Origin of the sequence: Rhizobium sp. NPDC092011, from assembly GCF_044756305.1 — a bacterium.
In the GTDB taxonomy this organism is placed as follows: domain Bacteria; phylum Pseudomonadota; class Alphaproteobacteria; order Rhizobiales; family Rhizobiaceae; genus Rhizobium.
Map to the genome: position 1 here is coordinate 1 of NZ_JBIVSO010000021.1, position 57,671 is coordinate 57,671.

Sequence of the window (57,671 nt, forward strand, 5' to 3'; positions counted from 1 at the left end):
GGCTACATGTCGCCAGCGGATTTTGAAACCCAACTCGCCCAGCAGGCGGCTTAGTTTGAAGCGCCTCGCTGGTCCAGCCCGAAGGGTTCACTCCAGTGGCGGACGAGATACTCAAGCAACTGATACTCCCGCGGCAGAAGATCGATAGCGTTGCCGGCCCGGCTGGCGGTATGCGTCAGCAGATTGATTTCAAGATCGGCGACCCTCAGGATTGTTTCTTGAGTGACACTGGTACGACGGCGCATGAGAACGTCCAGTCGTGCGGTCAGTTCCAAAGCTTCGAACGGCTTCGTCAAATAGTCGTCACCGCCCGCCTTCAGGCCGCGCACTCTTTCGTCAACCGCGGAAAGGGCGCTCAGGATGAGAACAGGCGTTTGAACCGAGGCTGCGCGCAACGCCGCCAGCATCCCAAGGCCATCGAGGGTGCCCGGCAACATGCGATCGAGAACGATCGCGTCAAATGTGCCGGAAATCGCCTTGACCAGTCCATCCCGGCCGTCGAGCGACTGAGTAACGGTGCAGCCGTGATCCACAAGCGCCGCCTCGATTTCCGATGCCGTCCCCACGTCGTCCTCGACCACGAGAATCTTCGACACATTTCCTCCAAGAACGCTGAGTAGTTTCTGCCTATTGTCTAGATAATCAATATTGAATGTTCGTTCGCCTGAACATGAAATCAATTTCATCTTTGGGAAGGCGTGGAACGAAGTGCAATCTTCAACGGGGATTGAATGCGCCTACTGGTAGTTGAAGATGATGACCGAAGTGCGGCCTATCTGAAGCGGGGGCTTTCCGAATGCGGGCATGTCGTCGATCTCGCAGGCGATGGTGAACTCGGGCTCGCACTTGCAATGGAGCTGATCTACGATGGCCTGATCGTGGACCGGCTGCTTCCCAAGCTCGATGGCGTGGAACTCGTGAGACGCCTTCGCGAGATGAAGGTCAACGTGCCCGTGATCATGATAAGCGCATTGGCCGGCACGAGGGATCGTGTGGAGGGGCTGCGCGCCGGCTGCGATGATTATCTGGCCAAGCCCTTCTTCTTTTCCGAGCTTCTTGCCCGCATCGAGGCCATCACCAAGCACTTCATAAACGAGGGTCATGACAATATCCTGATGGTTGGCGATCTCTCTCTCGACATCCGGCGGCGGATTGCGCGCAGGAACGAGCGCGTCATCGATCTGCAGTTCAGGGAGTTCCTGCTGCTGCAGGCCCTTATGCGCAACGCCGGCTCGGTCGTAACCCGCTCGATGATGCTGGAGGCCGCCTGGGATTATGATTTCGATCCTCGCGGCAATATTGTCGACATGCATATCCATCGACTGCGCAAGAAGATCGACATGGGCGCAGCGACGAGCATGATCACCACGGTTCCCGGCGCCGGATATCTCATCAAGCCATAATCGGCGGTTTCGGCGAAACATAAAAAATTTTTCATCCTGGCGCGAATTGGCGGCCACTTGCGATCCTTCACATTCCAGGCAGTGCGTTGCGGGTTCCCGGCCTGTGCGCAATTCCAAGCGCGTTATGGAGCATTGTCGTGGATCGAGCCCCTTCAGGGTCAAGCAGTTCAGCTAAATCAATTTATCTTCTGGGGATATGTGCTCTGGCGGCAGCGGGATCTGCTGCCGCATATTTTTACTGGCCCGAGACGGGTTTGAGCAAAACCAGAGCCTCGGCCGTGGAACACGCTCCAGTCCCGGTGCAGACGGCAACGGCATCAATCAAGGACCTGCCGGTCGTGCGCAGCGGTCTCGGCATCGTGTCTCCCTTGACCGCGGTGGACGTAAAGGTCCGCGTTGATGGTCAGCTTCAGCACATCGCTTTCACCGAGGGGCAGGATGTCAACGCCGGCGACATTCTCGCAACGATCGATCCCCGCCCTTATGCGGCAGCCGTTGCGCAGGCGCAGGCGGATTACGACAAGGAACTGGCACAGCTTGCCCAAGCCAAGATAGACGAGGCGCGGGCGCAGAGGCTGACGACCACGGGCAGCGGCACGACGCAGGCAGCTCAGACGGCGGCAGCACAGGTCCAGGTCATGGATGCGACGGCTGCATCGGGAAAAGCGGCACTCGACACCGCGAAACTCAATTTGGAATTCGCAACCATCACGGCTCCGATCAGCGGCAGGGTGGGCCTGCGCCAACAGCAGCAAGGCAGCATACTGCGCGCAACCGATGCGACGGGAGTGGTGACCGTCACACAGATGCGGCCCATCGCGCTTGAATTCACGCTGACGCAGGATGATCTTCCCGATCTGATCGCAGGGCAGGCGAAGGGCCAATTGAACGTTTCGGCCTATAGCCGCGACGACGCCAAGCATCTTGCCGACGGAAAACTGAGCGCGATCGACAGCCAGGTCGATTCATCGACAGGGATGGTGAAGTTGAAGGCGGTTTTTGCAAATGACGACCTCACGCTTTGGCCAGGAGAATTGGTGACTGCAAACATTACATTGCGCACAGATCCGAATTCGACGGTTGTCCCGTCCTCGGCGATACAGAACGGACAGACGGGCGCCTATGTCTTCCTTGTCAGGCCTGGCAATAAGGTCATCACGTCCTCGGTCATCACCGGTAGCGCCTATGCGGGCCTGACCGCGGTCACGCAAGGTGTCTCCAGCGGTGAGACCGTTGTGACCTCCGGCCAATCCCGGCTTGTCGACGGAACCGTCATTACCAGGCAAGGTGCTGACGGCAAGAAACTGGCGGCCGCCGGCGAGGAGGCAGCGCAATGAATCTCTCGGAGATTTTCATCCAGCGCCGGGTCGGAACCTCTCTGCTGGCTGCAGGACTTCTCATCGTCGGCTCCATTGCCTATGGCCTGCTTCCGATCGCATCATTGCCTCAGGTCGACTTCCCAACGATCCAGATCTCAAGCTCCTTTCCCGGTGCGAGCGCTGAGACTATGGCAACATCCGTTGCGACCCCTCTCGAAAACCAGCTCTCGACCATCTCGGGCGTATCGCAGATGACGTCGACGAGTTCGTCCGGGCGAACGTCGATCACATTGCAATTCGATCTCACCAGGGACATCAATGCCGCCGCTCAGGATGTTCAGGCCGCCATCAGCGCCGCCAGCGGTCAACTGCCCAAGGATCTCCCGGCCGCTCCCGATTTCCACAAGAGCAATCCGGCGGAGGCGACGATCCTGACCCTGGCGCTCACATCCGATCGGATTCCGACCACCGAACTCGATCACTATGCCGAAGACATCATCGCGCAGCAGGTGTCCCAGATGAATGGCGTAGGGCTCGTCGACTATCACGGACCTCAGCGGCCGGCGATCCGAATTCAGCTGGACCCGGACAAGATTGCCGCGCGCGGTCTGACGCTGGAAGATATCCGCAGCACCGTCGGTGCTCAAACGGTCAATCAACCCAAGGGACAGCTCGCCGGCAACGGACGCACCACCGTTCTCGATGCGACCGACCAGATCATGGACGTTCCGGCCTTCCGCTCGATGGTCATCGCCTACAAGAACGGTTCCCCCATTCGTGCGGAAGACCTCGGTACCGTCATATCGGCGCCGGAAGACGTCAATCAGGCCGCCTGGCTTCAGGACAATCGTTCGGTCATGCTGGACGTGCACAAGATGGCCGGCTCGAACGTGCTCGACACGATCGATGGTATCAAGGCGACGCTGCCGCAAATGGAGGCGGGACTGCCTGCTGGGATCAAGCTGTCGGTCGTCGCCGACAGGTCGGGGATGATCCGATCCTCGGTCAATGACGTGAAGATCACCATCCTCATTACTATCGGCCTGGTCGTCTTGGTGATCTTCAGCTTCTTGCGGAACCTTTGGGCGACGATCATTCCGGCTGCGACCATTCCGCTGTCGCTGATCGGCACATTCGCCATCATGTATATCGCCGGCTACAGCCTCGACAATCTCTCGCTCATGGGCCTGACCATCGCTGTCGGATTTGTCGTCGATGATGCTATCGTTGTCATCGAGAACGTGATGCGTCACGTCGAGGAGGGCAAGCCAACCCTCGAAGCCGCTGTCGAAGGGTCGCGAGAGGTGGGCTTCACCATCGTTTCCATGACCGTCTCGCTGGTTGCCGTTTTCATTCCGATTCTGCTGATGAGCGGGATCGTCGGCCGGCTCTTTCGTGAATTTGCGGTGACGATCAGCGTGGCAATCATGATATCGGGGCTGGTCTCACTGACAGTCACACCGATGATGTGCGCCTGGTTGATCAAGCATGATCACGACAGGCCGCGTGGTGCGGTTTTCCGCTGGTCGGAGGCGTTTTTCGAGACCTGCACGGCGGGATACGGAAGGATGCTCGATGTCGTCCTTCGCAACCGCCTCGCCATTCTTGTCGTTGCAATTGCCACGATGGCGGTAACGGGCTGGCTCTACGTTTCCATACAGAAGGGCTTTATCCCGCAACAGGATACGGGATGGGTTCAAGGGCAGGCGCAGGCTGCGACTGACATTTCCTTTGCAGACATGTCGACCAAGATGCAGGCGCTTGCGCATATCGTCATGGACGATCGGGCCGTCGACAACGTCGCCTATTGGATCAACCCAAGTCCGTCGGCCAGCGTCGGTCAGCTTCAGATCAATCTGAAACCTATCGGGACGCGAAGCCCGGCGTCGGCCGTGCTGGCGCGTCTGAGAACGGCGACAGCTGGCATGGAGGGGCTAACGGTTGGCCTGCAGATTCGCCAGGATGTCCAGATTGGCGGCCGTTCTTCCGCGTCGCAATATCAATATACTCTCCAGGATCCCGATACGGCCGAGCTCGACAAATGGGCTGGGAACATGACCAAGGTTCTAAAGGGTCTCCCAGAGCTGCAGGATGTGATTTCCGACAAGCAGAAGGCTGCAACCAGCCTCACGCTCCATATCGATCGCTCGACGGCATCCCGGTTGGGAGTGAGTGTTTCGCAAATCGACCAGACACTTTACGATGCCTTCGGGCAACGGCAGATCGCGACGATGTACACGCAGGTCAGCCAATATCACGTGGTCATGGAGCTCGCGCCACAGTTTGCCCTGTCGTCCGAGGCGTTGTCGCACCTCTATGTCAAGTCCTCGACTACCGGCAAGCTTGTTCCGCTCAGCATGCTTGGATCGTTGAAGACAGGTGTCTTGCCGGTATCTATAAACCATCAGGGATCCATTCCGGCGACGACGATCTCCTTTAATCTGAGACCGGGCAGTGCCCTTAGCGACGCTGTGACCGCCATCAAGGCGGCGGAGACCAGCGCAGGCATGCCGGCCACTGTCATTGGCACCTTCCAGGGAACGGCGCAGGCGTTCCAGGACTCGCTGAAGACCCAGCCATGGCTCATTCTCGCCGCTATCGTTGCTGTCTATATCGTGCTTGGGGTTCTCTATGAGAGTGCCGTTCATCCCTTGACGATTATCTCGACATTGCCATCCGCAGGGCTTGGAGCATTGTTGGCGCTCAAGCTGGCCAATCTAGACCTGTCCATCATGGGGATGATCGGCATTATTCTGTTGATCGGCATCGTCAAGAAGAACGCGATCATGATGATTGATTTTGCGCTCGTCGCTGAGCGCACGCAGAAACTTGCGCCATATGACGCCATACGCCAGGCTTGCATGCTGCGTTTCCGGCCCATCATGATGACGACGCTTGCCGCGCTGTTCGGAGCGGTGCCGCTGGCACTGGGAACCGGGCCAGGATCCGAATTGCGCGTTCCGCTCGGCATCGCAATCGTTGGCGGTCTGGTCGTCTCACAGGCGCTGACATTGTTTACCACACCGGTCATCTATCTGGCATTCGACAGCTTGCGGGGGAGCGCGGCAAGGCGGCCGTCGCGTCTGCAGGCGGCGACTGGTTCAAGCTGATGATGGCGTCATACTAGCCTGGTTGTGGCAATCCGAGCCTTCGAGGCCGCGGGCATGGCGGCAGCCTGCCTGCCGAAACGAGGCCGCGCATGCGCGTCGAATTGCGAAGTCCTCGGGCTTACTCCAAAGAACGGCACCCTATCCGCCAATCGCGGGATGTCCGGTAATGTAGTCCCAAAGACTGGTGGCGACGGGTCCATGCGGTCGGTCGCGGCGGCGGGCGGCGACGAGCGCGATATCCGTGCCTGGGAAATGTTGTCCAGCAATGGAGAGCAGTCGCCCTTCGCGCAGCTCCTCTTCGATCATGAAGTGGGGCAAGTGTCCCCAGCCCATGCCGCGAAGGACGATCTCCTTCTTCATCGCGTGATCGGCGACCGTGCATTGCGGTGCGCCTTCCACCACGTAGAAATTGGTTTTCGGAGTATCCCTTGCCGTGTCGCGAATGATGCACTGCGTCAGCCCGCGCATCTGTTCGGGGGTAATCAGGGGGGAGGGCGCAAAGGGCAGAAAATTCGGGGCTACGACCGGTACGAAGGAAATCGTGCCGAGATCGATCCATTCGAAGCGTGGGTCGGACTTGTCGATCCAATGGAGGATCAGATCGGCCTCATCGAGGAGGAGCCGCTCGGCTGGACCGCCAATCGTCTCGAAATGCAGATCGAGCCGCGTGTTCGGGTAGCGAGCAAAGAAGCCGCCCAGCAATTGCAGCCCGCCATGCAGCGGACATGTGTCGCCGAGAATGACACGCAGATGTGTTTCCTCGCCCATCGAGAGCTGGTGCGCATGCAGCCGCAAGACCTCCATTTCACCAAGCAGGGCCTGCGCCTTGCGATGAAAGGAGCGGCCCGCCTCGGTAAGGCCGACCCGGTAGCCGCTGCGATCGAGGAGTGCCACCCCTAGGGTTGCCTCGAGCTTGGCGATCGCTGCAAAGACGGCTGTATGCGACCGGTTCAGCGCCAAGGCCGCGGCCTGGAAACCGCCTTCGCGGGCCACCGCATCGAGACACTGGATTTCCTGGAGCGTGAAGGGCTGCATTGTGCATTCTGATTACAATGTTCTTCGAATCTTTTCAATTTTTTTTGAAGTAGCACCGAACTAGCTTCGCATTGTCTTCGATAAACGCGCCCGTTTCACCAGAGCTTCTGGCCAGCAAACGGAAAGCGCCAACAGCAAGTGAAGGTGCATATTATGACGAACAGTTCCACTCAGCTCGCCACGTTCAATGATGAAGAAGCGGCCGCTCTGTCGTTCTTCACCACAGGCGATAGCGTCAGGATTGCTTACAGGATCGATGGCCCGGAAAACCGCCCGGCACTTATCCTTTCGAACTCCATTGCCACCAACTTGCACATGTGGGATCTCCAGATCCCGACATTGGCCACGCATTTTCGGGTTATACGCTATGATTTCCGCGGCCATGGCGGCTCCGATGTTCCGGCCGGTGCCTACTCCGACGGGCGGCTTGGCCGCGACGTGCTGGAATTGATGGACTGGCTCGGGATCGAGCGGGCGCATTTCCTCGGCCTGTCCCTGGGTGGCTGGGTCGGCCAATGGCTTGCCATTCATGCGCCTGAACGCATCGACCGTCTCATCCTGAGCAACACGTCGTCCTATCTCGGCCCGGCCGAGAATTTCGACCGGTCGATAGCGGCAACGCTGGCTGCGTCGGACATGAAGGAAACTGCCGAGACTTTTCTCGGCAACTGGTTCCCGAAAGCGATGATCGTGGCGAACGGACCCATCGTTCGGCAGTTCCGAGACGTCCTGCTGAGTACATCGCGCCAGGGCCTTGCAGGCCTGTTTGCCGCCGTGCGTGACGCAGATATGCGGCGCACGAGCGCGCTTATCCAAAGCCCGACGCTGGTAATCGCCGGGGAGTTCGACACCGTGACCTCCCATGCGATGGGTGAAGCGATCGCCAACACCATCCCCGGGGCAAAACTGAAAACCTTTCCGTCCGTGCACTTCTCCAATATCGAGTTTGCGCAAGCATTCGGCGAAGAGGTCGTGGCGTTTCTCGATCCGCAATTGGCTTAGTGTTCCATCGGAGATCTAATTGAAGCATGGAAAGCGCCGTTGGCTGGATGTATTTCAGGCGGCGCTTGCCTCGAATAACTCTTTGAGGGCTCGCGCTGAGTGGAAACGGAAACGCTCATGCCGCTTGTACATCATATGAACTCTCAATGCCGGCCGACATGCATTCAGCCATCCGGAAGGACATGAGGCCAAGTATCGACAGGACTGCCACAGGGTGGCGATGGTCCTGCCGATGCGATTGCCGAGATACAGGCGTTTTTAGAATGCGGATTGGCTTAAACCCAGGTCCTGCGCCCGTCTGCGTCCGATTTTCTCCGTCGCTGGCAGCAATCGGTGCCTGATAGGTTTTGCTGCTGCTGAATGCGATTTGCTCCGGGCGTTCTTTACTGGCTCTGTCGCTTGACGCGAGAGAGTCAGATTTATATAAAGATATAAGCAATCCTTTATGTGGAAAATATCGTGACAATTGACCTCGTGAACTTGTCTCTCTTTTCGCTTGCCGCGGTGCTTCTGCTGGGGTCGCCAGGTCCTGCCATTGCGGCGCTTATTGCCGTCGGCAAGGACCAGGGATTTCTTCAGGGGTTGCGATTTTACGGCGGCCTGCAGATTGGCCTTGCAGTTGCCGCAGGTGCCAGCGCCGCCGGCCTCTTTTCGCTATTCGCCGCAATTCCGGGCGCTACAAAAGCGATGATGTTCATCGCGACGATCTATCTGCTTTATCTCTCCTACAAGATCGCCTTTGCGCCGGTTGGCGGGAGCGAGGCGGGATCTCGACCGAACTTCGCCTCGACAGTGGCCGGCGGTGCGTTCCTTGGTGTCACGAACCCAAAGGCTTATATCGCCTTTGCGTCGCTGATGGCGTCTTACTCGATCGTCCGGTTCGACGCGGTTGCGGACATGTCGATCAAATGGATCCTCTGCGTTGTCGTCATGGTCGTTGTCGACCTTGTATGGCTGTGGGCCGGCGTCGTCCTTGGTAGAGTCAACCTTAAGCCGACGATCGAGCGGGCAATCAATGTCCTGATGGGCGGCACGATCCTTGCGACTGCGTTGATGGCCTTTCTCTAGGCGGCGGGAAAATGCCGCGCCCGCCAAGTCGTGGCAGATGTTCCCGGCTCGGACGGATCACGGATAGTGTATTGCCCTCAAGTGGCCCGCCACGGGATTTTCACCCAATGTCGATCAGAGTGCGTGCTGGGTTTGAACCGCTGCAGGTTTCTGGACCATCACGAATATTCGAACCAGGGCTGGTCCAGCGCGAGGGTTCAGCTCAAGATCATTTTCTATCACGTCGGAAACAGTCGCCGCTGGCAAGTATTGTCGCCCCAACTCAAAGCAGCGCGACAAATCAACAAGAACCTCTTTTACATCGGCAAAGCTGTTTTACCGCAATTTAACCTTCATGGACGAGTTTCAAGCGCGCAATTGCATGTGAGCCGCCTTCCAGAAAAGGCAAGGCTCGAACGTTTCAATTAAAAGTCTGCCGGCCGGGCGTTCTGCGTCACGCCGATATGATTGTTCCGGGGGGAACACCGTTCATGATGCAGAGATTCAATTCCCTGTCCTTCAAGGTCATTGCCACGTTCATTTTGCTGACCGCATTGTCGATCGCGGTGATCAATGTTCTAGCCTATTTCGCCAGTAGCCGCATTTCCGGCGAACAAGCACTCAAGGCCACAGAGAGTGTTCTCATCTTCCGCGGCGACATGTTGCAGAACCAGTTGGACCAGCTGGAAAACCAGGCCAATTCGATTGCGCGTATCGAAGCGATACAAATGTCGATCACAAAGCTCAAAAGCGGCTGGAATTCCATCGGCAAGACGAACGGCGGCGCCAGTGCCGAGTTGAAGAAGGTGTTCATCACCGACAATCCGAACCCGGCAGACCAGCGCGAAAAGCTGATGAAGCCGGAAGGACCAAGCGGCTTCTATTATTCCAACCATGAGACGACGCAGAGCGAGGTTGCCCGCGACCTTGAAAATACCGCCTTCAGCGACCTGTTGATTGCAGATCTCGATGGCAACGTCCTTTATTCCTACAGGAAGAATGACGATTTTGCCGAAAATCTGAAGACCGATGCATGGAAGTCGACGGGCGCCGGCCTCGCCTTTGCAAGGGCCATCGATAACACCGCCAAGGCGACCGACAATTCTGCGCCAACGGGCTTTTCTGGCCTTCGCATCGATTCCAGAAACGGCAAGTCGGCAATCTTCTACGCCGTGCCGATCGTCAGGCTTGGCGCCGCGAAAGGCATCATCCTCTTTAAGGTGCGTGACGATATCATCGGAAGCATCCTCGCCAAGGGCATTGTCGCAGGCAGTACGGCGCAAGCGGCGATCATCTCGGAGGACGGCTCGGCGATTGGCGTGAATGCGAGCGGTCAACTCGCAATGCTCGATGCCACGCCTTTCACATTCATCAAGGACGCGTTTTCGGCAAAAGCCATGACAGTCAGCGACTTCGAGCGCGCCGATGGTTCGGCGCGGGCGTATGTCCGCGGCATCGACTATAAGAACTCGCGCTTGCTCATCGTCGAAAGTGTGCGTCTCAGCGAATTGAATGCCGGTTCTCTCGAAATCGCAACCTTGCTGACGATGATCGCCCTTGGCGTTCTCGCTGTCATGGCCGCGGCGACCTGGGTGATCACCAAGCCGCTGTTTTCTCCGCTTGCCCGCCTTGCGCGCGTCACCCGGGATGTTGCCGACGGCAATCTGGACGTCGAGATCGGCAGCCAAACTCGTGGTGACGAAATCGGCACGATGGCGAAGGCGCTCGCACGGTTCAAACAATCGCTCATCGATAGCCGTGAGCTGGAAGCTACCAGCAGCGAAATGCGTGTTCTTGCCGAGCAGGACCGTCAAAAACATATGGCCGAGCGTGAAGCCGAGGCAGAGACGCTACAAGAGGTCGTTCGATTGATCGACGATGGTCTGCACCAACTGGCCAATGGCAATCTTGCCTATCAGGTTGAGACCCGCTTCCCCGCCGAACTGGAAGGACTGCGCATAAATTTCAACAATGCGTTGACGGCGCTTCGCGAAACGATGACGGCAATCGGAGGAAACTCAACGGCGATGCGTGCCGGCTCGGAAGAGATGCGCACTGGTGCCGACGAACTTGCCGAACGCACCGAACGGCAGGCTGCCTCGATTTCCGAGACCGCCACCGCGATCGACGCGATCACCCAGTCGGTCCGAATTCAGATCGAGCGCGCAGAGCAGGCCGAACGCATTGCCCGCGACGCCAAGCGGGAAACCGTTGCCTCCGGCCAGATCATGGAGGAGACGATCGCAGCGATGGAAGCGATCCAGGCTTCCTCACGCCAGATTAACTCCATCATCGCCGTGATCGACTCGATTGCCTTCCAAACGAACCTTCTCGCGCTCAACGCCGGCGTAGAGGCAGCCCGCGCCGGTGAAGCCGGCAAGGGATTTGCCGTTGTTGCGATGGAGGTCCGTGAATTGGCACAGCGCTCCTCTGGCGCAGCCAAGGAGATTTCGAGCTTGCTGCAAAAGTCCACGCATGAGGTTGAAACGGGCGTATCGCTCGTCGAGCGCGCCGGCGCCGCGCTGACCGGTATCGGCGGCCACGTCGAGGCGATCAACGGTCGGATCAGCGAGATAATGCAGGCGACCAGCGAAGAGGCTGACACGTTGCGACAAATCAACGTGGCTGTGTCCGAGCTGGATGTGATGACCCAGCAAAATGCGACGATGGTGGAGGAGACGACAGCGGCGATCCACCGGCTCGCTGGGGAAGCCGCCGAAATGGACGTGCAGTTGGCGAATTTCCAGCTAACGCATGAATATCGGAGCGCTGACCTCCACGTGCTAAGACGTCGGGCATAGCGTCTTCCTTGTTCAAGTGAAGTGCCTTACGCGATTATCTCATCCGGCGGGACCCTTTTCGACGAGGTCGCCTGGCTCGGCAAAGAGAAGCCAGCGCGGTCGAGGCCGATGCCATGCCGTATCGCTTGCCGCCGGGCAGGTGGTGGCGAATGATAATGATGGCGTCAAGGTCTTGCATTTCGGGTCTGTCTTCGCTTTGAAGGCAGACGGACGGAGACCACCTTGAGCCAGTCTTGAAGGCAATGGGCAAATGGCCGTCGAGAACATCAGACAGGCGGAACGGATCGCATGCCCCACGACCACCGAGACAATGCTAATGCGGGAAATCCAGGCGGTATCCCATCCGCTCTTGGCATTGTCGTTGCAGCACTTTTCCTTCTGCTCCTTGTGCCGCTGAGCGCGGTGGCAATGCCGGAGGCGAAGCAGTGCGGTGCAAAGACCGATGCTGTCCCGCTGCCCGATCCGGTCTCGGGGCGCGGATACCAATTGTTCGTCAGCCTCCCACAGGGATTTGATCCCGCAAGCCCCGTCCTGCATCCGGTGCTGTTCCTGGCAGACGGCGGCCGTGCGTTTCCGCGTCACATCTGTGAAATCCGTGACCTGACCGAGGCCGACAAAAGGGACCTTGTCGTCATTGGCCTTGGCTATGCGGATGGCGAATCGCTCGAGGATAGCCGCCGCCGTGACTACACGCCGACAGCCCAACCTGCGACGGGCCATGTCTATGGCGGATCGGCTGCCTATCAGGCCTACCTCAAGGACGTTGTCATTCCGTTCGTCGATGCGCACTATCATACCGATCCGGCGAGGCGGATATTCTGGGGTCACTCCTATGGCGGCCTATTTGCGGCGACCATCCTTCTGCGCGACCCCGCCATGTTCCAGACCTACATCATCGGCAGCCCGTCGCTGTGGTATGGTTCGCGCGCAATCCTGGAAATCGAAAAGCAGTTCGCCGCCGGACATCAAAGCCTCCCAGCAAACGTCTTCCTCTATGTCGGCGGGAAGGAAGTCCGCCGATACGAGGCCGACCGTCATGGCTTCACCAAGGACATGGTTGAAGACGCGGAGTCCTTTGAGCAGCTTCTCACGTCAAGGCACTACGAAGGCCTGACGACGAAATTCGCGATCATCCCCGACAAGGACCATGTCACCTCGGTTGGGCCTGGCATTGAATGGGGTCTGCGCCTAGCGTTCCAGCCAGGCAGTTGAGCCCGCAACTTACCGGTCGGCCAACCAATTCTCGAAGCCTGAAACCTCGTATCGGCGCGGCGTCACTTGCGAAATAGACCGCCATCGATTTTCCGCGCCAGCAAGCATTATCATGCTAGCGCCGTGCACCCGACGCTGGAGCTGCGTTGATCACGGCCGGTGCCGACGCGATCTTCAATCCTTTGTGCTTCCCTCCCAGGTCGCGCTGGCAATATCTCGTTGGTCTTCCATGTAGGAAGTGACGGCATCAATCTCCTCCGGATCGACCGCGGTGCTGACAAGGGTGGCGATGATTTCGACACTATCTGCGCCTCGATCGCTGATCTCGATATCACCGACCGGATAATCGGCTTCCTCCAGTCGCTCGATCAGAAGATCCCGCATCTCCGGCATCGCCTCGCGACTGGTCATGACCTTGACTTCATAGGTTGCTTCGGCCGCCTGTTCATTGATCGGAATACGGTTGATGAGGTTGACCAGGGGGCGCAGCAGTGTGTTTCCGGCCAGCACGAAGACCGTCAGCAACGCAGCTTCGGCAATCATATCCGTCCCCGCGCAAGCTCCCACCGCCGCCGAGCACCACAAGGTTGCTGCGGTATTGAGGCCTCGGACATTCATGCCCTCCTTCATGATCACGCCGGCGCCGAGAAAGCCAATTCCCGAAACGACATAGGAAATCACACGGACGGCTTCGGTTGTGCCGGCGATACGCTGCGCCAGATCGACAAAGGCCGCAGCGCCGACTGCCACAAGCACATTCGTGCGCAGGCCCGCCGTGCGCTGGCGGTACTGACGCTCAGCTCCTATCAATGTGCCAAGGATAAAGGCAGCGGCAAGACTGAGCGTGGTGTCGAGAAACGGATAGAGTTCGAACGTACGCACGAACTGCATGAAGAGGACCCCAAGAATTGTTAGCCGGATATTCCAGTGCCAATAACATGCTCTAGGCGACGGCAAGATGACAATGATTGACCCGTCTGGCGATGCCATGCGGATTTGCGCCCGGCGATATCATCTCGATCCATGCATCGTATCGAACGCGCCTCGTCTATGAATGAACCAATTGCAAGTGACCCTCGACGCCCGAAACTGTGCTAGGATGCGATAGGAACCAGCTCCATCTCCAATTGGGTGATTGACGATTTCGTCCATCCTGTCGCCGTCAGGAAAGCGGCTGCTTGAAACTCCGGCAAGGTCGCCGGGATGGACCAGGATTTGTCCGGATATCGACCGAGCAGCCCTTGGATGAAGCGGCGACCGATGCCTTTCCGCCGCAAAGCTGGCTCGACTGCAAAGGCGAGCAGACGAGCAACTCCGCCGGATCCGTCCGCAAGGGCTGCAACACTGCCGTCCGCTGTTCGAAAGGCCTCAATGGGGGCGGTTGCTCCGACGAAACAGTGTGGAGACGTTTGCCAACTTGCGTCGAACGGGTAGGCGCGCTCTAGCAGGGGCAAGATTTCCCCCGGTGAACAGGGTACAATCTCTTCCCCCGAAGGAGCAGGCACATGGGTGTAGCCCACCAGCCGCCGCACTGGCACGAAACCCGCTTTAGTATATGTCGAAATTGCCGCATCGTTCGTTTCGATGACTTCGAGAATCTGGCGATCGTCGCCGTGGGCAACAGCATCGTCAATTGCCAATTCCACCGCACGCCTGCCAATGCCGGCGCCTCGCCAATTGGGGACAACACCGAGCGCGGCAATTCGGCTGACGCGCCCTCTTCGCGCAATCAGCATGATGCCGGCAGGCCCTTGCCCTTCCAGTAGCAAGAGCTGACTTGAAGACAGGCAAATATTTTCGGCCCGTATCCGGCGGCCCAGTGCCGGGGCATCGAAGTTTATCGGGACGATGTAGCCGGCATAGGCCATGTTCAGCGTCTGGCAGACGTCTTCCAACGGCACTTCGGCAAGGGGAACGGTTCGGATTTCATGTGCCATGTATCTGCTTTCTATGGCCGGCGGGTGTCGGGGTCCGGAGAGACCGCCAATGATAGAGTTTCTCTATCAGGGCCGTCCAGTAGTTGCAAAAGCCGTCTCTTGTTGTCCGGGCCGATCTTTCAGATCGGGGAAGACATCGCATCCGTGCGACTATTGTTCGATGGCGATGATCTGACAGATCTCACCGAAGAGAAGCCAAAGGGTGTCGGCGGCGACATGTGTCTGGTTTGTTTCACCTTGAAACGGAAAACGACGAGCTTCATACGGGGCAGTAACAAGGCGGTAGTACCAAAGCGATTGCCTCTACTTGCTCGCCGGACGTTCGGCATATATATTGGCAAAATGCCCATCAATTCATCCGAAGCATCGTCACGTCCAAACATTCCGATGGATGCGCTCAGCGAGGTGCTACAAGACTTTCGCCTAAGCGGCGTCAACTATGGTCGCTGCGAGCTCCGACATCCGTGGAGCATCGCCTTTCCGCAGCAAGCGTTTCTTCGTTTTCACTTTGTCAGCCAAGGCCCATGCTGGATCTATACCGAGGCCGAGGGTTGGCAGGAGTTGCGCGATGGCGATCTGGTGTTGCTTCCGCAGGGCACCGCCCATCGGCTGGCCAGCGCGCCGGACGTGGTGGGGGATTCGCTCGAAGGCTGCCATGTGACGAACCTCGGTAGCAACGTGTGCGAAGTGGTGCGGGAAGGAACTGGCGCAGCAAGCACGCTTTTCTGCGGTTCCATGGCCCTGGGGGCCTGTGCGCTACACCCCCTGATCATGCTGATGCCACCGATCATCAAGGGCTGCGACGTGGCCGGGCATGACCCAATCGTCGGTCCCTTGCTGGCGGCGATGACGGCAGAGGCCGCGCAGCCGCAAATGGGTAGCGCCACCATCCTGTCGCGTATGGCGGATCTTCTGACTGCCCGGCTCATCCGCTGTTGGGTTCATTGTACGGGAGCCTCGACCACCGGGTGGCTCGCCGCCATCCGTGACCCTCACATCGGCCGCGTCCTTGCAGCCATGCACCGGGACCCCGGCTACAATTGGACCCTTGAAAGCCTCGCCAGCTTGGCGGGTCAATCGCGCTCGATTTTTGCAGAGCGCTTCAGCGCTATGTTGGGGGAAGGTCCGGCACGCTATCTTGCCGGTCTTCGCATGCAGCTTGCCCGCGAGTTGCTGGGTCAAAACGGCATGTCGGTTGCCGAGGTCGCAGCCCGCTTGGGTTACGAATCCGAAGCGTCGTTCGCGCGCGCGTTCAAGCGCATCACCAGCGTCTCGCCAGGTGTTGTGCGCCGCACCATTTCAGGACGAATGGACATGAATTTCGGATTATAGGATACATTTCATCCGGACGGATTGATCTATGAAGATGTCCAAACCTTGGAGATCTTCAATGACGGATACAGCAGTACAACTTGATGGCGCGGTCGAAGACCTTGATGTCGCCGCACCGGTCGCGTGGAGCGCGGCCACCTGGTTCGCGGTTCTTTCGCTAGCGGCGACCAGCTTTGCACTGGTGTCGGCCGAATTCTTGCCGGCAGGGCTGTTGACACCGATGGCGCGCGATCTCGGCATCACCGAGGGAACCGCCGGGCAGGTCGTCACCGCCACCGCGTCCGTCGGCGCCGTGACGGCCCTGTTGAGCAATGTTCTCATTGGCCGATTGAATCGCAAAACGGTGCTGGTTGGCCTCAGCGCCTTGGCGATCGGCTCCAATATCCTGGCGACGGTAGCGACCGACTTCTGGGTCTTGTTGTTAGCCCGGGCGGGGTTGGGTATCGCCATCAGCGCTTTCTGGGCACTTTCGGTTGCGGTCGTCGCGAGGCTGGTGGGCGCCAACGCAACGGGTCGAGGCATGGCGATCGTCACCCTCGGCGTGTCACTCGCCACTATCGCCGCACCGTCGATGGGCGCCTTGATCAGCGACTGGTTAGGCTGGCGCAGCGCCATGGGCATTACAGCGGGGCTGGCAGCGATCGCCATGCTATTACAGTTGCTCAGCCTGCCGACTTTGCCTGCAACGACAAGCAACAGCCTTGCCGATGTCTTCAACCTAACGCGGCGGCGTGGAGTTCAACTCGGCATGCTTGCTATCCTCCTGTTGATGACGGGGCATTTTGCCGGCTCGGTTTATGTACGCCCCTTCCTCGAACATGTGACGCTCCTGACAACTGGCCCGATTGCGCTGGCACTCGCCGGATTTGGCATCGCCGCTGTCATCGGCAACATCGCCGGCGGTCGTATGGCCGACGCCAATATCCACTTGGCCCTTGCAGTGACGGCCGCATTGATGGCGCTTGCTGCGCTCTCTCTGGTTCTGTGGGGCGCCCATATCGGCGTTGCCTTCGGTTTCGCAACGCTTTGGGGCTTTGCCTTCGGCATGGCGCCCGTTGTGCTGCCAACCAACCTATCCCGTGCCGCGACCGATGCCTTGGAAGCAGCGGGCAGCCTGATGGTCGTCTCCTTCCAGGTCGCCATCACCATCGGTGCAGTCGTCGGCGGCTATTCCGTAGACACTTATGGTGCCAGGGGACCCTTGGCTCTTACCGCCGCGCTTGCCGTCTCGACCCTCGTGCTCGCGCTGCTACAACCCCGCAGGTAATTTGCGCTTTTGGGGGAGAAGCCAGATGTGTCGTGCGGAGAGTAATGGTGTATCCTAATCCTGAGGCGTCAGGAGGGGCATCATCATGGGACGTATTTTCGTCGACGGCAAAACTGCTGCCGCAAATCGCGGCAATAAAAGCAGTTATGATGAACTCAGTTGGGGCGGCGATCGTCGCAACGGGACGGCCAGCAGATGCGCAATCCGGCAATGCGGGGCGGCCAAGAGGTTCCGCCCCCTGGATCGAGGAGCGCGACGGCGCGAAGTTGTTCTATCGTGATTGGGGCGAGGGCAGGCCCGTGATGTTTTGCCCTCCTGGGCGTTGAATTCGGATATTTGGGAATAACAGCTTGTCCAACTGACCGAACGGGGATTTCGGTGCGTCGTCTATGATCGCCACAGTCGATCGGTCGATCTCGGCGAAGCCTATGACTGCGATACGCTGGCAGCGGATCTCGCCGCCGCTATGGACGGACTTGATCTGCGCAACGTCACGCTTGTCGGATATTCCATGGGCCGTGGCGAGATCACCCGCTACATATCACGTTATGGGGCCGGACGCGTCTCCCGTATTCTCCTCACCAGTCCTGTCGCTCCAGGACCGGGAGACCTTGCGAAGAGCGAGAGTTTCATCAAGGCACTCAAGAAGGACCGCCAAGTGTTCATGGCTGGAAGCCTCCCGCTTTTCCTCGGCAGAGACATGGCCGTGTCCCCGGCAATGCAGCAATGGGTTTTGGAGCAGTTTCTTCGGTCACGCTTACCGGCCGGAAGCTGGTGGAGGCGATGCCCGACAGCCATCTTAAGATATTGACGGTGCTCCGCACGGGATCGTGGTGACGTATCGTGATCGCTTCGATAGCGATTTGCTTGCTTTCATGGATGGCTGAGAAGTGATGCAATTCGAATGGGGTGGCATCACCCTCGTTGGTATTGCCACGCAGTCACCAGCAGATCGTCGCCGACGGGACTGTGGAATGCTGCAAGTTTTTTGAGTGCGCCGTGGCGCTGGCGCACAAAAGGGGGGCAGCCCGGACAAAGACTCCGGCTTAGGGAGCACCAGTTTCAGTATTGCCGGTTCAGTAGCGGGTGACCATGAACAACTTGCCGTCCCTGACACCTGCCGATATTCCCGGATAGGTCAGCGGGCTATCGCTGGCGCGACGCGGCACGGCGGATTTCCAATCATACTCCGTATATTCTCCCGATCCGTTGCGCTTTTCCTTGCAGCCTAAAATTCTTACCGCCTGTTCGTAACTCATGCCGTTGACGATCTTGTCTCTTTGAACGTCACCGAATTTGCACTTTGACGCTGCAAAGGCCGACCCTGTATGGGCAATAAGCACTGTAAAAGCCGCCGCTGCGAAACAATTAATGCGTTTCAGATCCATATATATATTCGCTCCGGCTGATGGTTGGTCTTCTGCATGTGCTGCCTGTGTCGTGTCGTTCACGGCTTATGACGATTGACGCTAAGCGTAAGGATGCCGCGCTTGTGTTCCAACAACATAGCAAAAGACTAGAAATTGCAAGGTCGGCGTCAGCGGAGGCAACGGTTGTGTTGTCGAGTTCGTCTGCTGCTGCGGAGCGTAGGTTCGCGCAGCTGATCGCGAAAGCACACGATGCCAATCAATCGGCATCGTGGTCACATATCGTGGTGTTTCCTAGTGGGAACTTCAGTGCGCAGTCACACGCTATGCCGCGTTGAAAATGCCGGCGATTGCCGACGGCATAGTTTCATTGTTCTCTACTCAAGCCCGCCTTGGCATCAATCGTGACCCCGTCCGCGGTAGGCGGTCGGCACGCCGGCGGCCTCATGGCATTGCGCGAGTGTTTCGAGCCACGCCGCCAATCCGGCCGGCACTTCGACATTCCCTGCTTCCAGTGCTTCCACCCACGACAGATCGCATTGCAATGCGCTCGCGAGATTGATCGGCGTCCAACGGATGTGCAGAAGGCATTCGGAGAAGCGTTCTCTGGTCATATGTCGTCCAATCCTGGGTCCTGCCTTCACTGTGCCTGATCGTGCAGTGACGTCAAGCGAAGGCAAAAATGCGGCCGCTCCCGACGATTGGTTGAGACGGGGAAAAGTGCCAAGGGCCATAAACGGAAAGCAGCTCTTCTTGGGACCGTTTCCGCCAAGCGTTCCAGCCGAGGTTCACGATGACAATCACCGATAGCGTTATTCGGGATCAATATCCTCTTTATGCGATGTCCAAACGCGGCCCACACCCGCTATTGCACCCGTAGTCTGCCGGCTCGACGCCAAGTCATTTTCGTCAAAGGCGTATCGACGCAGGAGGGCAAATAGCGCCTCATTCATTTGGGCGCCGTCCAAAAGATCGGGACTGTCGCAGATGACGTTGATCGTTCGCCGAACGACGCGATCTGCAGCCATATCGGAATCGACAAGCTTTCTGGCCCACCGGCGAAGAAGGGCCCGAAGTTGCGGATCTTGCGGCATGTCTGAGGGATCTGGAAGGGGCATGTTTACTCCTCCTATCCTTGCAGGCGGGAGCCCCGTGGTGCCCGCGGTCGTGACCGCGTATAGGATGATCGGTGACGATAAATTGATCGTATCAATTGGTGTGCGAGAGTCCAGCTCGAACTGAGAGGATGGCCGGGAGTAGTGCTATTCTGCCCCCGCTCGAGCCCCGGCGTTTTCAAGGTGACCGTGGATGGCGCTGCGCGCACCCGCCCTAGAAGAACACACTTCCAGGTTTCCGGCCATTTTATCGAACGTGCCGCATTCGGCAGCAGGGTCGCCCTGGCTACCGCGGCGCTGCGGCTCCGCCCTCAGAGCCGCGAGGAGTCCTTTGCCACAGACAAGGAACTGTACCGACATCTCCCCCGGCACTTTTGGAATTTATAAACCAAGCTCGGCAACCTAGTGGCGAAATGGCAGCGATAGCAGCTGGACAGAATTGAAAAATTTTGCCTAGCTGTGGCTTCGCTGCGTTAGCTGACGCCTTCACAGGCAGTCCCTTAAGAAGGAAATCAAATGGCCTTCCTAGCTGAGATTTTCCGACAGTCGCCAGAAATCGCCTTGTTTTTATCACTTGCCCTCGGGTACTGGATCGGGAAGTTCCAGTTCGGTAAGTTCCAGCTGGGGGGCGTTGCGGGATCGCTTCTCGCCGCAGTTCTGATCAGCCAAGTTGGAGTACAGATTGACAACGGGATCAAGTCTGTCCTGTTTGCGCTCTTCATCTACGCCGTGGGTTTCGAAAGTGGGCCGCAATTCTTCCGATCGCTCGGCAGGCAGTCTATTCGCGAAATAGTGATGGCAGTGGTCCTCGCGATAAGTGGTCTGGCTACGGTCGTCGTGCTTGCCAAGATAATGGGACTGGACAAGGGCATAGCGGCCGGTATCGCAGCGGGTGGTCTTACCCAGTCGGCGATCATCGGCACCGCCGGCTCGGCGATCGAGAAGCTTGGGCTGGCGGCTGACGAGGCGCAGCGACTTCAGGCAAACGTGGCGATCGGATATGCCGTCACATATATTTTTGGCTCCTTTGGAGCGATCATTGTCTGCGTCAACATTCTTCCGTGGTTCATGAAGCGCGGCATTCGCGACGATGCGCTGAAGGCTGAAGCCGAGATGCTAAAGGGCGCGCACGTCTACGGCGTCGGTGAAGCGCCCGCGCTGCCCGAACTTGTCGGTCGCGTGTACCGGATCGGGAAGGCGGCTGGAAAGTCGGTCGGAGAAGCGGAAGCACTCGCTACCGGTGGGGCCGTCACGATCGAACGCATCAAGCGTGATGGCAAGATCATCGGCGTCGAGGCCGGCACAACACTCCAAGCCGATGATCTCGTCCTCATCGTTGGACGCCGATCCGGTATCGTTGGGCTGGAAGACCTTCTGGGTTCGGAGGTAATCGGCGGCGAAGGACTGGAGCTGGTGGTCACGACGCGCGATATCGCCGTGCGTGGCAAGGAGTTCGTCGATCGAACAGTCGCTCAGATAATCTCGGCCAGCAGCGAGCTGAGACATGGGATCTACGTTCTGGCCGTCACGCGCGGTGGTAGCAAACTCGACCTGACCAACGACACCGTCATCAAGGCCGGTGATATCGTCACCGTTCATGGCGTGCAGGAAGACCTGCAACGTCTGGCGTCTCGTGTCGGTCCCGCGATTGTTCCCAGCGACAAGACCGACTTCGTCTTTCACGGGCTCGGTGTTGCCATCGGCTTGCTCGTCGGGCTCGCCGTCGTGCGTATCGGCTCGATCCCGCTGACACTCGGCTCAGGCGGGGGCGCGCTCATGGCCGGCCTGGTGTTCGGTTGGTATCGAAGCCGGAACATGACGCTCGGCAATATGCCGACCGCCGCATCGACATTGCTTCGGGACCTGGGTCTTGCAGGTTTCGTCGCAGTCGTGGGCCTCCAGTCCGGTCAGCAGGCCGTGCAGACCATCATGCAAAGTGGGCTTTCGATATTTGCGGCCGGGGTTGTCGTAACGATCCTGCCACTAATCCTCACCATGCTGGTAGGCCGATATGTCCTGCGTTACGACAATGTCGCGGTGTTTGCAGGTGCGCTGACCGGGTCGCGCAGCGCCAATCCCGCATTCGGGGAAATCCTCGACAAGGCCGGAAATTCAGTTCCGACCACATCCTTCGCCATCACCTACGCTTTGGCCAATGTATTCCTGACGCTGCTCGGGCCGCTCGTCGTCGCCTTCGTATAAACAGATCGGAGAAAAGCAATGACCGACTACAGTCAGTTCGCCAAACTCAGCCCGTTCGAATTGAAGGACGAGCTCATCAAGCTTGCATCGACCAAGACCGACAAGGTCATGCTGAATGCAGGACGAGGCAATCCCAATTTCCTCGCAACGCTGCCGCGACGTGGCTTTTTCAGGCTTGGATTGTTTGCCGCCACCGAGTCGGAACTCTCATTCTCCTATATGCAGCAGGGCGTCGGTGGCCTGCCACGCATCGACGGGATCGAGGCACGGTTCGAACGCTTCATCGCCGACAATCGTGATCAGGAAGGCGTGGATTTCCTGCGCCGTGCCATCAGCTATGTTCGCGACCAGCTCGGACTATCGGCTTCGGACTTCCTCCACGAGATGGTCGAAGGCATTCTTGGGTGCAATTACCCCGTCCCGCCTCGGATGCTGCGTGTCAGCGAGAATATCGTTCGCCAGTACCTCATGAAGGAAATGGTGGGCGGTCATATCTCCGCCAAGGACATCGATGTGTTTGCAACGGAAGGCGGCACTGCGGCGATGACCTACGTCTTCGACACCTTGAAGAAGAACCATCTCGTGAAGAAAGGCGACAAGGTCGCTATCGGTATGCCGGTCTTTACGCCGTACATCGAAATTCCGGAGCTTGATGCCTACGCTCTTCAGGAAGTGGCTATCAATGCCGATCCGGAAGCGGGTTGGCAATATCCAGATGCCGAACTCGACAAGCTTAAGGACCCGGCGATTAAAATCTTCTTCTGCATCAACCCCAGCAACCCCCCATCCGTGAAGCTGGACGAGCGGAGCCTGCAAAAGATCGCCGATATCGTCAAGAACGACCGTCCCGACCTGATGATCCTGACGGACGACGTCTATGGGACTTTCGCGGACGATTTCAAATCGCTCTTCGCGATATGCCCCAACAACACAATCCTCGTATACTCCTACTCCAAATATTTCGGCGCGACTGGATGGCGACTAGGAACCGTTGCCCTGCACCATGACAACGTCCTCGACAGAGCGATAGCGAACCTGCCAAGCGATGCGACGTCTGCCCTTGACAAGCGGTACTCTTCGATTGTCACTGATGTCTCTGCGCTCAAATTAATCGACCGCCTGGTTGCCGACAGTCGAACGGTCGCGCTGAACCACACCGCCGGGCTTTCAACGCCGCAACAGGTGCAGATGGTCCTGTTCTCACTGTTTGCGCTAATGGATGAGCACGACAGTTACAAAGCCACGCTCAAGAGCGTTATTCGACGCAGGCAGCGGGCGCTCTACACCGAACTCGGTATCGAGATGCCCGACAACGAGAACTCTGTCGACTACTATACGCTTCTCGACCTCGAGAGCATTTCTCTCCAGCTTTACGGCAAGGAATTTGCAGCCTGGGTCAAACAAGAGTTCTCAGCCAACGAGCTGTTGTTCCGGATCGCAGACGAGACCGGGATCGTTCTGCTTCCCGGTCGCGGCTTTGGAACCCAGCACCCTTCCGGCCGCGCATCGCTGGCAAATCTCAACGAGTTTGAATACGCGTCCATCGGCCGCTCGCTCCGCAAGATGGCCGACGAATATCATGCCGCGTTCCTAAAAACGCGCAAAACGAAATGATACCACGGCACCCGAGCGCTCAATCAGTAGCGCTCGGGTGCCGATCGAAAGCGTGAGCTAGATTGGCTATGGCTCGTTAACCAGCACTAAGGCTACAAAGGCACAGCATCCTGAGGAGGAGGAGGCCACGCAAGTTGTTGCCTGCGCCTCCCATAGATCTCTGCAGCGGAGCGGCAGAATGAGAGGGGACGTTATTGCCGATCCATCGCATTGCCGTCGTTCACCTCATTCCCATCCTGGGTCTCGACAAGCAAGCCGGGGCCGGGCTTGACTGGGGCTGCGCGTAATGTCGAGGAACGGTCGCCAGTCTCGCGCCAAAATCGCAAGGAACTTATCGAGCGGCTAGGCTGCTGACGGGTACCGTGGCCTGGAGCCGGCCGTCGCAAATCCGAATCTGTAGTCAGGCCGCCATGGAGTGCCGATGGAGCAGCACAGGCGCACTAATCAGGCGGAGCCGGTGGGTTACAGCCACGCTTCAAGCAAGACCGTCAAGTCGCTTCGATATTTTATGACCAAACATTATTCTGCCCGCAAAACCCGATGGGTCACGCGTTCGAAGCTGTATCTAATTTGTTCTATTTCGGTCGAACTGTTGTTGACGTCGATCTGAGGCGCTGGTGCGTCACAGGAACAAGTGCCGAGATGATTGTCCGCGCCAGATGACTTTTTCAGAGTGGCGATATGGGTTGACCTTGGTTATCGCCAATGACAGCTTGTTGGTATGAATCCCAAATTCCTGAAGACTTTCCTTGCAGTCACGCGACATCGAAACCTAACTCGGGCTGCGGCGGAGATCCATCTGTCACAGTCGAGCGTGAGCGACCAAATTCAGACGCTGGAAGTCGAGATGGGCGCGTCTCTCTTTATCCGCGCGAAATCCGGTTTGGAACTTACGCCGGCCGGCGAGGCGCTCAAGCCCTATGCCGAAGAAATGCTCGCTATTGAAGACGAGGCGCGCGCCGCTGTGGCTGCCACAATGCAGGATGAAGGTGGTTCGTTGACAATCGGTGCCCTGGAAACAATAGCCTCCAGCAGGCTCGCGCATTGGCTTTCGCGCTTTAGGACAAATCATCCGCAGATTGACCTCAGGCTTCGGATTGGCAGCAGCGGCGAACTGATCGACAAGCTCGAACGTCGAGAAATCGACATCGCTTTCTGCTTCCACGAAGGCGATGTCGATGAAAGATTAGTCAAGCGAACCGTCGCAAAGGAGCCGATATCATTGATCGGCTCCCCTGATCGGGCAAGCGTCGATGATCCTTTTGATCTGACCATCCTTTCGACCGCTGATTTTGTGGTGACGGAGCCTGGTTGCGTCTATCGCCGCATGTTCGATGCCGCTTTCACAGAAGCGGGTTTTCGACCACCAAAGCCGGCTGCGGAGGTTGGCAGCATCAATGCTATTACAAAGCTCGTAGCGGCAGGGGTTGGCCTCGCCCTGGTTCCAAGAATGGCGATTTGCGAGGATATGCAGCAGGGGCATGTCATCGAATTGCCTTGGCCGGGCATGACGCAGACGGCGGCGCTGACGATAATCTGGCGCCGCCGTCGGGTGCAGCCATCCGCGCTGCGAAAGCTCATCGCCGCCGTTACCGACCACTCCGCCTTGATCAGATCAGCCGGTGACCTCCGTCCACATGCAGAACCGTGCCTGTCGTAAAGCCGTTGCCCATCAAGAAAGTGATGGCATCGGCTATGTCCTCCGCTTGCCCAATACGACCGACGGGCAGGCGGCTCGCCATCGCATCGAGCGTTTCTGCTTTCCTGTCGCCTGCAACGAACGTCCAGATCGGCGTGTTCACCCAACCTGGAGAAACCGCATTTACACGGAGCGGTGCGAGTTCGACCGCCAGCGCTCGCACCAAACCTTCAAGAGCAGCGTTGACGGCTGCGACGACCGTGCCGCGGGTCGAGGGCCGATAGGCGGCAATTCCGGATGTAAAGGTGATGGATCCTCCGGCCCGCAGCTTCGGGGCGCCGTATTTGGCGAGCAGGATCGGCGCAAGAACCTTGCTTTCTACGGCCCGCAGTGCGGCGCTGATATCGAGGTCCGGGAGAAGCTCGTAGGCACCGCGGATATCGGCCGCCGTTGTGACGATGTGATCGAGCGGTCCCACCTCTTCGAATAGCCGAGCGACGTCAGTCTCCTGGGTTGCATCGATGTTCATTGTCGAAAGCCTCGCCGACTGCCCCAGTGCCTCCCAGGCGTGATTTAGCTTCTCAGTCTGCCGACCGACGATGATGACCTTCGCGCCTGCGTCAAGCGATTGCTTTGCGAGCGACAAACCCATGCCTGAGCTGCCGCCAACGATGAGGATTTTCGAATCAGATGTAAACTTAACTGCCATTTCCATTCCTTCAGAGAGCGATGGCACGCAGAAATGGCAGAGTAGAAAATGATAGGAAAACGGAGAAAGCCGATGGCACCATCGGAGAAGCCGATCGGTGGCCACGAACCGTGCTGCGTGCGGCGTAACTTTGCGCCAGCGCATGGTGATCCGGCGGCCGCCTCGATTGACAAATTCAAGAGGCCGAAAGGCAGCAGGGGCAGAGCTATGGGGGCCATTTTTCAAGGGGAGGCAATCGTCAACATTTCCGGGAGGATCATCTCTTCCGCAGTATGTCTCAGAAGAAACGGGTGACGGCACCAATCTCACCTTCACTCAAGGTGTCCCGATTAGATGCGCGTTGCCGCGTGCTGCTACGGACGACGAAGAGCGTCAGCGGCAAGCTCATCGGAGCCGCGCAACTATGAGTGGGCGATGTTCGCTACCTGCGTGGAGTACCTGCGACAGCAGATTGCGCAGGTAGCTTGTTTCTGAATTGCCTGCGATAGTTTGAAGGAGAGATGGAGAAGGCTCGCGTGAAATGCTGGCGCAACGAAACAGTCGAGCCGAACCCCGCCATTTCTGCAACATGGTCAATCGAACAGGAGCCGGTTTCCAGGAGATGTTGCGCCGCCGCGAGGCGCTGGCTCAGCAGCCATTGTGTGAAGGTGGTGCCGGTCTTCCTCCTGAAATGCCGGGTGAAGCTGCGCAGGCTCATGCCGGCGTGTGTTGCAAGCTTCTCCAGGGACAACGGTTCGTCCAGGTGCTTGATCGCCCAGTCAATTACTGTGCCAAGCTGGTCTGCGCCGGACGCCGGCAAGGGCTTTTCGATGTATTGGGCCTGACCCCCGTCACGATGCGGCGCGACCACGAGACGCCGCGCGATTCGATTGGCGATCTCCGCCCCATGATCGCTGCGTACGATATGCAGGCAGCAATCAATCGCGGCGGCCGTCCCGGCTGAGGTCAGAATGTCGCCGTCATCAATATAGAGCGCGTTCCGGTTCAGCGAGACCTGCGGGTAGCTCCGCTCAAATTCATCCGCCCAAGCCCAATGTGTGGCTGCCGCACGTCCGTCTAGCAGGCCTGCTTCCGCCAGCACGAAGGTGCCGAGACACAGCCCGACTATCCGCCCACCGCGCGAATGAACTGTTCTCAGCGCCTGCAACAGGGCTTTCGGCGGCTGTTGATCGGCATCGCGCCAGGCGGGCACGATAACTGTGTCCGCTTCCATCAAACTATCCAGATCGTGCTCTACGTCGATGTTGAAGCCGGACATCGTAGAAACAGAGCCCCGTTTCTCTCCGCAGATATACAACCGATAGCGAGGCGCAGTGAGCTTCAGAATGTCATCCCCGAACACGATGCAGGGCACTGACAGATGAAAAGGGCTGATCCCCTCAAAGGCAAGGACGGCGATGGTATGCATGGTTCAATAGACCCAATCAGGTAAACTTGGCCGGAATTCATCATATACTGTCATTCAGGCCACTTTCGCAACGCGGTCCAGTCCGCGATTTTCGCGCCGTCAACACACGATGCGAGAGGATTTTTCCATGGCACAGCATTCGACCATAAGAACCATCGCCGGCGCGAGCGCGCCGCAAAGCCTCGATCCAGCTAAGACTGCGCTGCTGGTGATCGACTTCCAGAATGAGTATTTCAGCGGCAAATTGCCGATCCCGGATGGGGAAAAAGCATTGGCCAACGCTAAGCGTCTGATCGGCCGTGCCGATGCGGACGGCGTGAAGGTCTACCATGTCCAACACATCACCCCGGCCGGAAGCCCCGTATTCGCAGAGGACACAGCGGCATCCGAGTTTCACCGTGATATACGACCGGCGTCCAATCATTCACTCGTCCGCAAGTCATCGGTGAGCGTGTTCGCGACCACCGATCTTGACCAGCTGCTCAAACAGGCCGGAATTGATACGCTTGTCATCACCGGCCTGATGACGCATGCCTGCGTCGCGGGCGCTGCGCGCGATGCCGTCCCGCTAGGTTACAAAGTGATTGTCGCAAACGATGCATGCGCAACGCGTGATCTTGACATGGCCGACGGTGGAACCGTGTCTCACGCCGCACTGCACCGCGCAGCGTTGGCCTCGATCGATGACACATTCGGCGATATTCTGACGACCGCTCAACTCTTGAACTTGCCGTTGTCGAGCAAATGAGGTTGAGATGACCACCCTTCCACCCCGACTCCGGAGGGTGAAGCCGAAATCCGCGGTGGCGATTTCGGCCGGTTCCGAATGGTTATCGAGCCATCCTTCCTGTCAGCGCATGAGTGCGATGCCACGATGCAGGCGATCCGCATAACTCGCGCCGCACATCTTCGCCCAGCAATGGATCGTTTGATAGGAAACGGAGATGCCGCGCTCGCGCGGCATTTCTTCCACCAAACGGAGGCTCACAGCAATCCGACGATGCAGCAAGCGGGCATGGGCGATCACAGAAGACGGAAAACGATGGCGGGGGTCGCTTGCAGGAGAACAGATCCTGCTACCGATAAACGACCAGCAGCTTCATCCGCCGCCAGCTTGGTATCACTCGCGCGACTGATTGGGCCGCATGCAACGCCTCTTCTTTGATCGGTAACACTAAGGCGCTCAACCTTGCTTCTTGGCAATCGCTTCATAGCACGTGGAGTGGGGACGTTGAATTACTATCGCCAGGAGATAATCCTGATGACACGTGCCGTCTCACTCATGCGCCTCAATTGTTGCGCTCTTCATTGCTCTTCAAGCCAGCGAATACGTCTCGAAACCCACCCAGCGAGAGATTGATTGGTATGGCCTTGCCGTCCGGAGTTGCAACGGCCACTGTCATTTCCGATCCAGTTTTCATGGCGTCGAGAAGGGTGGGTTCCACATTACCTTCGGCAAGGCATCCTTGGGATGTGCAGCGACTTAAAGGTATGGTCGTGCTATATTTGTCGCCAACATTGATTTTGATCCCGGGCTTTAGGGCGATTCCAAGCGGAACTGCAATTTGAGTGGTTGTGGCTTTTCCATCCGTTGCCAGCGCCATCACGAGGATTACCTGCTTCATATCCGCTGAAAGAACGCTGCCCATAACCTGACAACGCTTCTGCCCCTTGGCGATCTCCATGCACTGTAGTTGCCAGTTCTTGTTTTTTGACTGCTGTTCCGCTGTCGCAGTTGGAGCGGTCGTGCGGGTGGCATGGCCAGACTGAGAGGATTTCGCTCTTTCCTTCGGCTGGCCACCTATTACCGCCTCACCTTGTTGCTCGGTCGGATCATTCAGTATCGGCGAACCGACCGTCGAGCGTGAGGCCGGTGTTGAGAACATTGGTCCTGTCGACTGCTGACCGATTGCGGCGGATGCGCCAACCAGCACTGAAACAATCCCTACCAATGCGCTCTTAAATGTCTTCGGTGCCGTAGACATACAGTTCCTCCGCCGATCTGATTTGCATGGTGTATCTTTCATGGAGCTCGCAGCAAGTCAAATGCAATACTTCAAATGAAGATCAAACGCTCTTGATTCCGAATTCGAATAATAAGAGGATCGAGAGGATGCGAAAGTGAGTAATTATGAAAATATACCAAGCAATAGCAGTTTGCGCTCTATGCACCTGCGCCGTGGTCGGGACTACGTCAGCGGCTCGCTCGCAGGCCTATGTCGATCAGCTTTCTCCGAGCATCGGCGGAGCCTATGTGACGCAGACGCCACCGACGGCGCAGCCGGTGCCGGCGACCAATGGAAGGGCGAGTACGCTCGTGCAGCGAGACCGCAAGGGAACGAAGCCGAAGCCAACGGCCTATCGTCCGTTCCCCACCGTTGGACGCGGCAGCTCCGCCGTTGTCGGCCTCCCTGCGGATAAGGCCGATTGGCCGACGGTCGGGCGGGGCGCAGTGAATCGATAATCGCAGGCCTTTTGGAGGTGCACGAGTATAGTCACTGCCCTGCTCGTGCACTCGGCTATCTGCGCAATCTCGGCGGCGTTCTTCCCGCCGATGGCCGGCAAATCCCCGTGTGTATACCGGCAACCCCAGCAAAGCTGCGATTAAAATTCAGACCATAATTGGCGAGTTTTCAACTCGAGCAGCCACCCGTTGCGCCTTTTGCGTTGGGTGCAGCCAGCACATCGCGTGTGACCGGGGCCGGAAAAGAGGAACGATCGCGTCCGATGTGTGAATGTAGCACAGAGCGGCGCGCAAAAAGGGGTGTTTATCTCTATATATGCGAGTTCAAATATAGGTGTAGCTGCGCCAAGGCCAGCATAGTAAATATATATTTAAATCGATATAAATTGAATTGAAAGTTTCGTAAACGCTAATTTATCTGAAGTTATTGCAGATATTTCTTCGATATTTTCCACGTTTTACAGATGCACCCAAAAATGAGCGTGTAAATTTACATCTCTTCAGTGATAGGAGACCGGAAGAAATGTGTGTTTTTGCAGAGGGCGGTTTAAAACCAGTATCTATGTAGTTTAATCGTCATTCTATGGAGTAACGCGAAGAAGTGGTGTGTTGCTGCTCCTGCATTGCGAGAAGCTATATTTGTTGAGTTTGTAAGCTGCGTCGTGCAATTTCGGGGGGACTATGAGAGTAAAATTTGTAGCGGTTTCAGTGGCGAGCGCCCTTCTCTTGGCGGGTTGCCAGACCGGACAGAAGCTTGATACGCCTGCCGCAGCGCTGACCTCGGCAACCAAGACAACGGCAAAAGCTGTCACTCTACCTGCCCCCGAGCAGCCGGTTGATGTAGCCGTCTACGATTTCCCTGACCTCACCGGTCAAGCCAAGCCCAATGACAGCTTTGCGGAATATAGCCGCGCTGTTACGCAGGGCGGCGCATCGATTCTGATCGACGTTCTGAAAAAGACCGGCAGCGGTGCCTGGTTCCGCGTGGTGGAGCGATCGGGGCTGAAGGATCTCGTCCAGGAACGGACTTTGATCGAAAATACGCAGAAATCATACGGGCAAAAGACGACCCTTCCTCCGGTCCGCTTTGCCGGACTTATCTTGGAAGGGGGCATCGTTGGGTATGATTCCAATGAATTGACCGGCGGCGCCGGCGCCCGCTATCTCGGCATCGGCGGTGATGTGCAATATCGCTCCGATGTTGTGACTGTCGGACTGCGTGCTGTCAGCGTTCAGACCGGGGAAATCCTTGCGTCGACGACGACAACCAAGCAGATCTACTCCGTTGCGGTTCGGGGTAGTGCGTACAAGTTCGCGACCGCGAACGAGTTGCTGGAAATTGACCTGGGCCAGGCTCGCAATGATCCCGGTGCGCTTGCCGTTCGCGAAGGCATAGAGCTTGCTGTCGTGTCTCTTGCGGTTGACGGCGTCCGCAAGGGGTTGTGGCACCTGAAGGACAGAGCGCAGGAAGCCGAATTTATTAGCAGTTTTGAAAAGAAGTATGCTGCCGCGCCGCTGCCGCGATCGTAATATAAAGACTAGAACTATAAAGTAATATAGAAATATCTAACCAAATAGCGCGGATGGTAATATTGCCATACCGTGTTTATTGGCGTTTATTTGTGTATAAATTTTATATATACAGTTATAATAAATAAAGAAAAATTACGCCGATAATGATGGCGCCCATTTTTGGGTATTTCTATACAGCAATTAACTATCTGTAAATCTTATAAGACTTGCACCTTGCCGAGTGATATTCCTCGATGATAGTAAAAAGTCCGTTAACGTATTTCTTTTCGGAACAGCAACAACGCTGGCCGGAATCATTATTGGGGAGAAGCTCATGAAAGTTTCTATAAAGTACGCAGCGCTTCTTGCGGGCGTCGCTGTTATTGGACTTGCCAGCGGCGCCGCCGCGCAGCAGGTTGGAAACAAAGCCTTTATCGGTCAGTTGGATGACTACAACTATGCCTATCTGTTCCAGGCTGGTGCGAACGGCCTCGACGGAGGCGCCAACAGCGGCTTTGTCTATCAGTACGGCCATCACAACGTGTTCATGCCGCTGGACAGCCACGGGCAGGTCTCCGACGCTCAGCTTGGTGCCAACAGCCTTGGTGTCATGCAGCTCGGACAGGATAACTTCATCGGCGGCGTCTTTTCGCAGTCCGGCGCGAACACGGCCGGCCTGGCCCAGTTCGGCAATGGCAACGTCGTCAACCGGTTTGAGCAGACCAACACCAATCGTGGTGCAATCTTCCAGGGTGGCAATCGAAACCTTGCTCAGACTGTCCAGCATGGCGGTTCTAACGATGCCGGTATCGTTCAGATCAACCCATACAGCCTGGCAGACGGCAACTTTGCCTTCAACGATCAGGAGGCAGGCGCCACTCAAGCAACTAATGGCTCGTTTGAAGGCATTCTGCAGCTCGGCTCGAAAAACTCGGGCGTGAACACGCAGGCCTCTCAGCTGGCTTCCAACGCGACGATTTTGCAGGTTGGCTCGAACAATTCTGCAGCCAACACGCAGGTGCTCAACACCTATAGCAGCCCGGCGCAGATTGCGGCCTGGGGTGTCGGCAAGGACGATCATGCCGTCATCGAACAGTATGGTACGTTCAATGAAGCCCTGAACGTTCAGGATTCGAGCACTCACAGCAATGTCGGTATCCTCCAGGGCGGAGACAACAACAAGGCTACGAATTACTATATCGGCGGAACGGACCACGTCGGCACGATCGCCCAGTTCGGTACCTCGAATTCCGGAACGAATTTGAGCGTCGATGGCACCGGCAATGCGGCTTCCGTTTTGCAAGTCGGCAACAGGAATAACGCTGGCAATCTGCAGACCACGGGTGTCCACAAGACTGCAAGAATCGCGCAGAACGGCACCAGCAATGTTGCTGCGAACGATCAGAGTCAGTACACCGGTCCGGGCGGCAATATTGATGGCAGCAATCTCAATGCTGGCATCGTGCAGAGCGGTACGGCCAACAATGCCGTAAACACCCAGCACGGCCAGGATAACAATGCTGGAATTCTGCAGAACGGCACTGGCAACAAGGCAGGCAATTCCCAGCTCGGAACGAACCTGAATGCAGGCATCGTCCAGGACGGCACTGCAAATGTCGCCGCCAACGCCCAGAATGCAAATTCCAGCAAGGCGCTGATCGGTCAGTCCGGCCATGATAATACCGCAAGCAACGTTCAGAGCGGCGGGACGCTTAACAGCGCCACCGTGCTGCAGAGCAATGCCTTTAACAAGGCGTTGAATATTCAGAACGGTGACACCAACTCGAATGCCGTGATTGGCCAATCGGGCGTTACCAATGTCGGCGGCAATACGCAGACGGCATCCAAGAACTCTACTGCTTCGATTCTCCAGACCGGCGACAACAATACCGGTGCGAACGTTCAGGCGCTTGCGTCTGCATCGAATGCGACGATCGTCCAGGCTGGCGTGGGTGGCCAGGCCGGCAACGGCCAGACCAATGTTGTGAACGCCGATGCGACCATCGTGCAAGGTGGCCAGAACGGTACGGCTTTGAACCTGCAGACCAATCTCGACGGGTCGAAGGCCTTCATCGGGCAAGCGGGTCTCAGCAATATCGCCGGCAACACCCAGAATGTCGCGAACGGTTCCAACGCCGTGATCCTTCAGGGCGCCGGCGGCTACAATCAGGCAGCCAACCTTCAGGACAACGTCACGAAGGCGGATGCTCTGATTGCCCAGACGGGGCTTCGCAATATCGCCGGCAACGTCCAGCAGGCAAATAGCGCAAGCGTTTCTGCTGCCATCGCACAGGATGGAAATGACAACCGCGCCTCCAACACCCAGGGAGCTACGCAGACTGTCGGTGGCGCCTTGCCGTTGCTGGACGTGGATGGGCGAGTATTTGGTACCGGCTTCGTGACGACAGGTAGCAAATTCTCGGGATCGGGATCCGCTCCTGTCCAAGCTTCTGCAGCAGTTATCGCCCAGTCTGGCAACCGCAACACTGCGGCAAACTCTCAAGTTGGTCAGCTTGTAACCCCCGCGAAGGTTACCCTTTCGCAGACGGTTACCGGTTATTTCTTTGGGCAGAATATCGGCTCTAAAGATGTCAGCACCACTGTGAACAACCCGCTTGGTGAGAAAAATATCCCGACGACGGCGTCCGCCGCGGGCATCGTGCAGTCGGGCGACGACAACACGGCCTATAACTTCCAGACGGTTACGGCTGGGGCTTTGGCAGCAACGGTCCAGCTTGGCAACAACAACGCAGCCCTGACCAGCCAGACGGCGTCCATCGGTGTCGTCGGTGCGACGACGCAGAAGGGTAACCGCAACGGCGCGGTCATCGCCCAGCAGCAGCAGATCGGATCGGCAGCCGGAATCATCCAGGTTGGCGACGATAACACAGCCGCAACCACGCAGGTGGACAGCCTGGTCGGCACCGGAAATCTGGCCCTGACGGTTCAGAGCGGCAAGCAGAACAAGGCTTACACCACGCAATCGGGTCGCTCTCAGAAGTCGCTGATCATCCAGAAGGCGGACAACTCGTTTGCTGACGTCTTGCAGACGGGCTTCACCCAGACATCGTTGGTCGCTCAAGCTGGCGACTACTCGAACGCCTGGATCAGCCAGTCAGGCTCCGGCAACTCGTCTGGTGTGTTCCAGTACGGTCTCGGTAGCGGCACGGACGCCAACGCTGCCGTCGTCTCTCAGAGCGGCACCGGGAACAGCTCGGTGGTCGTGCAGGCAGGACGCGGCAACGTCGCTTTCGTTCACCAGCACTAATCGTCTGAGGAAAATAGCGGAGCGCCCGCCGGGCGCTCCGCGACTACCGAGGGAAGGGACCATCATGTCGTGCATAGGAAAAGCGGCCGTGGTCTTTCTATCTCTCGCGACCGCCGGGACGGCTGGAAATGCACAGGGAACTTCGATGAGCGACAAAACCATCCTGGGAACAATCCACGATCCCCGCATTCAAGGATGCGGCGTCGAGATTGCCATCCGCGAATGGATTGAGCTTGTGCCGTTCATCAAGGCTACATGGGATTTCGCCGGCAGCTATGAGATTGACATTCGAAAGATTTCGAAATCCGGCACCGCTCTTTCGCGGCAGAGCAACCCGGTTCGCAATGGCGGACCCGCTCCCTCCCGAATTCGGTTCGATAGCGCCGAGCGCATCGAGATCCGCATGAATGTGATGGCAGACGATGGCAAGGTTGCCTGTCAGCTGACTGAAACGCTCGATTTCCCTGATCGGCCGCAAAGCCTCTGAATTTCGAAGAACAAGGATAAGATAGGTGGGAAACTCCATGGAACGGTCAATCCGGAATTTAACCAGAGGTCTCGCTGGTATTTGCATCGCAGCCGGCGTCTTCGCCTCCTCCTCGGCATCTGCGGCAGAACCCTATCTTCTGGATCAGAATGCCGCAGCCCCGATCGTTGGTGCGTTGATGGAGCCAATCGCGCCTTTCACCGGAGGCAAAAGCGGGTCAACCACATCAATCCTGCAATTCGGCGACAGCAACCATGCCAGCTCCGACGTTGCCGGCAACGGAAGCCTCTCGGTGATCCAGCAGTCCGGTATAAACAACCGCGCGTCTCAGCACATCGACGGCAACAATTCGGCTCTATTGCTCGTTCAGGGCGGCTCCAATAACTCGGTATTCCAAGCTGCAAAGGGCGACAATGATTTTCAGCTTGTTGGAGTCTCCGGGCGCGACAACAAAGTCGCCTATATCCAGAACGGCGATAACCTTGCCGGTGCCCTTGATGTCCGCAATGCCCAGAACGCAACCGTCGTCGCTATTCAGACGCCGCAAAGCGGCAACTATCTGATGCCGACCGGTCTCAATGGCATCAAGAATGCAACCGTTGTAGTCGTGCCTGGAAGAATGTATGTTTTTCCAAAGCGCTGATATTGATGATATATTATGAGAGGAACTACCTAATGCGTCTTACTGCAATAGCCACGCTTTCAACCGCGCTCTTCATGGGTGCCGTTGCTTCGGTTTCCGCTTCGCAGCTGGTCTATAAGCCGATCAATCCGTCTTTTGGTGGTGATCCGCAGAATGGAAACTGGCTGCTGTCTCAGGCGAATGCTCAGAGCAAGAGTTCCGACAGCTCTTCGACGCCGGGCTTTTCCATCGATTTTCCGAATTTCGGCAATGTAACGCAGCCGACGGCGAATCCGTCCACGCTTCCGAACGTTAACAACAACACCAATAGCGGTGGTACGACGTCCGGGACGACGACACCTCAGTAACTTTTATAGTGTCGCCACTGTGATGAATGGTGCATCTTTCCGATTGCACCATTCATATCTGGCTACCTATCCAACTCAGCATCGGCACTTGCGGATGCAAATGCCTTGATGTCGCTGTAAGCGGGATTTGCAGCGGCGATGTGGGTCGCGCTTATCGTGCGTTGCTGACAAGTAGCAAGGCAACTCTATCCTATTAACGCTGGCGGATCATCGCGACGTTGTGACTGCCCTGCTGGGCGATGAAAGCCTGATTGTTTCCGCCTCTTTGCGTGATCGATGCCGTGTTCATGTAGCCATTTTGCTGGATCATCGCGACGTTGCCAGATCCCAGCTGGTCGATACCTGCGAAGTTCGCATCGCCGATCTGCAGGGTATTTGCAAGATTGCCGGCCGATGGAGCGGAGCTGAAGGTTGGGAAGCTGGCCATCATATCCGTCATCGGCTTCATGATCGCAGCAGTGCTCATGCTCGCCGAAGTGGATCCACTAATCTGCTGGATAAAAGCGGGCGAAGAAAGATAGGTATCTGCAGCGAAGCTTGTGTTGGAAAGCAATGCAGCTGCGAAGAACGAGGTTAATGCAATTATCTTTTTCATTTTTGGCTCCCTGTCGTTTTGTTGCTTCAGGTATATTGGGAGCGGGTTAAAATACTGGTCGATGTTCTAGGTTAATCAAATATACTTATTGAGTTAGAAGGCGGATCAATATGTTTATGTCTTGGCAACCATAACAGTTTGCTGTCGATCGCACGGAGCAATGGCACTCTTGGCCGTCTCGATACGGGCGGGTGCCCATCCAGTCGGCATGGGGCGACGATAGCGATCAGTCGAGCCGCCATCGCGGGCGGCGCCGACCGCGAAACGGCATCGTTCCTATGGCATCGCTTGATGGTGAGTTTTTACGCTTCGTGGCGCAGTTGTTACTAATAATACTTGAGAGCCCGTTGATTTTTAGAGGTTTGTATAGTGATGGAGGCCAATTCCTGTGCTAATTTTCCTCTGGTCCGGTGGGGGAAGTCAGGACGTTGACGGTCAGACTCTGCGCTCATCTCGATCAAAAGCCATTCGAAACAACAGCGTGTTCCATAAGCAAAGTGTATAAAATACTCACAGTCGAAGCCATTTTGGAAAATCCCCGTTATGGCATAGCTTTAAGGGACGCAGCGCTAACGCTTATTGCGATGCACGATGTTTCACCGCGGATCGTCCGCTACACGGCGGATTTGAAACGGTGGTTGCTGACACAGGCTATATTGGCCTTTCACTTCGAACGTGTCACCGCACCAACCCGTCCCGGATTGACCGCTGCAAGCCTTCTTGCATTCATCGCCGAAAACAGGATTGTCAGCAAGAATACGGCTGTCGCACATCTGGCGGAGATGCGTCACTACGGCCTTTTGCTCGATACCGAGCAGACCGAGGACAAGCGCCTTCGCCGGCTGAAGATCGCGGACATAGCCGAGGCGCTAATTCGTGAATGGTTTGATGGGCATTTGAAATCTCTCGACATGCTTGACCACGGCTCGCGGTTCGCGCAATCGTCGAGCAATCCGCAATTGCTCTGGCACGCGCAGCCAAGAATGTCTCGCCGCTTGTTTGAAGATCCAAGCTGGTCTGCTCCTCCAGAGACCGTTGAGGCGTTTGTCAGAACAGCCTCCGGCAGCAACATTCTTCACGACCTGATGTCAAGGTTGACCCCGGAGAAGATACCGGACACGAAAGCGTCGATTGGACCTTTGCGTGTCGGGGATCTTGCAAAGCGCTACATTATTTCCCGCAGCCATGCGCAGCGTGTTTTGGCACGCGCCCGTGCGCTCAATATTATCGGTTGGGAGCATTCCGGCACTGCTGGCGACTTCTGGATTTCCGAAACATTGGTTCGCCATCATCGGCGTTGGCAAGCGGCTAAGTTTGCAGCCATCGATGAAGCCTTTCATTGGGCGCTTCATCGCCGAGGCGATGAAGGCTGATGAGACCGTCGTTTCGATCTGCTGCAAGAAGTGGACCTGCAGTGACTGTGGCGCGCCATGGATGAGGACGGTTTTGTTCCGGAGGTTCTCGCGAGAAGTCATCGGGATTGGGGCGACATCGTCAGTGAAATTTACCGGAAGCTACAAGTCATATTGAAATGCAATAGTAACGTTGCATATCGTGCGTGGTGCCTGGCCCGGAACGAACTCTGGACCTGTCAATCGACAGACTCAAGGGCAGGGGCCGCGATTTCCGCCGATGTCGCTTCGCATTTAATCTGGGTCTTCCTCACTTGGTGCAGAGATCGACTATTCCGCGTTCCCTCTTTGGCGGGCGCTGCTCGCATACTTCCCCCGTGATATCGAAGCCGTCCGCAATGTCATTGACCTGCGCTGGAGCCATTGGTCAGGTGGACGGTCATGTCGGCTGTCTGAAAACGACTGAACCTGCAATCCAGGGCAGGGGAGGCCCCGAACCTTTTGGAGAACGGATGCCGCCGATCGAATTGGCCGACCTCCAAACATAGGTAGGACGATCGCGCTTACGTGCAAAGCGATGCCGAGGGCGTTTCTTGGTAAGAGCCACGATGATCGGTTTCCTCGCGTCAAAGCCGGCGGTTGGGCGGCTTTCGATAATTTGGAAGATTTTCGAAAATCATCGTTGACAGCCCGCAAGAAGTGAAAGAAACTTAACTCACGAGTTAAGAAATCTATCAAGTCAACGACTCGCCAAGGGAGGAAATGCCGCGATGCTGCAGGAGCGCGTCGAGGGCCGCTGGCTGGATTCATTTCGCCGGGTCTTCAAATTAAACGGCATCGGGCGGGGTACGCAGGTCGCGATCCTGTCCGAAACCCAGTCAAGACCAGTTCTCATTCATCTTTCCGATCTGGCTCTGCATGATCTCGGCGCGGAATACTGCATGATCCAGATGCCGACGCCGCGCCAGACAGCGCCAGTACCGGTAAAGTCGACCGGCACCTCTTGGGCGATCCAACAGAACCGCGCCGTCATCGAAGCCCTGAAGCGCGTGGAAGTCATCGTCGACTGCACAGTGGAAGGACTGATCCATGCACCGGAATGGCCTGAGATCGAGGCGTCGGGCAATACGCGCCTTCTTGTCGTTTGCAACGAACACCCGGAAATTCTTGAACGCACCGAACCGACGGCCGAACTTGGCGCGAAGGTGGCCCTTGGCGTCGAGATGTTGCGTGCGGCAAGTACGATGCGAGTCAGCTCGGCTGTCGGTACCGATCTTCTGATAGATCTTCGCGGCGCCCCCTGCGGCGGAACGCCGGGCTTCGGCACCAAGCCAGGCGATGTGGCGCATTGGCCGGGCGGCCTCTGCCTTGCCTTTCCGGGCCAGAACGCCGTCAACGGCCGCATCGTCATGGATGTCGGCGACATGAACCTGACTTTCAAGACCGCGCTCACCAGCCGCATCGATTTTACCGTCGAGAATGATTTCGTCACCGCGATCAAGGGTGAAGGCATCGATGCCATCCATTTCCGGGAATACATGGAGGCCTGGGACGATAAAAACGCCTATGGCATGAGCCACGTCGGCTGGGGCATGCATCCGCGCGCCCGCTGGGTCTCGGCCGCCATGTACGACAAGCGCGACATGCAGGCGGTCGAATTCCGCGCCCTTGCCGGCTCGTTCCTTTGGTCCACGGGGGCGAACCAATATGCGGGACGCTACACGCTCGGCCATTTCGACCTGCCTATGCGCAATTGCACGATCGAACTCGACGGAAAGGTCGTCGTGAAAAACGGCGTCCTGCAGGGTGAACTGGCGCTTTGACGCCTTCGAAGAGAGAAGAAGCATGAGCGAAATTGCCGATTACTATGACCTCTCGCGCATCCGGCCGGAAGTCCAGAACGTCCTCAATCGTATCAACGAACTCGGCCGCGAACGCTTCGCCGGGCGCGCCAAGGCCGTTGACGACGATGCCTCCTTTCCGGTGGAGAACTACAAGGATCTCGCCGACGAAGGATTTCTCGGGCTCTGCATCCCGCAGGAATTCGGCGGCTGGGGCTTTTCGATGTTCGAATATGCCATGGTCGGGGCCGAGATCGGCAAATACTGCGGTGCCACCGCATTGACCTTCAACATGCACAATTCCTCCATGGCCTGGTCGCGTTTCATGTTCGAGATGCCGAACCTGACACTCGAGGAAAGGGCGACCTTCGCTCCCTTGCGCGAGCGTCAGTTCCGTCGCGCCATCGCCGAGCGCGCCATCTTCTCGCAGCCGATTTCAGAAGGTGGGCAGAACTGGACGTCGAAGCCCAATCAGACCCAGTGCCGCAAGGTGGATGGCGGTTGGCTGATCAACGGCTTCAAGAAATTCGCCTCGCTTGCTGGCTATTGCGACTACTATACCATCGTCTGCACCGAGACGTTCGAAGGCCAGGAGCCACGCCACGACGACACGATGCTGTTCGTTGTCCACAAGGATACGCCCGGCCTGACCGTCAAGGGCGAGTGGGATCCGCTTGGCATGCGCGGCACCAATAGCCGCGACCTCATCTTGAAGGATGTCTTCGTCAAGGCCGACGATCTCCTGATGCCGCGTGGCATATTCAACAAGACGCTGCCCAACTGGCCGCACATGATGATCACGCTGTCACCGACCTATATGGGCGTTGCGCAAGGCGCCTACGACTTCATGGTCGACTATCTCAAGGGCAAGATCCCCGGCCAGCCGCCGATCGATCGGCGCATGTATGCCACCAAGCGTATCGCGGTCGGCAAAATGTACGCCAGGCTTGCCAATATACGCGCCCTCTGGTGGCAGGCTTTCAGCGAGGCGAAGGGCTTCCCGACCAAGGCCGAAGTGCTGCGCATGTACGCCGCGCAATACAACGTCATGGAGGGAGCAGCCGAGATGACATCGATGGCGATCCGCACCTGTGGCGGGCAATCGATGCTGAAATCGCTGCCGCTGGAGCGCATGTACCGCGACAGCCGCTGCGGTGCGCTGATGCTGCCCTTTACCTCCGAAATCATGGAGGACTATCTCGGCGTGCTTGCCCTTTACGAGATGGAGGAGCTTGATCATGCTCCGGGCGATGAGGGCGGCGCTCGCACGTCGCTCTGGCGCGGAAATGCCGCCGGCGCGCGAGGCGTGAGGTAAGGCCGATGCCGCACGAACGGATCCAGATCATCGGGCATTGCCCAGCCTCTCCCGAGGCGGTCTGGGCCATCGCCGGCGATTTCTGCGGAAAATGGCATCCGGCCATTGCCGATATCCACGCTGAGCGCGACGGTCGTGGCAGTCTCATTCGTGCCTTCACCGTTAGCGGCGAGGAAACGCTTTACCGAGAACAACTGACCTGGTTCAGCGATAGCGATCGCTCGCTCGGCTATACCCATCTCGAGGGCATTTCCGCTGTCGAGCGCTATGATGCCAGCATTGCCGTTTCAGGCAACGCCGCCGGAGGCAGCAGCATCGAATGGACCGCCGACGTCGTCGCTGCGGATGCCGACCGTCTTGCAGCGATCTGCCGTGGCACCGAAGCGATTTTTGAGGCGGGCATCGTCGCGCTTTCAAACCAAGCCCAACGGCACCGGGAACGCCCGCTGCGCCCGGCACCGTCAAATCCGGTGGTCGTAGAAAACAAATCTCTCGATGGAGCGCCGCGACTGTCGCTCTCCGTCACGCCGCCGAAAGGCGGTCCGCTTTGCCTCTTTCTCCACGGTATCGGCGGCGGACGGACAAATTGGCTGCCGCAGCTCGGAGCCGCAGGAACACTCCATCGCGCCGCCGCGCTCGATCTGCGCGGCTATGGCGACAGTGCATCCGGGGCAAGCCCGTCAACGGTAGGCGACTATTGCGCCGACATATTGCGCGTACGCGAAGCGCTGGGAGCGGAAAAGCTTGTGCTGATCGGCCTCTCCTATGGATCCTGGATCGCCACCTCCTTTGCCATGCGCCACCCTGACATGCTTGCGGGTCTGGTTCTCTCCGGCGGCTGCACCGGCATGTCGGAGGCCTCTTTCGAAGAGCGCGAAGCCTTCCGCATCAGCCGGCAGGCGCCGCTCGACAAAGGGTTGGCGCCCGCGGATTTTGCTTCCGATGTGGTGAAGGTTTTGGCAGGCCCGCATGCTTCGGAGATAGTCAGGGAGCGATTGCTACTTTCGATGGCGGCAATTCCTGCTCGAACCTATCGCGACGCTTTGATGTGCTTCACCAATCCGCCGGAGCGCTTCGACTTTTCACTCCTCACCATGCCCGTGCTGATGATGACGGGCCAGTATGATCGTCTGGCCAGCACCGCCGAAATCCAGGGTGTCGCAAGGCGCATCCATAGTGACGCTGCCTTACCCGATGTGCGGTATGAAACAATTTCGGATGCGGGGCATGTCTGCAATGTGGAACAGCCCGAGGTCTACAACCGCATACTTCTTGATTTCCTTGGAAAGCTTTCGACATGAACACTCTTCCCCGCCGCCAGCAGAACCGGATCATTCGCGAGCGGCGCATCCTCGATGCCGGCTTGAAGGTGTTTGCCGAGACCGGTTATTCGGGCGCGACGATGGATGCGGTCGCCATTGAGGCCGGTCTCTCCAAGCCCACGCTTTATCAATATTTCTCGTCCAAGGAAGCACTCTTCTCGGCCATGATGCTCGGTGAGCGCGACCAGATGCTGGAATTTTTTCAGCATCCCTCCGGCAAGGGGATGGTCGCAGACCTCCATGGCTTTGCCTGGGACTATGCCGATACGGTCATGCGCCCGGACCTTTTGTCGCTCGCCCGTCTGATTATCGGCGAAGTGCAGCGCTTTCCCGAGATCGGCCGCGCCTATCAGGAATCCGGGCCGGACCGGCTGCTGCGCGGGATCATGGACTATCTGGAAGAACAGCGGTCCGCCAAACGGCTTGCCTTTGACGATGCGGAACTGGCCGCACAGGATCTCTGGGGTCTCATTCTCTCCGCCCCACGAACCCAAGCGCTCTACATGCCGGACAGCCCGCCAAGTCGCAGCGTGATCGCGCGATATCTGAACAACGGCCTCAAAGTATTTCTAAAGGCCTATTCGACCCAGCCAGAGGAGGATCTGGCCAAATTAGAGGCGCTGATAAACGCCCATTCCCTTCAGCAGGTGGAACATGACGATTGAAGACTATCTGGCCGATCCGGCCAGTCGATTTGCGACGGTCGCGATGACCGATACGAACGGGCTGTTGCGCGGACAAATGGTGTCCGTCGGCAGCCTCAAGGGGATCGCCAAAAGCGGAATGGGCATGTCTCCCGTGACGCTGGCCCTCGATCCGACCGACGTGGTTCTGACCATTCCCGGTGTCTCCGATGGTACCTCGGACTTTCATGATGATCCGCTGATCATCGATCCTGCGACGGTGCGACACCTGCCATGGTCGAAGCCCGGCCACGATCTGCTGGTCCTCTCTGACTATTCGGGCGGCACTTCCGAGCTTTGCCCGCGCTCCATCCTCAAGCGTGTGCTCGAGCGTGTCGGCATTGCCGGATATGTGCCTCGATACGGCATGGAGCTCGAATATACCCTCTTCGACGAAACACCGGAAAGCGCTCGCGCCAAGGGCTATCGCAATCTCAAGACCGCTACCCAACATAACAGCCACGACCTGGTGCTCTATCAGGTCCAGCAGACCGAGTGGTACGAGGCGGTCGCTGCCATGTGCGAGCCTCTGAAGGTCAATCTTGCCAAGATGCACGAGGAGATCGGCGGTGGCTTTCTGGAGGCCTGCATCGCGGCGGGAGAAGGATTGGAGCCGGCCGACCAGCTTATTCTCCTCAAGAACTTCCTGCGCTCGCTGGCGCAAAGACAGGGAAAATGCGTCACCTTCATGCCGCGCTGGACCGAGGCGGCCGACAGCCAATCGATCCATGTGCATATTTCGCTCAAGGATCGCGATGGCCGTGCAGTCTTTTACGATCCCACGCAGAAGAACGGCGTGTCGCAGACCTTTCGCCACTTCCTCGGCGGGCTGCAAACCTATACTGGCGATCTGACGCTGCTCTTCCAGCCGACGGTCAATTCCTACCGGCGCTTCGCACCGGGAACCTTTGCGCCGCCAGGCTTGAGCTGGGGTTTTGAAAACCGCACGACCTGCTTTCGCATTGTCGGTCATGACGCCGGCTCGCTGCGCGTCGAAAACCGTCTGCCGGGCGCCGATACCAATCCCTACCTGACGGTCGCCGCCACCATCGCTGCCGGCATTGCCGGCATAATCGAACAGATAGAGCCGGAGCCTGAGACCATCGGCAATGGCTATGCACAGGAGCCGGCGCGCGACTTTGCCCGCTCGATGCCGGAGGCGATCGAGCGATTGCGGGGTTCTGACTTCGCCAAGGATTGGCTTGGAGCTCGGTTCGTGGAGGCCTTCGCCTCGACGAGAGAAACCCAGCACAACGAGTTCCGTCGCAAGATTCCGGATGTGGAATTGGAACGTTTCTTCGATTTGGGGTGAACGCACATGGACGCAGATCTTCGTGGCCTCTTTCTTGAGAGCATGAGCCGGGTCGCATCGGCCGTCACCGTGGTGACGACAGATGGCGAGGCGGGGCGCTTTGGTGTCACCGTCTCGTCCATGACATCGGTTTCGGCCGACACCAGCCGGCCGTCCCTGCTGGTCAGCATTCACCATTTGAGCCCTGCGGGCGAAGCGATCAGAAAAAACAAGCGGTTTTGTGCCAATGTGCTCAGCGGCAATCAGAGCTTCGTTTCGGATCTCTTCTCGGGGCGCCTCAAGCATATGGCCGACGATCGGTTCGCGGCAATCAACTGGCACAAGAGCGCAGCCGGATCGCCTGTCATTGACGGCGCCATCGTTTCTCTCGATTGCGAATTGAAGACGGCCCTGTTGTGGGGCACCCACTTCATTCTGATAGGGGAGGTCGAGCAGATCGCGCTGTCGCAACAACGCTCGCCACTCGTCTACGCCAACCGAGGCTACCGACGCGCCATCCCGATCGCACCGGATGACGACCGGCCCCATCAGCCGGAAAACCAGCTGCGGGTCGGTTTCTTCATCACGCTGGGGCCGGAATTCGTGCCGCCGCTCGTTGCTGATTTCGCTAGCCAGACACCGGCTGTCGATCTCAGCCTTCTGGAGGCGGACCATGACGATCTGATCGAACAAATGCGCGCCGGCAAAATCGACGCGGCGATCACCTTCGGGTCGGTCAATGAGCCGGAACTCGAAAGCGAGCTTCTATGCCCGCCCGCACCGCATGTGCTGCTGGCTGCCGACCACCCTCTTGCCGGCAGAGCCAGCCTTCGTCTTGCCGAGGTGGCCGAACTGCCGATGATCCTGCTCGACTACCCTTCCGTCCGGAGCGCCATTGCTGCCCTCTTCAAGCGCAACGAGATGAAGCCGCTTACCCGGCTGCAATCACCGTCGCTTGCCATGGTGAGGGGGCTTGTGGCGCAGGGCCTGGGATATTCGATCGTCCCGCAAAAGCCGCATAACAGAACCGGCCCCGACGGTCGTGAAGTTCGAGCCGTGCCGCTCAGCGAGGATTTTCCGGAGGGTGCGCTCGTAGCTGTCACACAACAACGGGAGCGCCAGGGCAGCCTGGCGAGAGACTTCATCGAGAAGTGCAGGACATCGTTCAAGCGCACCTGACGGGGGGACGGCGCGCCGACGTTGGAATGAATGGGAGAGTATCACAGCAAAAACGCCGCGATCGGCGGCATAACGGGAGGGGAATATGGCTCAAGATGAAGCTATCGATATCAGCGGTGCAGGGAGTAACCAACTTCGCAAGAACTCGCTCGGTCTGATCGCCGTCACCTTCATGGTGATCTCGGCGGCGGCACCACTGACGGGAGTTGCCGGCGCGATGCCGCTGGCATTCATGCTGGGGAATGGCGCCGGCATTCCGGCAACCTTCGTTTTCGTGACATTGGTGATGCTGGCCTTTGCTGCAGGCTATGTCACCATGTCGCGCTACGTTACCAATGCCGGCGCCTTCTACGCCTATGCGGCGCGGGGACTTGGCGGCCGCGTTGCGGGCGCTGTCGCTGTGACCGCGCTCGTCGCTTATAATGCGATGCAATTCGGTCTGATCGGCCTTTTCGGCGGTATTGCCTCCGGCATCTTTGGGTCGTTCGGATTGGCGCTGCCCTGGTGGGTCTGGAGCCTGCTTGCAATCCTGCTGGTCGGCTTTCTTGGCTACCGGCAGGTCGACCTGTCGGCCAAGGTGCTCGTCTTCGTCGTTGCGCTCGAATATCTGGTGGTGCTTGTCGTCGATTTCGCCATTCTCGGCCAAGGCGGTGCGAGCGGTCTTACGCTCAATTTCTTCGACGCAAACGCTGTCTTCTCGGGTTCGCTGACGGCGGCGATCCTCTTTTGCATGGGCTGCTTCATCGGCTTCGAGGCGACGACGATCTATGCCGAGGAAGCGCGTGACCCCGAAACGACGATTCCGCGTGCCACCTATCTTTCGGTGCTGATGATCGGGATTTTCTTCATCTTCACCACCTGGCTTATGATCGCCGGCATCGGCGCCGACAAGCTGGTTCCAACGATTCAGGGCCTGTCGGATCCTTCGACATTCTTCTTCGATCTGGCGGGCCGCTATGCGGGTGGAGCGATCGCCAACGTTGCTGGCATCCTGTTGGTCTCCAGCCTCTTTGCGGCACTTTCGGCCTTTCACAACTACATCGCGCGGTACAGCTATGTTGCAGGTCGCGAAGGCTTGCTTCCCGATGTTTTCGGCCGGACACATGATACCCATCAGAGCCCACATGTCGGCTCGGTGACGCAGACCACTGGCGCCCTGATTGTCCTCGCGTTCTTCGCGGGATCCGGCTTGGATCCTGTGCTCAACATGTTCACCTGGATCAGTCAGATTGGGACGCTCGGCGTGCTCGGCATGATGACGGTAACCTCGGTCGCGGTGATCGCCTTCTTCCGGAGAGAGCGTCACAATGCTTCGGTTTTGACGACGCTCATCCTGCCCTTGCTATCGGGTCTGGTGATGGCGGCACTGTTTATCTACATCTTCCTGCATTTCGGTGACTTGACGGGGACGACAGGAGGCGCGCTCGGCATCGTCCTTCCTTCGCTCATTCCGCTTGCAGCGATCATTGGCTATCTGCTTGCCATGCGTCTCCAGCGCGCCGATCCGGCGCGCTTCGCTCGCATGGGTCACAATCAGGGTTAATTCGCTCCTGTCCGCGGGATGGCGGCTGATGGCCGGCATCCCGCCTTCGACACGAACCCGGATCCGCCGGGAAACTGGCCACTCGATGCGAAATCAACTCGGAAACGCCAGTCGCCTTTAGCCGCCTTGCCAGTAACGGGATGAGAGTGATGTGTCGGAACTCTCGACTTGAGTCATCACCCCATCAAATATGCCTGCGTTAAAACGGGGCGGGGGCAGCTAACGGCGGCTATGCATGAACCATCCGGCCTAAAGTCCAAACCGATTCAAAAGCAGTATTGCCGAGATACCATATGGTCGCGCCATTGCCGTCGGTCCGGGTTGGGGCGGATCGGCTGGGGACGAGTGGCAATAGCCACCAGTTTTCGGGCGTGGCATTCCCGCCCTTGTCTTTGGGTATAGTCGTCTATGCCCGGCGCCCCTTACGATTCATCGCGGCAACACATTCCACTCACCGATGATGATTGATGCGATCTACCGCATTCATCATTTGCCGGCCCCGCGTCAATTCCGGGCGTGCGGTGACGCCGTGTCATCGTCGGGACCGATCACTTCGCTTTTTTGAGACGGAGATTGCCCGGCAAATGCCGCTTGACTTCATCAGATCAGGTTCCTATTAAGTTGTAGGCCTAACCCTACAATTTGGAAATCATGTCACAGTCTGATCCAAAACCTACCGCCACATTGTCTCTTACGGATCTCCCTGGTCCCGAGGTGATCGTGCGTCGCCTGCGGCACCCCGGACGTTGGGTCAGCGGTGGCATTGTTCTCATCCTCCTGGCTGTCATCGGCCATGCCTTCGCCGTCGGACAGATTCAGTGGACCGTGGTCGGACAGTTTCTGACGGCGGAGGTCATCGTCACCGGCTTCGGCTGGACCCTGCTGATTTCAGCCTGCGCTCTCGTGCTCGGCGTCTTCTTCGGCTTCGCTTTCGGCATTATGCGCCTTTCGGAAAATCCGATCCTGCGCTTCGCCTCCTGGCTCTATGTCTGGATATTCCGCGGCACGCCGGTGCTGCTGCAGCTTCTCATCTGGTTCAACATCGCGCTGGTCTTCCCCCGGCTCTATATTCCGGGCCTCGTCGATGCCCGCATGGTCGATGTCGTCACGCCCTTTGTCGCAGCCGTGCTTGGGCTCGGTGTCAACGAGGGCTCCTATCTCACTGAGGTCGTGCGCGGCGGCATCGCATCGGTCGATCGCGGCCAAAAGGAAGCGGCACATACGCTCGGCATGACGCCGGGCCAGACCATGCGCCGCATCATCCTTCCGCAGACCTTGCGTCTGATCCTGCCTGTGCTCGGCAATAGCGCGATCGGCATGCTGAAATTCTCGTCGCTTGCCGCCACCATCGCCATGGGCGAGATGCTAAATGCGGCGCAGCGCATCTACTTCATCAACGGCGCCGTCATCGAATTGCTGTTCGTCTGCGCCATCTGGTATCTGGCCGGCACGACGGTTCTTTCGATCGGCCAATATTATCTCGAACGCCATTTCGGCCGCGACGCGGCCACCGCCACCCCTGAGCGCCGCTGGTTCTCGGGCTGGGCACGGCGACCGGCCACCACGGGGGAAGCATGAGTCTCGCAGTCAAGGCGGTCGGAATCCGCAAGAGTTTTGGCAGTCACGAAGTTCTGAAGGGCCTCGATCTGGATGTCGCCTATGGCGAGGTATTGTGCATCCTTGGCCCCTCGGGGAGTGGCAAGAGTACATTCTTGCGCTGCATCAATCATCTCGAAACGCCGAATGGCGGCTATGTGTGGGTGGATGGCGCCATCATGGGTTACTCGCTATCGCGAGGCGCCCTGCAGGAACTGCCGGTGCGGCATCTGCGCGCTCAGCAGAGCCAGCTCGGCATGGTGTTTCAGCATTTCAATCTCTTCGCTCATCGCACGGTGCTCGGCAACGTCATCGAAGGGCCGATGGTGGTGCGTGGCCTCAAGCGTTCGCAGGCCGAAGCGCGCGCCATGGATCTGCTGGAGCAGGTCGGTATGGCCGCCAAGGCGTCGAGCTATCCCTCGCAACTCTCCGGTGGCCAGAAGCAGCGCGTCGCGATCGCTCGGGCGCTCGCCATGGAGCCGCGCGTCATGCTTTTCGACGAACCGACGAGTGCACTCGACCCGGAACTGGTCGGCGAGGTGCTGGAGGTCATGCGCAATCTGGCACGCGGCGGCACCACGATGATTGTCGTCACCCACGAAATCGGCTTTGCCCGGGAGGTTGCGGACCGGGTCGTGGTGATGATCGACGGCGAGATCCGCGAAATGGGTCCGCCTAGCGAAGTGCTGAGCAACCCCGCCGATCCGCGCGTGCGCTCATTCCTGAGCCGCGTGCTTGCCTAAAAATTTCAGTCCAACAATGGGAGAACGGACAATGAAAAAGGGACATTCAATGGTACGGGGGCTCGCCTCGGCCGCGCTTATCGGCCTTGCGGCGTGCGGTGCCGCTCATGCCGCCGGCGACGAGAAGCTGGCTGCCGGTCTGCCGCAGGCAGTACGCACGGCTGGCAAGCTTAACTTCACGATCAGCCTCGCCTATCCGCCGATGGAATACAGCGATGCCGGTTCGACCGAACTCAAGGGCTTCGACATCGACCTTGCCAAGGCCGTCGCCGAGCGTCTGGGTCTGACCGCAGAGTTCCAGAACGTCGAGTTTCCGCAGCTCATCCCTCAGGTCGTAACCGGCCGTTCCGACATGGTCATCACCGCCTTCTCCGACAAGGTCGAACGTCAGAAACAGCTCGATTTCATCGACTACTTCAAGACCGGCAACGTCTTCTACACGACCGTCGACCATCAAAACGAGATCAAGACCGAGGCCGACCTCTGCGGCAAGACGGTCGCCGTGGCGACAGGAACCAGCTGGGTCACCTGGGCTGAGGATCTCGGCAAATCCATTTGTCCGGCCGGCAAGCTGATCACCGTCATCCAGATCCCGACCCAGGCCGAGCACATCATGCAGATCCGTCAGGGTCGCGCGCAAGCCTCGGTCATCGGCCTTGAAGGCCTGCTTGACCTGATGAAGCAGGAGCCGGGCAAGTTCTACCAGATCGGTCAGGTCGGCGATGTCAACTACTACGGCATCGCCTTTGCGAAGGCCAATGGTGAACTGCGCGATGCCGTGCGTGCCACGCTGGAGAAGCTGAAGGCGGATGGCACTTATGCACAGATCCTCGATCGCTACGGCTTGAAACAGGCAGGCGTCGAAGAGTTCAAGATAAACGGAGCCAAGAAGTAACACGATTCTGTCGGAGCCTGCCTTGACCAATCCTTCCACATCAGACGCCAAAGCAACAGGTGAACGCCCGGACGATAGACTGTCGCGCCTTCGTCTCGACATCTATTCGAACGAGCAGCTTTACCGCCAGCTCTATCGGGCTTTACGTGCGGCCATACTCAGCGGGGACTTTTCTGAAGGGGAGGCCATTCCCTCGGAAAACCAGTTGCGTGACCAGTTCGGCATTGCGCGCACCACGGTGCGCAACGCTATGGCGCTCCTGGTGTCGGAAGGGCTGGTCCAGCAGGTTCGCGGCCGGGGCACGATCGTTTCGCACCGGCCGATCAGCCACAATATCTGGAACTTCGGGAGTTTCACGGAGTTGGCTCGCCGGCAGGGCCAACGCCCGATAACAAGAGTACTGGAGCACCGGGTGGAAAATGGCGAACTCCTCCTGGTGCGTGCACGAGGGCTTGCCAATGACGCAACGATCAGCTGGTTGAACGTCGACACCTCACAGCTCGATCTTGCCCTCTATCCAGGCATCGATACCTACGATTTCGGCGAGCAATCACTCTATGAAGTGCTGCGCCGCGACTATAACCGCCATCCCCTCCGCTCGGAACTGCTGCTCACCGTCGTGCCGCCGTCCGATCGCCTGCGGGAGGTCTTTGCTCCGGCACTTGATGTGCCGGGCTATCTTTGTGCCAGTGGAGACGTACTTGACGCCGACGATCGGTTGGTCGAGCGCACGTCGATCGTCTACTCGCCGGCCGTCCAGATGAAATTCGCAACGCGCTGGGGGCGCGAGACCGCACCCGTTGACAGCGGTGTGACGCAGGAGAACTGATATGAGCCGCTTCGGCGAGACTTTCACAACCCCGAAACCCATTCTCGGCATGCTGCATTTGTCCGGCGACGGCCCTGCTGCAAAATGTGCGCAGGCCGAAGAAGAGGCCCGCATCATGGCCGGTGAAGGCGTCGACGGGTTGGTGGTCGAAAACTATTTTGGTGATGCCGATGATGTGGAGCGTGTGCTTGAGCGGCTATGTGCCCTTGATCTCGGCTCCAAGATTGGCGTCAACGTATTGCGCGACAACGAGCGCGCCTTCGCGCTGGCGGCGAAATATCCGGTCGCCTTCCTCCAGGTCGATTCCGTCGCCGGCCATCTGCCGCCAGAGGCGGACATAACCTTCGCCGGCGATCTCGCTGCAAGGAGAGCAAATACCCAGGCACTGTTGCTCGGCGGCGTGCGTTTTAAGTATCAGCCGGTCCTTTCCGGCCGGCCCGAGGACGAGGACGTGCGCATCGGCGCCGCCCGGTGTGACGGCCTCGTCGTCACGTCGGACGCGACAGGTCAACCGACCGATATGAATAAGGTCGCGCGCTTCCGTTCGGCGACGGGAGCCCGCACACCGCTTCTCATCGGCGCCGGCCTCACCGAAGCAAATGCCGTCGAGCAGCTTGCGGAAGCCGATGGTGCGATTGTTGGGAGCTGGTTCAAGGATAGCCACAAGGATACCGGCCGCGTCGAGGCCACACATGTCGCTCGCCTGATGCGTGCCGTCCGCACCGCACGGAGCGCCGCATGAGCGTGATCGTCGCACGGCACGTAACGGCCGAGAATTTCGCCGGCTACGGCAAGGTCTATGATCTCGTCGACGACACCGATCCGGATGTGATCCTGACGAAGGGCGAGGGGTGGGCCGATGGCTTTGGTCGCAAGCCGCTGATCGACGGCTCGGGTCATCTCGGCATGACGCGCGGTGGAAGCGCCCCTTGGAATTGCACGGCAATGGAGCGGCATCCGCAGACGGAAGAGGCGATCTTCTGCGCCGCCGAAGCGGTGGTCCTTGCCGTTGCTCCAGCTTCGTTAGCCAGCGCGCCGCACCGCGACGAGGTCGAGGCGTTCATTGTCAGTCCAGGTCAGGTCGTGGTGATGCATCGCAACGTCTGGCATGATGCCTGCCGAGGTGTCTCAGGTCCGACATCCTATTATTGGATGGCGATTTGCGGCCTTGGCGAAAGCCCGTGGGTTCCGGTCGCCGGAGGACAGCTGGAAATCCGGACCAATGAAGGGCCGCGCGCATGACAGCGTTTTTCATCGGCGACGTTGCACTTGACGAATATTACACTGCCGAACGTTGGCCTGGCCGCGCTGACAAGGGCATGGTCAAGGAATTGCCCGCCGAGATCGGTGGCTCTATCGCAAACGCGGCTGTCGTGCATGCGACCCTTGGCGGCGACACACAGTTCGTTTCCCTGCTGAACGATAGCCCCTTGTCACACCGCATGATTGCCGACCTCAAACAGAATGGTGTCGGCGTCGATCATATGCTGACGGATCCCGCCATTGCGGAATCGCGCAACTTCATCTTCCTGATCGATGGTGAACATGTCGTGCTTACGGTCGAGATGGGTGAGCAGCCGATGTGGCTGGCGCCGGCAACGCTGGAGGCTCTGCGTCAGCCGGGCTTCCTCTACACGACATTATACCGCGTCCGCCGTCTGCATACGAAAACGGGGGAAGGTCTGCTCAGACAGGCTGACCTGTTGGCCGACCTGCGTCGCCACGGCCGTCGAACGATCTTCGACCTCGATGTCGGTGGCTGTACGCCCGAAGACATGCCCTATCTCACCGGAGCCGCCGTCGTTATCTTCAACCAGGTCGGCTTCCGAAACACCTTCGGCCACGAGGATCTCTCCCTCATCGGCGATTGGATACGCAGCCATCAGATTGGTTGCGTTATCCGCACGCTCGCTGCCGAAGGCGCCGAGGCATATGACGGGAGCACCCGCACTCATGTGGCCGGCTACCCAGTTGCTGTCGCGGACGTTACCGGAGCCGGCGATACTTTTGGCGGAGCTCTCACTTGGTGCCTCGCTCAAAAGCAGGCGCTTGCCGATGCACTCGATTTTGCCGTCGCGGCCGCCTCCCGTTCGGTCACCGTCCACGGACCGCGCGGCGGCAAGGCATGCGTTGAGGAAGTTGAGCGCTGGCGTGGGGAAAGACGCTGATCGGGTGGGGTCGCGTCGCACCGTTGCTGGCGGAGCTGCTGCGGTCGGTCTGCCGTCCGACGTGAGCAGGATATCAAGGTCCCGGCTGACACCGACATCAACGTAAGTAGGAGATCAAATCATGGATACCGAGAGGCTGCGAGCGCTCAGGGAAAAGTATTTGGGCGCATCGGGGGGAGACATTTTCGATGCGGATTTTGCAAAAGTGGCCAAATCTCAGTTCAATGGGAGCGACAAGCGCAGGTGGCCTTTTGCAGGAGTGCCGACATTTCTCGACGCACCATATCTGCCAAATGCTCAAGAGCTCCCCGATTTTGGTGGGATCGACGTTGCGCTTGTGGGAGTTCCCATGGATCTGGGCGTCACCAATCGGAACGGAAGCAGGTTCGGACCTCGAGCATTAAGAACGATCGAGCGCATTGGCCCCTACGAACACGTCCTGCGATGTGCTCCCTTTTCCGAGGCCATGATTGCCGATATCGGTGATGTGCCGATGGAGAGCAGATATGATCTCGCGCGCTGCCACTCCGATATCGAGGCGTTTTACAAGCGCCTTGTCGCCGCCGGGATAAGGCCGCTCAGTGTGGGTGGCGACCATTCAATCACCTCGTCGATCTTGAAAGCCGTCGGCGAAAAGCATCCAGTTGGCCTGATCCACATCGACGCCCACTGCGACACCGCCGGACCATACGAAGGCGCAAAATTTCAGCATGGCGGGCCGTTTCGCCTTGCCGTATTGGACGGCGTTCTCGACCCTGATCGCACGATCCAAATCGGAATTCGAGGAGGAGCCGAGTATCTTTGGGAGTTCTCCTATGAATCGGGGATGACGGTCGTTCACGCGGAAGAGGTCGCCGGTATCGGCATTGAGGCTCTTGTTGAAAAAGCACGCATGCTGGTTGGCGATCATCCGACTTACATCTCCTTCGATATTGACAGTATCGATCCCGGATTTGCCCCCGGCACTGGTACTCCCGAAGTGGGCGGTCTGTCGCCTGGACAGGTTCTTGCCCTCCTTCGGGGACTGAAGGGAATAAATGTCGTGGGGGCTGATGTCGTGGAAGTCGCGCCGCAATATGATGCGACCACGAACACGGCACAGATCGCAGCTCAAATGATGTTCACCATCCTTTGTCTGATGGTCGGAAAATTCTGATCCGCGGGCAAAATGCCGCCTGGAAAAGCTCGGCCCGACTTTGTTGCAGAAAATCCGTTGGTGCCCGAAAGAGCGCAGAGGATTTTCAGTGAGACTGTTGACGAGCGATTTCAGGTGGCGGCGTCGACAAACCGGTGCGGTGTTTCAATTATGTGGCGCCGCAGTACAACGCTGCCGGCTTGGCGAACATCATTTCCCACCGCGCATGAAAAGCGCTGGAACATCGTACTCGATATTCCAGCCACAAAACATAAGCCCGCCATTGGCGGGCTCATGTTCGACGCGACCGCGTCAGACTTCTTTGAATGTCAGCCGCTTGGTGCGATCGCTGTTGATGATCATGCCGCCTTGCGTAAATCGCACGGTGAAGAGCCATGGTAGAACCCATGGGCATACCCGCCACTGGTCGTGCACGTCCACGCTCATCGGGTGGGCGAAAAAGAAATCCGCGCCATAAGCGACGAGCTTGACGCGCTGCATGCCTTCCGGCGAGGAAAGGCTCAGTTGCAGGTCCCGGCCGGCCATCCGGGTTTCGCCGCGAAAATCTCCCGATTGCGCATGGAAGGTGCGGCCCACGAAGGCTTCCAGCGAGATGGCGGTGGGCGTGATGGACACGAAACGGCGCATGCGGCCGAAACGCTCGGCAAGAATGGCGCCCTCGGATGCAGCTTTCAATGCAAAGGCAGGAATGGAGGCTTGCGGTTGCCATTTGCCGTTGCCCACGGCCAGTAGCGGCGCACCGCCCATATTCATGATCAGGCGCGGCTCGCCGTTATCCGTTTCGATTGTGAATACGTCGTCTCCGCCTTCCTCGCGATAGGTGCCAGGGGCGATGTCGAAACCGGCGTGGGACTGTCCCGCCGCAACGCCCAGAAGATCGTAGGCGATGGTGCGCGCCAGCACATAGGGCGCGAAATCGTCTTGGTTGGACAGCATGACTATACCGAGATCCGCTTCCTCGAAACGAACCGATTCCGAACGTGCACCGGCGATCCAGCCGCCATGACCGACCGATGTGAGCGGGCCGCTGGTATCCCGCACGAGGCCGTATCCATAGGGCGAGGGATGGCCATTGATGGCAACACCGGCTTCGGCCATGCGCGCGAACAGGGTTCTGTCGCCGACCTTGGGGTCGCGCAGGTTTTGCTGCCAGACGACCATGTCGCGCAGGCTGGAAACCATGCCGCCTTCGCCGCCGATGGCAATCCCCCAGCCGGATTTGAGCCATTTGCCGTCCGGTCCTCGCCGATGATGCACGGCAAGGCGCGGCACGATATCGTCGTCGCGCGGCATCAATCGCGTGTCTTCCATGCCAAGCGGCCCGGTGATGCGCTCGTGTAGGAGATTGTTGAAACTCTTGCCCGATACCTCTTCCAGAATTTCCGACAGCAGCAGGAAATTGCTGTTGCTGTACAAGAGATCGTGGCCAGGCTCGAAATTCAGCGCGCTTTGGCGACCGACCACGCCGCAGGCATAGGCGCGCGAGGAAGGGGCGAGGATTGGTACGCCGCCGATTGTCATCATCTCCAGAATGTCGCGCAGACCGCTCGTGTTGGACGCGAGATGATGCAGCGTTACGGGCCACTCAAAGTGCGGCAACCAGGGTAGATGCTTTTGAACCGGGTCCTGCATCGACAACAGGCCCTCGCGCTCCAGCATCAAAAGCAGGCAGGTGGTGAACTGCTTGCTCTGCGAGGCGATACGCACGACCGAACGGCTCGACAGAGGCAATCCGTTGGCGATGTCGGCCATGCCGTAGCTTGCCTCATGCACTACCTTGCCGCCAGACAGCACGGCCAGCATCACGCCCGGCGAATTTTCGCCGCTCCAAGTGCGGAAATAGGGGTCGATACGGCCGGCGAGGGTGCCGGCTTCGAGAATGGGAAAGCTTGTGGTCATGATTTGCCTTCGCGACGCGATTGGAACGGAAAGCGCCGCATCTCGTTTCGAAATGCGGCGCAGGGCCTCGTCAGTTCTTGACCTGAACGTTCCAGAAATATGGCCAGGGCGACGGGTTGAAGCCACCGAGTTTCGGCGACGCCGCCGAAAGGGCGCTGAAATCACCAATCTTGACGACGGGTGCCTGTTCGAAGATCAGCTTCTGCAAGTCGGCCCACAATTTCACCCGTTCGTCCTGCGAGGTCGCGCGATTAAAGGCATCGAGCGCCTTTTCCTTCTCCGGCGTATCCCACCAGCCGCCGGCGGTCTTGGACAGGATGAAGTTCAGTGCCGGTTCCGGCAGGAAGGGGCTGTGGGTAATGAACACATCCCACAATTCCGGTTTCTTGTTGCGCTGGATCATGGTCGCCCAGTCGCTGACCTGAAGATCGACCTTGAAACCGGCCTGTTCCAGATACATCTGCGCGACCTGCGCCATTTTGTAATGAAACTCGTACTGGCGGCTGGTCAGGATGCGCAGCGGCGTGCCGTCGTAACCGGCTTCATCCAGAAGCGCTTTGGCCTTTTCCGGGTCGGCAAGATTGTAGTTCTCGGTGCCGATATCCGTATGCCAGATATAATTCTTCGGATACATGGCTGCCTCGACGGCATAGAATTTCGGGTCGCCGAAACCTGCCGCCAACATGTCCGCCTCACTCAGCGCCATCTGCACGGCCTTGCGGATCTTCGGGTTCTTGAGCGGGCCTTCCTTGTTGTTCATGACAAAGATCGGCCAGCCGAAATGATCGAGCAGGACCGGCTTGTCCGCACCCTGTTCCAGGCGCCGATAGGATTCCACCGGCAGAGAGTCGACATAGTCGTACTGGCCGGAAATTGCGGCCTCGACCCGTGTGTTGGCATCGGGGAGCGGCGCGAAGCGGATTTCGTTCGCCTCGGCGACGCGTGCGCCGCCGAGACCATCCGCCTTTTCTGTGCGGGACTTGTAATCGTCGAAACGCACGAGCTGAATATATTGATCCGGCTT

At 58.2% G+C, this 57,671-nt stretch carries 49 protein-coding genes (1 of these 49 running past the window's edge); 36 read left to right on the forward strand and 13 right to left on the reverse strand.

Annotation, left to right across the window (positions count from 1 at the left end; all coding sequences use genetic code 11):
* Positions 1-50: 50 nt before the first annotated feature.
* Positions 51-596 carry a response regulator transcription factor gene (locus ACIQJ2_RS34960; protein WP_400676917.1) on the reverse strand — a complete coding sequence of 182 codons (546 nt, stop codon included), beginning with the start codon at positions 594-596 and terminating at the stop codon, positions 51-53.
* Between the two features lie 135 nt (positions 597-731).
* Here ACIQJ2_RS34960 and ACIQJ2_RS34965 point away from each other — a divergent pair, with 135 nt between their 5' ends.
* The 3 genes from ACIQJ2_RS34965 to ACIQJ2_RS34975 all read left to right on the forward strand — a co-directional run bounded on the left by ACIQJ2_RS34965 (position 732) and on the right by ACIQJ2_RS34975 (position 5,832).
* Positions 732-1,403 carry a response regulator transcription factor gene (locus ACIQJ2_RS34965; protein ID WP_400676915.1) on the forward strand — a complete coding sequence of 224 codons (672 nt, stop codon included), beginning with the start codon at positions 732-734 and terminating at the stop codon, positions 1,401-1,403.
* Positions 1,404-1,657: 254 nt separating this feature from the next.
* Positions 1,658-2,740: an efflux RND transporter periplasmic adaptor subunit gene (locus ACIQJ2_RS34970; RefSeq protein ID WP_400676913.1), complete on the forward strand. Its 1,083-nt coding sequence runs from the start codon at positions 1,658-1,660 to the stop codon at positions 2,738-2,740.
* Positions 2,737-5,832, forward strand: coding sequence for an efflux RND transporter permease subunit (locus ACIQJ2_RS34975; protein ID WP_400676911.1), 3,096 nt, complete (start codon positions 2,737-2,739; stop codon positions 5,830-5,832). The genes ACIQJ2_RS34970 and ACIQJ2_RS34975 overlap by 4 nt, the downstream gene beginning before the upstream one ends.
* Before the next feature lie 138 nt (positions 5,833-5,970).
* Here ACIQJ2_RS34975 and ACIQJ2_RS34980 read toward each other — a convergent pair whose 3' ends face one another.
* Entirely contained in the window at positions 5,971-6,867 is an 897-nt protein-coding gene (locus tag ACIQJ2_RS34980) for a LysR family transcriptional regulator (RefSeq protein ID WP_400676909.1), read from the reverse strand.
* Positions 6,868-7,020: 153 nt separating this feature from the next.
* On the opposite strand from ACIQJ2_RS34980, the gene ACIQJ2_RS34985 reads away from it, so the two are divergent.
* From ACIQJ2_RS34985 to ACIQJ2_RS35000, 4 genes are all read left to right on the forward strand, one after another.
* On the forward strand, positions 7,021-7,869 hold the full coding sequence (locus ACIQJ2_RS34985; RefSeq protein ID WP_400676907.1) for an alpha/beta fold hydrolase: 849 nt from the start codon (positions 7,021-7,023) through the stop codon (positions 7,867-7,869).
* Between the two features lie 459 nt (positions 7,870-8,328).
* Positions 8,329-8,937, forward strand: a complete 609-nt coding sequence (locus tag ACIQJ2_RS34990) for a LysE family translocator (RefSeq protein WP_400676905.1) — start codon at positions 8,329-8,331, stop codon at positions 8,935-8,937.
* A 470-nt stretch (positions 8,938-9,407) separates the two neighbouring features.
* Entirely contained in the window at positions 9,408-11,717 is a 2,310-nt protein-coding gene (locus ACIQJ2_RS34995; RefSeq protein ID WP_400676903.1) for a methyl-accepting chemotaxis protein, read from the forward strand.
* A 288-nt stretch (positions 11,718-12,005) separates the two neighbouring features.
* Positions 12,006-12,929, forward strand: coding sequence for an alpha/beta hydrolase (locus tag ACIQJ2_RS35000; RefSeq protein WP_400676900.1), 924 nt, complete (start codon positions 12,006-12,008; stop codon positions 12,927-12,929).
* A 174-nt stretch (positions 12,930-13,103) separates the two neighbouring features.
* Here ACIQJ2_RS35000 and ACIQJ2_RS35005 read toward each other — a convergent pair whose 3' ends face one another.
* Positions 13,104-13,820 (reverse strand): MgtC/SapB family protein, encoded by a 717-nt coding sequence (locus tag ACIQJ2_RS35005; RefSeq protein WP_400676898.1) that lies wholly within the window; start codon positions 13,818-13,820, stop codon positions 13,104-13,106.
* Between the two features lie 203 nt (positions 13,821-14,023).
* Positions 14,024-14,866, reverse strand: coding sequence for a GNAT family N-acetyltransferase (locus ACIQJ2_RS35010; protein WP_400676895.1), 843 nt, complete (start codon positions 14,864-14,866; stop codon positions 14,024-14,026).
* 342 nt (positions 14,867-15,208) lie between these two features.
* Between ACIQJ2_RS35010 and ACIQJ2_RS35015 the strand changes: the two genes are divergently transcribed.
* From ACIQJ2_RS35015 to ACIQJ2_RS35025, 3 genes are all read left to right on the forward strand, one after another.
* The gene (locus ACIQJ2_RS35015; RefSeq protein ID WP_199145178.1) at positions 15,209-16,198 is read left to right on the forward strand and encodes an AraC family transcriptional regulator; all 990 of its coding nucleotides are present in this window, start codon (positions 15,209-15,211) and stop codon (positions 16,196-16,198) included.
* A gap of 58 nt (positions 16,199-16,256) precedes the next feature.
* Positions 16,257-17,465, forward strand: a complete 1,209-nt coding sequence (locus ACIQJ2_RS35020; RefSeq protein ID WP_400676893.1) for an MFS transporter — start codon at positions 16,257-16,259, stop codon at positions 17,463-17,465.
* Positions 17,466-17,823: 358 nt separating this feature from the next.
* The gene (locus ACIQJ2_RS35025) at positions 17,824-18,276 is read left to right on the forward strand and encodes an alpha/beta fold hydrolase (protein ID WP_400676925.1); all 453 of its coding nucleotides are present in this window, start codon (positions 17,824-17,826) and stop codon (positions 18,274-18,276) included.
* 265 nt (positions 18,277-18,541) lie between these two features.
* On the opposite strand, the gene ACIQJ2_RS35030 is transcribed toward ACIQJ2_RS35025, so the two are convergent.
* The 3 genes from ACIQJ2_RS35030 to ACIQJ2_RS35040 form a co-directional block, all read right to left on the reverse strand.
* Complete coding sequence (locus ACIQJ2_RS35030; protein WP_400676891.1) at positions 18,542-18,853, reverse strand: hypothetical protein; 312 nt, start codon at positions 18,851-18,853, stop codon at positions 18,542-18,544.
* Positions 18,854-19,230: 377 nt separating this feature from the next.
* Entirely contained in the window at positions 19,231-19,446 is a 216-nt protein-coding gene (locus tag ACIQJ2_RS35035) for a hypothetical protein (RefSeq protein ID WP_199145183.1), read from the reverse strand.
* A gap of 198 nt (positions 19,447-19,644) precedes the next feature.
* The gene (locus ACIQJ2_RS35040; RefSeq protein WP_400746723.1) at positions 19,645-19,950 is read right to left on the reverse strand and encodes a hypothetical protein; all 306 of its coding nucleotides are present in this window, start codon (positions 19,948-19,950) and stop codon (positions 19,645-19,647) included.
* A gap of 513 nt (positions 19,951-20,463) precedes the next feature.
* Between ACIQJ2_RS35040 and aspT the strand changes: the two genes are divergently transcribed.
* From aspT to ACIQJ2_RS35055, 3 genes are all read left to right on the forward strand, one after another.
* On the forward strand, positions 20,464-22,149 hold the full coding sequence (aspT, locus tag ACIQJ2_RS35045; RefSeq protein WP_400676886.1) for an aspartate-alanine antiporter: 1,686 nt from the start codon (positions 20,464-20,466) through the stop codon (positions 22,147-22,149).
* 18 nt (positions 22,150-22,167) lie between these two features.
* The gene (locus ACIQJ2_RS35050; RefSeq protein WP_400676884.1) at positions 22,168-23,763 is read left to right on the forward strand and encodes a bifunctional aspartate transaminase/aspartate 4-decarboxylase; all 1,596 of its coding nucleotides are present in this window, start codon (positions 22,168-22,170) and stop codon (positions 23,761-23,763) included.
* Positions 23,764-24,484: 721 nt separating this feature from the next.
* Complete coding sequence (locus ACIQJ2_RS35055) at positions 24,485-25,423, forward strand: LysR family transcriptional regulator (protein ID WP_400676882.1); 939 nt, start codon at positions 24,485-24,487, stop codon at positions 25,421-25,423.
* Here the strand turns inward: ACIQJ2_RS35055 and ACIQJ2_RS35060 are convergent.
* Both ACIQJ2_RS35060 and ACIQJ2_RS35065 read right to left on the reverse strand, forming a co-directional pair.
* Positions 25,374-26,111, reverse strand: coding sequence for an SDR family oxidoreductase (locus ACIQJ2_RS35060; protein ID WP_400676879.1), 738 nt, complete (start codon positions 26,109-26,111; stop codon positions 25,374-25,376). The two genes, ACIQJ2_RS35055 and ACIQJ2_RS35060, sit on opposite strands and share 50 nt — an antisense overlap.
* Positions 26,112-26,532: 421 nt before the next feature.
* Positions 26,533-27,519 (reverse strand): GlxA family transcriptional regulator, encoded by a 987-nt coding sequence (locus ACIQJ2_RS35065; protein ID WP_400676877.1) that lies wholly within the window; start codon positions 27,517-27,519, stop codon positions 26,533-26,535.
* 127 nt (positions 27,520-27,646) lie between these two features.
* Between ACIQJ2_RS35065 and ACIQJ2_RS35070 the strand changes: the two genes are divergently transcribed.
* Entirely contained in the window at positions 27,647-28,267 is a 621-nt protein-coding gene (locus tag ACIQJ2_RS35070; RefSeq protein WP_400676874.1) for a cysteine hydrolase family protein, read from the forward strand.
* A gap of 541 nt (positions 28,268-28,808) precedes the next feature.
* On the opposite strand, the gene ACIQJ2_RS35075 is transcribed toward ACIQJ2_RS35070, so the two are convergent.
* Positions 28,809-29,504, reverse strand: a complete 696-nt coding sequence (locus ACIQJ2_RS35075) for an invasion associated locus B family protein (RefSeq protein ID WP_400676872.1) — start codon at positions 29,502-29,504, stop codon at positions 28,809-28,811.
* 146 nt (positions 29,505-29,650) lie between these two features.
* Between ACIQJ2_RS35075 and ACIQJ2_RS35080 the strand changes: the two genes are divergently transcribed.
* The 6 genes from ACIQJ2_RS35080 (at position 29,651) to ACIQJ2_RS35105 (ending at position 36,240) form a co-directional block, all read left to right on the forward strand.
* Complete coding sequence (locus tag ACIQJ2_RS35080) at positions 29,651-29,983, forward strand: hypothetical protein (protein WP_400676869.1); 333 nt, start codon at positions 29,651-29,653, stop codon at positions 29,981-29,983.
* A 681-nt stretch (positions 29,984-30,664) separates the two neighbouring features.
* Positions 30,665-31,513: a CsgG/HfaB family protein gene (locus ACIQJ2_RS35085; protein ID WP_199145198.1), complete on the forward strand. Its 849-nt coding sequence runs from the start codon at positions 30,665-30,667 to the stop codon at positions 31,511-31,513.
* A 316-nt stretch (positions 31,514-31,829) separates the two neighbouring features.
* Positions 31,830-34,763, forward strand: coding sequence for a beta strand repeat-containing protein (locus tag ACIQJ2_RS35090; protein ID WP_400676865.1), 2,934 nt, complete (start codon positions 31,830-31,832; stop codon positions 34,761-34,763).
* A gap of 145 nt (positions 34,764-34,908) precedes the next feature.
* Positions 34,909-35,250: a hypothetical protein gene (locus ACIQJ2_RS35095; RefSeq protein ID WP_199145200.1), complete on the forward strand. Its 342-nt coding sequence runs from the start codon at positions 34,909-34,911 to the stop codon at positions 35,248-35,250.
* Positions 35,251-35,287: 37 nt separating this feature from the next.
* On the forward strand, positions 35,288-35,893 hold the full coding sequence (locus tag ACIQJ2_RS35100) for a hypothetical protein (protein ID WP_400676861.1): 606 nt from the start codon (positions 35,288-35,290) through the stop codon (positions 35,891-35,893).
* Between the two features lie 32 nt (positions 35,894-35,925).
* Positions 35,926-36,240, forward strand: coding sequence for a curli assembly protein CsgF (locus ACIQJ2_RS35105; RefSeq protein WP_210378895.1), 315 nt, complete (start codon positions 35,926-35,928; stop codon positions 36,238-36,240).
* Between the two features lie 193 nt (positions 36,241-36,433).
* On the opposite strand, the gene ACIQJ2_RS35110 is transcribed toward ACIQJ2_RS35105, so the two are convergent.
* The gene (locus ACIQJ2_RS35110) at positions 36,434-36,835 is read right to left on the reverse strand and encodes a hypothetical protein (protein WP_199145203.1); all 402 of its coding nucleotides are present in this window, start codon (positions 36,833-36,835) and stop codon (positions 36,434-36,436) included.
* 428 nt (positions 36,836-37,263) lie between these two features.
* Between ACIQJ2_RS35110 and ACIQJ2_RS35115 the strand changes: the two genes are divergently transcribed.
* The 16 genes from ACIQJ2_RS35115 (at position 37,264) to speB (ending at position 54,748) form a co-directional block, all read left to right on the forward strand.
* Positions 37,264-38,208, forward strand: a complete 945-nt coding sequence (locus ACIQJ2_RS35115) for a hypothetical protein (protein WP_400676857.1) — start codon at positions 37,264-37,266, stop codon at positions 38,206-38,208.
* A 749-nt stretch (positions 38,209-38,957) separates the two neighbouring features.
* On the forward strand, positions 38,958-40,010 hold the full coding sequence (locus tag ACIQJ2_RS35120; protein ID WP_400676855.1) for a peptidase M29: 1,053 nt from the start codon (positions 38,958-38,960) through the stop codon (positions 40,008-40,010).
* Between the two features lie 22 nt (positions 40,011-40,032).
* Entirely contained in the window at positions 40,033-41,343 is a 1,311-nt protein-coding gene (locus ACIQJ2_RS35125; RefSeq protein WP_400676852.1) for an acyl-CoA dehydrogenase family protein, read from the forward strand.
* Between the two features lie 5 nt (positions 41,344-41,348).
* Positions 41,349-42,644, forward strand: a complete 1,296-nt coding sequence (locus ACIQJ2_RS35130; protein ID WP_400676849.1) for an alpha/beta fold hydrolase — start codon at positions 41,349-41,351, stop codon at positions 42,642-42,644.
* Entirely contained in the window at positions 42,641-43,330 is a 690-nt protein-coding gene (locus ACIQJ2_RS35135) for a TetR/AcrR family transcriptional regulator (RefSeq protein WP_400676847.1), read from the forward strand. Before ACIQJ2_RS35130 ends, ACIQJ2_RS35135 begins: the two co-directional genes overlap by 4 nt.
* Positions 43,320-44,660 (forward strand): glutamine synthetase family protein, encoded by a 1,341-nt coding sequence (locus ACIQJ2_RS35140; protein WP_199145213.1) that lies wholly within the window; start codon positions 43,320-43,322, stop codon positions 44,658-44,660. The genes ACIQJ2_RS35135 and ACIQJ2_RS35140 overlap by 11 nt, the downstream gene beginning before the upstream one ends.
* A gap of 6 nt (positions 44,661-44,666) precedes the next feature.
* Complete coding sequence (locus ACIQJ2_RS35145) at positions 44,667-45,818, forward strand: LysR substrate-binding domain-containing protein (RefSeq protein WP_400676845.1); 1,152 nt, start codon at positions 44,667-44,669, stop codon at positions 45,816-45,818.
* An 85-nt stretch (positions 45,819-45,903) separates the two neighbouring features.
* Complete coding sequence (locus tag ACIQJ2_RS35150) at positions 45,904-47,361, forward strand: APC family permease (protein WP_199145216.1); 1,458 nt, start codon at positions 45,904-45,906, stop codon at positions 47,359-47,361.
* Between the two features lie 651 nt (positions 47,362-48,012).
* Positions 48,013-48,939: an amino acid ABC transporter permease gene (locus tag ACIQJ2_RS35155; RefSeq protein ID WP_400676842.1), complete on the forward strand. Its 927-nt coding sequence runs from the start codon at positions 48,013-48,015 to the stop codon at positions 48,937-48,939.
* Positions 48,936-49,700: an amino acid ABC transporter ATP-binding protein gene (locus ACIQJ2_RS35160; RefSeq protein WP_400676840.1), complete on the forward strand. Its 765-nt coding sequence runs from the start codon at positions 48,936-48,938 to the stop codon at positions 49,698-49,700. Before ACIQJ2_RS35155 ends, ACIQJ2_RS35160 begins: the two co-directional genes overlap by 4 nt.
* Before the next feature lie 31 nt (positions 49,701-49,731).
* Positions 49,732-50,595, forward strand: a complete 864-nt coding sequence (locus ACIQJ2_RS35165; RefSeq protein WP_400676838.1) for an ABC transporter substrate-binding protein — start codon at positions 49,732-49,734, stop codon at positions 50,593-50,595.
* Between the two features lie 22 nt (positions 50,596-50,617).
* A complete protein-coding gene (locus ACIQJ2_RS35170; protein WP_400676836.1) occupies positions 50,618-51,424 on the forward strand; it encodes a GntR family transcriptional regulator in 807 nt (268 codons plus the stop codon).
* Position 51,425: 1 nt separating this feature from the next.
* Positions 51,426-52,166, forward strand: coding sequence for a BtpA/SgcQ family protein (locus tag ACIQJ2_RS35175; protein ID WP_400676834.1), 741 nt, complete (start codon positions 51,426-51,428; stop codon positions 52,164-52,166).
* A complete protein-coding gene (locus ACIQJ2_RS35180; RefSeq protein WP_400676832.1) occupies positions 52,163-52,666 on the forward strand; it encodes an ureidoglycolate lyase in 504 nt (167 codons plus the stop codon). Before ACIQJ2_RS35175 ends, ACIQJ2_RS35180 begins: the two co-directional genes overlap by 4 nt.
* The gene (locus ACIQJ2_RS35185) at positions 52,663-53,592 is read left to right on the forward strand and encodes a carbohydrate kinase family protein (RefSeq protein WP_400676831.1); all 930 of its coding nucleotides are present in this window, start codon (positions 52,663-52,665) and stop codon (positions 53,590-53,592) included. Before ACIQJ2_RS35180 ends, ACIQJ2_RS35185 begins: the two co-directional genes overlap by 4 nt.
* A 121-nt stretch (positions 53,593-53,713) precedes the next feature.
* The gene (speB, locus tag ACIQJ2_RS35190) at positions 53,714-54,748 is read left to right on the forward strand and encodes an agmatinase (protein ID WP_400676828.1); all 1,035 of its coding nucleotides are present in this window, start codon (positions 53,714-53,716) and stop codon (positions 54,746-54,748) included.
* Positions 54,749-55,039: 291 nt separating this feature from the next.
* On the opposite strand, the gene ACIQJ2_RS35195 is transcribed toward speB, so the two are convergent.
* Positions 55,040-56,647 (reverse strand): serine hydrolase domain-containing protein, encoded by a 1,608-nt coding sequence (locus tag ACIQJ2_RS35195; RefSeq protein ID WP_400676825.1) that lies wholly within the window; start codon positions 56,645-56,647, stop codon positions 55,040-55,042.
* 70 nt (positions 56,648-56,717) lie between these two features.
* Positions 56,718-57,671 carry the 3' portion of an ABC transporter substrate-binding protein gene (locus ACIQJ2_RS35200; protein WP_400676823.1) on the reverse strand. Its footprint extends 570 nt past the window's final position, so 954 of the gene's 1,524 nt are visible here — the last part of the coding sequence; its start codon lies off the right edge, out of view; its stop codon occupies positions 56,718-56,720.

Coding starts and splice junctions, on each gene's coding strand:
- ACIQJ2_RS35185 (WP_400676831.1), top strand. CDS start 52,663: ATGACAGCGTTTTTCATCGGCGACGTTGCACTTGACGAATATTACACT.
- ACIQJ2_RS35050 (WP_400676884.1), top strand. CDS start 22,168: ATGACCGACTACAGTCAGTTCGCCAAACTCAGCCCGTTCGAATTGAAG.
- ACIQJ2_RS35090 (WP_400676865.1), top strand. CDS start 31,830: ATGAAAGTTTCTATAAAGTACGCAGCGCTTCTTGCGGGCGTCGCTGTT.
- aspT (WP_400676886.1), top strand. CDS start 20,464: ATGGCCTTCCTAGCTGAGATTTTCCGACAGTCGCCAGAAATCGCCTTG.
- ACIQJ2_RS35130 (WP_400676849.1), top strand. CDS start 41,349: ATGCCGCACGAACGGATCCAGATCATCGGGCATTGCCCAGCCTCTCCC.
- ACIQJ2_RS35150 (WP_199145216.1), top strand. CDS start 45,904: ATGGCTCAAGATGAAGCTATCGATATCAGCGGTGCAGGGAGTAACCAA.
- ACIQJ2_RS35065 (WP_400676877.1), bottom strand. CDS start 27,519: ATGCATACCATCGCCGTCCTTGCCTTTGAGGGGATCAGCCCTTTTCAT.
- ACIQJ2_RS35135 (WP_400676847.1), top strand. CDS start 42,641: ATGAACACTCTTCCCCGCCGCCAGCAGAACCGGATCATTCGCGAGCGG.
- ACIQJ2_RS34985 (WP_400676907.1), top strand. CDS start 7,021: ATGACGAACAGTTCCACTCAGCTCGCCACGTTCAATGATGAAGAAGCG.
- ACIQJ2_RS35055 (WP_400676882.1), top strand. CDS start 24,485: ATGAATCCCAAATTCCTGAAGACTTTCCTTGCAGTCACGCGACATCGA.
- ACIQJ2_RS35085 (WP_199145198.1), top strand. CDS start 30,665: ATGAGAGTAAAATTTGTAGCGGTTTCAGTGGCGAGCGCCCTTCTCTTG.
- ACIQJ2_RS35120 (WP_400676855.1), top strand. CDS start 38,958: ATGCTGCAGGAGCGCGTCGAGGGCCGCTGGCTGGATTCATTTCGCCGG.
- ACIQJ2_RS35060 (WP_400676879.1), bottom strand. CDS start 26,111: ATGGCAGTTAAGTTTACATCTGATTCGAAAATCCTCATCGTTGGCGGC.
- ACIQJ2_RS35075 (WP_400676872.1), bottom strand. CDS start 29,504: ATGTCTACGGCACCGAAGACATTTAAGAGCGCATTGGTAGGGATTGTT.
- ACIQJ2_RS35105 (WP_210378895.1), top strand. CDS start 35,926: ATGCGTCTTACTGCAATAGCCACGCTTTCAACCGCGCTCTTCATGGGT.
- ACIQJ2_RS35180 (WP_400676832.1), top strand. CDS start 52,163: ATGAGCGTGATCGTCGCACGGCACGTAACGGCCGAGAATTTCGCCGGC.
- ACIQJ2_RS35125 (WP_400676852.1), top strand. CDS start 40,033: ATGAGCGAAATTGCCGATTACTATGACCTCTCGCGCATCCGGCCGGAA.
- ACIQJ2_RS35020 (WP_400676893.1), top strand. CDS start 16,257: ATGACGGATACAGCAGTACAACTTGATGGCGCGGTCGAAGACCTTGAT.
- ACIQJ2_RS35155 (WP_400676842.1), top strand. CDS start 48,013: ATGTCACAGTCTGATCCAAAACCTACCGCCACATTGTCTCTTACGGAT.
- ACIQJ2_RS35140 (WP_199145213.1), top strand. CDS start 43,320: ATGACGATTGAAGACTATCTGGCCGATCCGGCCAGTCGATTTGCGACG.
- ACIQJ2_RS34975 (WP_400676911.1), top strand. CDS start 2,737: ATGAATCTCTCGGAGATTTTCATCCAGCGCCGGGTCGGAACCTCTCTG.
- ACIQJ2_RS35040 (WP_400746723.1), bottom strand. CDS start 19,950: ATGCCCCTTCCAGATCCCTCAGACATGCCGCAAGATCCGCAACTTCGG.
- ACIQJ2_RS35165 (WP_400676838.1), top strand. CDS start 49,732: ATGAAAAAGGGACATTCAATGGTACGGGGGCTCGCCTCGGCCGCGCTT.
- ACIQJ2_RS35080 (WP_400676869.1), top strand. CDS start 29,651: ATGAAAATATACCAAGCAATAGCAGTTTGCGCTCTATGCACCTGCGCC.
- ACIQJ2_RS34995 (WP_400676903.1), top strand. CDS start 9,408: ATGATGCAGAGATTCAATTCCCTGTCCTTCAAGGTCATTGCCACGTTC.
- ACIQJ2_RS35095 (WP_199145200.1), top strand. CDS start 34,909: ATGAGCGACAAAACCATCCTGGGAACAATCCACGATCCCCGCATTCAA.
- ACIQJ2_RS34965 (WP_400676915.1), top strand. CDS start 732: ATGCGCCTACTGGTAGTTGAAGATGATGACCGAAGTGCGGCCTATCTG.
- speB (WP_400676828.1), top strand. CDS start 53,714: ATGGATACCGAGAGGCTGCGAGCGCTCAGGGAAAAGTATTTGGGCGCA.
- ACIQJ2_RS35000 (WP_400676900.1), top strand. CDS start 12,006: ATGCCCCACGACCACCGAGACAATGCTAATGCGGGAAATCCAGGCGGT.
- ACIQJ2_RS35145 (WP_400676845.1), top strand. CDS start 44,667: ATGGACGCAGATCTTCGTGGCCTCTTTCTTGAGAGCATGAGCCGGGTC.
- ACIQJ2_RS35070 (WP_400676874.1), top strand. CDS start 27,647: ATGGCACAGCATTCGACCATAAGAACCATCGCCGGCGCGAGCGCGCCG.
- ACIQJ2_RS35110 (WP_199145203.1), bottom strand. CDS start 36,835: ATGAAAAAGATAATTGCATTAACCTCGTTCTTCGCAGCTGCATTGCTT.
- ACIQJ2_RS34980 (WP_400676909.1), bottom strand. CDS start 6,867: ATGCAGCCCTTCACGCTCCAGGAAATCCAGTGTCTCGATGCGGTGGCC.
- ACIQJ2_RS35015 (WP_199145178.1), top strand. CDS start 15,209: ATGCCCATCAATTCATCCGAAGCATCGTCACGTCCAAACATTCCGATG.
- ACIQJ2_RS35195 (WP_400676825.1), bottom strand. CDS start 56,647: ATGACCACAAGCTTTCCCATTCTCGAAGCCGGCACCCTCGCCGGCCGT.
- ACIQJ2_RS35100 (WP_400676861.1), top strand. CDS start 35,288: ATGGAACGGTCAATCCGGAATTTAACCAGAGGTCTCGCTGGTATTTGC.
- ACIQJ2_RS35005 (WP_400676898.1), bottom strand. CDS start 13,820: ATGCAGTTCGTGCGTACGTTCGAACTCTATCCGTTTCTCGACACCACG.
- ACIQJ2_RS35175 (WP_400676834.1), top strand. CDS start 51,426: ATGAGCCGCTTCGGCGAGACTTTCACAACCCCGAAACCCATTCTCGGC.
- ACIQJ2_RS35035 (WP_199145183.1), bottom strand. CDS start 19,446: ATGACCAGAGAACGCTTCTCCGAATGCCTTCTGCACATCCGTTGGACG.
- ACIQJ2_RS35030 (WP_400676891.1), bottom strand. CDS start 18,853: ATGGATCTGAAACGCATTAATTGTTTCGCAGCGGCGGCTTTTACAGTG.
- ACIQJ2_RS35160 (WP_400676840.1), top strand. CDS start 48,936: ATGAGTCTCGCAGTCAAGGCGGTCGGAATCCGCAAGAGTTTTGGCAGT.
- ACIQJ2_RS35010 (WP_400676895.1), bottom strand. CDS start 14,866: ATGGCACATGAAATCCGAACCGTTCCCCTTGCCGAAGTGCCGTTGGAA.